Raw genomic sequence first — 57671 nt, forward strand, 5'->3', positions numbered from 1 at the left:
CACTTCCCGAATGGTTTGGAGTTTCAGCGCATGGCGAAAGTCATTTGGTACACCGTGTCAAATAGGGCAATGCGGTGGAGATAATATTTGAACGATAGATTTCTCATTAAAGTTTTTTAAACAAGGATATTATCTTTTTTCTTTGGATCAAAAAAAGTATTACCTTTGCACCTTAGAAAGTTGAGTATTTGGATGATTACAAAACAAATTTATAATATTCGTGTGTTTAAACAAATGATTTTATTATTTGTTAATACTTATTATTTTGTTATTCAAAATAAAATTATAACACACACACACACACACACACACACACACTCTCTCTCTCTCTCTCTAAAATATCAATTATTAAATGCTCGTGTAGTGCATTTTGTTTTTACTAGGAAAAGGTTTGCAAGGATTTATTCTTGCAAACCTTTTGTGTTTTACCAACATGATTTACTATAACTTGAAATAATAAAATGTAATGTAAAAATGAAAAAGAAAGTACGAAGGAAATATGTAGCTCCTCTAATCATTATGGTTTCCGTCCCAACAGAGTGTCATTTGTTAGTTGTTAGTCCAAATGCGGGTTCTAACACAGATGTAAAACCTTTCGATCCAAGTCATAGTGGCAGTGGAGGAGTGGTTGAACCTGATGATGAAGATTAGAAAAGTAGAAAATAGAGTGAAATTATATAATTAAAAATGAAACAATAATGAAAAAAGAATATTATAAACTTCCTGAAAGATTCTTACCATTGTTAGTAAGTATTCTGACCATTATCATGTCGGCTTGTGCAGACGAAGATCTCGTGAACAATAATCAAAATAGTCAGTTAGATGTTCATTTTAACATTGTTGATGGTCAGCAAACTGCTTTTTCGAAACATTCGAGTGGGTTAACACGCAGCGCCAGTATAGTTCCTATTTCGAATTCTGATTTAGCTTCAAAGAAACTTCTGGCTGATGATAATCAACATTGTTTAATTCAAACAACCATTGAGGGAGTCAACCCAATAATAGCCGGCCCGAAGACTCGTGGTACTGTAATCAAGAAAACAAATCTTGGTGATTTCTCTTCTTCAGCTTACAGAGGAACATCTTCTTCTGCGATAAGCAATACTCCGACATGGTTTTATCAACAGAAGACAAATGCAAACGGCACTCTTGCTAATCATTTCCAGTGGGCAGGAGCAGAACCTTATGCGCGTTTTTATGCAGTATATCCAGAAATTAAAAGTAGTGACAATAAAATCAAGTTGTCTGATGAAAGCTATTCAGGAACTCCTTACGTCGATTTTGAAGTAGAGCAAGATGTAGAAAAACAAAAAGATTTGCTAACTGCGTGTACAGGTGAGGTTATATATAATACGCCCGGTGTTGCACCTGAAACAAATCTGATGTTTCAACATGCACTCACTGCTGTGAAGTTCTCTGTAGGACCGAACTTGTCACCAATGACAATTAATAAAATTGAGATACAGAATGTACTTTACAAAGGGAGGTATACTTTCCCAACGGAATATAATTCTCCTGGTACTTGGGATTTAAGTGCCCACCAAAGTGAGCGAACGACTGTTACACTTAATTGTAATCCCGGCGAAGATGCATCAAAGATGCCTAATACGTTGATTGTAGGTAAGGAAGGAAGTAACTACACTTTCTTTATGTTGCCTCAAACTCTTACTGGCAATAGTGTAAAGGCAAAGGTTTACTATACGACACATGATGGTCAATCGAAGACAATGACCATTACACTCACTGGCTCATGGATACAAGGAACTACGAGTGAATATAAGCTAAGCTTGAAGAAATCAGCGTGGGAGAATCATCTCACAGTGTCTCCGATTGCAACTTTTGAATATGATGGATCTACTGATTATAACGAAGGAGATGGCTTAATATATGTAGACAGTTATCGAGAAATTAATGGTACAAGCTATAAACAACCTGTGGCATGGGAGGTTGTCAAGTATGAAGAGAGCGATGATGATGGGCATTCTTGGGTTGATAAGGGAATGAATAGACCAGAGTGGTTAAATGAGTTGGATAAGTCGCAAGGTGATGGAGGTGATCTTACAGGAGCCGTTCCAACAGTTGCAACAGACCAAATCTTTCCGGCTGTTCATGCTGCAATAATGAAAGATTATCTTACTCCATATAATAAAATTCTTAAAAATGAAAATCCAAAGGGAAGTTCTGGCAATCCTTTCAATTTAGCTAACCCCACTAATGGCTCAAGTAGTGATATTCAAGAAAGTGCAAATTCATATCTTATCTCTGCACCAGGGTACTATCGTATTCCATTAGTATATGGCAATGGAATCAAAGAAAATAAGATAAGAAAGGGAACTTATATTAGTAGTGCACCTGTCACGAACATTGGATATAGTTATGAGGCTTTTAATCGAACTGCAGATGGTATTTTGCATCATTTTGTAGATCATAATAACAATCCGATAACGAATCCATTGATTAATGAACAAAATTCTACTGACAAGGCTGAAAAGGTTTATATTAGATGGGAGGACCAGCCAAATTTAGTGAGAGAAAGTAGTTTCCATTTTAAGTCCTATCCCACAACAATAACAGATGAAAATGGAGCTGTTATTGCTACAACTGTAGACTTTGTTGAATTTGAGGTTACCAAAGATGATATTCTCAATGGTAATTTAAGCTTTGCCATCGTAAGTCATTCTGGAAAAACAATGTGGGCTTGGCATTTGTGGTTTGATCATAAAGACGCATTAGATCAAATCCCTTGTAAGAATGCAGATAATATTACTTATAATTTTTCACGTAGGACGCTTGGTTACACTATGCTGAAATGGGAAGAAACAACATACAGCAAATCTCGGAAAGTAAGAATAACTATGAGACAAAAGGCTGGAAGCACAGTGTCTGGTGTGCCAAGTAGTGCACAGGAGGCTTCATTTATAGTAAAACAAAAACCTGGAGTGGATTTACAAGATAGAGCCCCTGTTTTCCAAGCTGGGCTAAGTTTCAGTTATGTTGCATATAATTTTGGTGATTATGTCAATTCAAAAACTGGAGATTACGGTATACCTCATCATGCAGCTTCTGTTGGTGATTTTATAAGCCATCCTGATGCTTATTTTACTAGCGATGCTTATCGTAATTCAACTGCTTTCCCTACGCCTTATCTTAATTTATGGTCTATCAATAATGATAAAGTAGATAACTTTAGCAATGATAGGGTTGACAAAACAATTTATGACCCTTGTCCTGCAGGCTTCCATGTTCCGGAAAGTAAGGCTTTTACAGGTTTCTATAAAACAGGCGGAACACCTAACACGAAGAGTATAGACCTAAATGATAGGCATTATCTCTTTTATACAGAGCCCAATCCTTCTGCTCATACTCCTACAATTAGATTTGAAAGCCTGGGTTATCGCTGGCATAGCAATGGGGGTATAGTAGTTTATAATGGTATAGCCTATTGGACAGCCATGCCTGTGAAAGTAGATGAAAATTATTATTTTAGTGCGCAATACGGAGGGGCAACGACATTTAATCAAGCTAGATCTTTCGGCTACAATATTCGCCCTGTAGCAGATAGGTAGGACTAAGAAGTCTATTTTAATTCTTGATTTGTTAATTCTTATAGCCTCTTATGGGATGTGTTCCATAAGAGGCTTTGAGTTATAGAACGCCTATTCTATGTATTTGTTTGCATAGATTTTCTAAATTCTCTTGGCATAGTTTTTAATTGTTTGCCTGGTAATTTGATTTCAACCATTATTCCTTTGTGAAATTCAATGTTTTGGGAGACCTTCAAGGCATTTGGTTATGATGTTTAATTAGTCCTTATTTGATTCCAGTTATTATTGATTTCGTCTATCTGGGAAAATAAAATGATTTGCGGGCCTCCCGCAAATAACTTCCCGAATGGTTTGTGATTTCCGCGCATGACGAGAGTCATTTCCCGAATGGTTTGTGATTTTCGCGCATGGGGAAAGTCATTTCCCGAATGGTTTGTGATTTCCGCACATGGCGAAAGTTGTTTCCCGAATGGTTTGATGTTTCCGCGCATGGCGAAAGTTATTTCCCGAATGGTTTGTTATTTCCGCGCATGGCGAAAGTCGTTTCCCGAAAGGTTTGGTGCTTTCGCCATACATTTAAAATCGTTTCTCAAATGTATATCACTTTACGAGTGAGCCACTTGGTTGGAAATTCAATGGATGGAAAGGCAGGCTTTTTATATTCATTGATTGCATGTACGAATAAAATGATTTTAATTCTTAATGTTAACAATTCCAATATCTCCAATAAACCATTTATCATTTCAAATGTGCTCAACATGCAACGCCGCAGGTGTTATTCTATTTTTCGCCCAAGGTTGATAAGGAAAATCCTTATGCTTAGGTAGGTTTTTAGGGCAAGAGGTCATGTGAAATTAACTTTTACTTGATTTTAGGTATTGGTTTTTGCGTCGTTTTTCTATAACTTTGCAAACGTTAGATTTATTTAATAAGATTGTATTAAGATGAAAATGAAGTTATTTTTATTGCCTGTTACGATGCTGTTTGCCGTGGTATCACCGAGTGAAGCGCAAACAGAGAGTCCGTTTGACTCCGTACAACAGATTAAGGAAGTTGTCATTAGTACGACTCGTATACCTGAGATGAAGTCGAATGCTGCCGCTTCTGTGACGATAATCGACCATAATCAGATTGCTGCAATGGCTAAGATTGCTCCGGATATGTCTAAACTTCTTGGTTTGCTTACACCTGGAATGGCCCTCTCAAGCAATACAACGAGTTCACGCTCACAGTCACTTCGTGGTCGTAGTGCCTTGATTCTGATTGATGGAATCCCGCAGTCGACCCCACTAAGATCTACGGATAGAGACATCCGAACCATTGATGTTTCAGCCATAGACCATATAGAAGTGGTGAAGGGTTCAACGGCTTTATATGGCAATGGGGCTATTGGCGGACTCATAAACATTATTACCAAGAAAGATGTTACAGGCAAATCTATTGCCGGACAAACATCGCTCTCGGGGTCAACCTATAACTTTTTCCGTCAGAAACGCGGTCAGGGATATCGTCTGAACCAGCAGTTGTATGGCACAGTAGGCAAATTTGACTACCTTGTTAATGGTACTTTCGGTCGCACAGGAAGTAGCGTTGATGGTTCAGGACAGTTTATTTCTCCGCGCTATGGCCTTGGAGATACCTATACAACGAATGCACTTGTGAAGTTAGGCTATGCACTTTCGCCCAAGAATCGATTGGAGTTCATGTATAATTTCTATCGCAGTCTGCAAGATACAAAGCTAATTCCCTCAGCAGGTAAGTATCTTCAGAAGCCTGCTATAGGCATTTTGGGCAACAAAGACCCTCAAGCCGTAGACGAAGGCACTCGTTATAACCACAATTCTTACTTGAAATTCACCTCACGTGAACTCTTTTCACACACTGATTTCGAAGCATCCATCTTTGGATCAAGCTTATATACCATCTTCGACTTCCGCAAAGCGAACCCCACTCAGCCGCGTTGGGAAGGTACAAGCGGTCAATCGGCAGTGAAAGATCGTAAGTTTGGTTTCAGAACTCAATTCAGTTCGCGTCTTATTTTCTCTGATAACGCCTTCACACATCTTGTTTATGGCTACGACTATCTATTCAATAAGACAGCTCAACCGCTTGTAGATGGTCGCTATTGGATGCCTTGGCTGACGAGCAACAACCATGCTCCATTCCTCCAAACGAAGACAACGCTGTGGCAATGGCTTAATGTTAAGTTTGGTGCGCGTTATGATTTCATTAATGTTCGCGTGCCAAATTATGACGTGCTTCGCAACAAAGTGACCGATCCAGAAGTGCATGTGGCAGGCGGGTCACTAAGATATAACAATGTATCCTTTAACGTAGGAGTTTCTTATAACAAGGTGGCTGCCTTCCAACCCTTTGTTGCTTACTCACAAGGATTCTCTATTTTTGACTTAGGACGCACGCTTCGTGCAGCCAAAGCTGACGTGTTATCGAAGATTTCTACAGCCCCAGTGAAGACAAATAACTATGAGATTGGTGCTTATTCTGATATTAATCATTGGCTGCAACTAAGCGGATCATTCTTCTATACCTATTCAAAACTTGGCAGCGACCTTAAGATTGAGAATGGTTTCTGGGTAGTTAACCGCACACCTCAACAGGTTTATGGTGTTGAACTCAGTGCCGATGCGCGCATCTTGCCTAATCTTAAGGCAGGAGCAAACTTCTCTTGGTTTGAAGGAAAGCTCAAATCGTCTACTGGAAAGTGGGATACGTATATGTCAAATATCTCAATCCCTGCCGCAAAGTTGGGCATGTATGTCAACTATTCACCTATAGAAAACACCTATTTGCAGTTGCAATATGTGCACACGGGTAAGCGAAACCGCTTTGCTCCGAATGCTTCGGGCGTATATAATGAAGGAGAAGGTATCGTGAAGCGCATCAATCTGTTGAACCTTATGGCTGGTGTGAAGGTGAAATCATGGGACTTTAGTCTGGCTGTTTCCAACTTATTGAACTACACTTACTATACGCCTGCTTCGATGTTGATGGCACGTAACGCCGAATATGCACATGCTGACGGTCGTAATATCACCCTCACCGTGGGCTTTAGATATTGATTTTATAGGCTGACTATTCAGCAATGGTTTGACGGTGCCATAGCAGAGAGAAACCGTCGACAGCGAGTTTAATATTATTTCAAAGGCTCACGCTTCCTTATTTTATTGGGAAATGTGAGCCTTTTTCTTTATAGTTTGTCTTAAAGATAATGTGAATGCAAATCTTTTTAGACTTCAAGAGCGGTGTTATTCAAAAAATTCTCGGTTGGTCTTTACGTCATACCATCCTGCAATGCCATCCTTTTTGATGGCATAGAAAGACTTCGTTACACGCTCAATGCTATCATAAACGGGTGTTGTGTCGCGTGGAAAGAGTCCTATTTTATGGTCTTTATAGAAATAAATCAGTCCATCTTCTTTAAGAATGACTTGGTCATTGTCTATTGGAAGCAATACTTTCCCCGTGCATTTCACGACAGGGTAGAGGTAAACGGGCTTTTCCCAATCATCCTTTTTCGGCATAATGCACTTGGGTTCTACGTATTTTGGTTGGACATAATCATAGGCAATAATACCAAATTTGCCTTTCCTGCCTACACGAATCCACTGTGGATGGATATTGAGTTGATGAAGAATGTAGCTGTTTTCACTGCGTGTGAACTCCTTACTCCAGTTAAGGAAGGTCACAGAGTCTGTTGAAAGGCAGCCTGAAAGCAGGTAGCGTTTGTCCTCTTCTTCCCGAGTTCCAGGACCAAATAAATAGTATTTCATGAGGTGTTCGCCCTTCTCCTTGATAAGAGAATACGTCCATTTCGCTACTGTTCCACACACAAAGATTGGATATTTCGTGGGTTCTTTAATCTGTTCTCCCTGCTCATTGTAGTAGGCTGCACCCTGTTGGTTTAGCACTTCAATACATCCCACTTTACATTCTGCAATCTCATGCACCATTCTTGGCTTTCCAAGTTGAAGTTTTTCTAAGTAGAGATTGAATACATCGATATCATTTCCGCGTGTGGCGACAATGAAACGGCTGTCACAACGGATAGAATCGTATGTCTCTTTCAAAACATTTTGTCCCAATAAGTTCAGCAGATTATACTTTCCTTGGGCTGTTTCCGTTTGGACATATTTGCTATTTAAGGAGAAATATAGGAAGTCATAAGGACTTGCTTCGGCATATTTCGCAGGGGCAGGAGATAGTTTTGCAGCGGTTGTTTCAGAGTGAACCTTATACAAAAGGCCTCCTTTGGCGTCTGGAAACATGATATAGGAGACACCTCTATCATAGAAAATGAAGACATTTTTGCCATTTTTGAGCGTCAAAACCAATGGTAAGAGGAAATCAGAACGCACCGAACGCCAGGTTTTAAGCGTATCAGGAACGGTCTTAGATAGTGTAAATTGATGGTTATATCGCTCTTTTTCACCATAGAAAAGCTGTTGAACGATGCTGAGATCAGGTCTTAAGAATTTCAGCATATAGGTGACCCTGTCGGCATCACGACGCCATTTCTTATTGTCGTGCACCACAAACGACTTCCCCATAAAGGTGTTCAGAGGCGTTGACTGCAAGTCGTTTACCTCGTAAAACACTTCATTTTGGGCTTCAATATCTTTGAGTGTAAGCGTATCTTCGTCAGAAAAGAGTTTCCAATTCACCAGCAACTTCTTAGGATAATCATTATCTTTGGTTTTATTTATGTCTATATTTAATCGCTTTTGTATATAGCGTTGCTCACCTATTTTCGTATAAACCATCACCTCATAACGGTTCCTACTAAACCCTATAGCATCTGCATTAGGGATTGAAAACTGTTGTTGTGCATGCGAAGTCAAGGCAAAACACAGGCATAAAAGAATAAAGTTGAGTTGTTTTTTCATACGTGTTGATTGTTTATTTTGCAGACAAAGATAAACAATCTCAAGGAGAAAAGGAATTTTTTTAAATGAAAAAATGAGATGGAGGGAGTGAGTTTTCTAAGAAAAAGCAGCTTTGTCGTAAGCCTTTCTGATAGATATTCGTGCATAATTTTCTTGCATATATCGCAAAAAATGACGAATATTGCACCATAAAATCAAATTTTCAGTATCATAAGCACTATCAATAGATGTTCGTAAAAGCTTTGAAATACCGCGTCAAATGGATTTGGAATTGGATTCATCGCATGGGATATTCGCGTGGATTTGGCGTTCAATCTCCCTCAGCCTATAGCTTTATACGCTATGTTTTGACGGAACATTATCCCTATTATGCTTATGATGAACTGAAAATGAGATTCAAATCATTCGATCATGCCACGAAGAAGAAGGGGCGACTCTATTTCCGTTTGGCCAACTATGCACAGGCTTCGCATTGGTTTGACTATCATTCGGCAGAACAACCTTATGCTGCTTATGTGCATGAAGGATGTCGAAAGACGGTCTTTCAAGCGATAGATAGCAAGACGATTCCTAACGCGTTTCGTATCGCAAGGCTATCGATGACCGAGGATTATCAGGCTGTTTATGAGGCACTTTGCGAGGTGGCAACAGATGATTCCATTCTCATTTTAGAGGGAATCAACGATAACAAGGACACAAAAGCATTCTGGAAACGTGTGCAAGAGAGTCAAAAGGCCACGCGAACTTACGATCTTTTTCTGTGTGGAATCATTGTTTTCGACACGTCAAAGCATAAACATCATTACATTGTTAACTTCTAATTATAGGCTGTTTGCAATGAAAACGCATGGTCTTTTGTAGCTTTTCTCTATGTAAAACTTTCGATAAGGAGCCATATATTCAGCAGCGTTACGATGCCAGCTAAGCCATAAAGGAAGAGCTTATTAGGCAAACTGTTGGCATATTTGCCCATAACGCGGGGTGAAGAGGTTAAACTTATCTGCAGAAACATCGTGAAAGGCAACTGAATTGATAGGAACATTTGCGATACAATCAGTCCTTTGAATGGGTCACCAATAAAGAATATCAACAGCAAAGCTATGCCAAGAGACAACACTATGCCTACAATGGAGTGCGTATCTTTGGCATTATACGACTCGCCGAATAGCCCAGAGAAGATACTTCCGGCTGCCATTCCACTCGTGATAGTGCTGGATATGCCGGCAAGGAGTAAGGCAATAGCAAAGATATTGGCTGCATTGTGTCCGAGAAGTGGGTGGAGCATGGCCTGCGCTTGAGCCAGTTCTTCAACATGTTGGCCATGAGCGAAGAACGTAGTTGCCGCAAGTAAGATCATGGCGGAATTGATTGCCCACCCCACAATCATGGAAAACAGCGTGTCAAAGAATTCATATTTCAACATGTGTTGAATGCGTTTGTCTCCTTCTAAGTGTATTTCTCGGCTCTGAACTATCTCAGAATGCAAGAAGAGATTATGTGGCATCACGACGGCCCCCAATACACTCATGATGATCATTAGTGACCCTTCAGGAACTGAAGGCACAAAAGCGCCCTCCAAAGCAGACGGCCAATGCACGTCAACTAAAAAGAGTTCATAGATAAACGACAGGCCAATCATCGATACAAATCCTATGATAGCGCGTTCCATTTTCTTATAACTGTTCGTGAAAAGCATAATGAGTGTGGCCACCGTTGTAAGCACTGCACCCGTTGGAATGCTTATACCGAAGAGCATTTGTAACGCGATTGCACCGCCTAATATCTCTGCAAGTGAGGTCGAGATGCTGGCTAAAATCGCACTCACCACAATTGGACGACCTGCCCATTTGGGTGAATATTTAACGGCAGCTTCACTTAAACACAGGCCGGTTACAATGCCAAGATGGGCCACATTGTGTTGAAGGGCGATGAGCATAATCGTTGATAGTGTCACCACCCAAAGCAAAGTGTAGCCATATTCCGACCCCGCGGCAAAGTTACTTGCCCAGTTTCCTGGGTCGATAAAGCCCACAGTAACGAGTAATCCCGGTCCAATATATTTGAAAATGTCTAAGGCTCCCAGCACATGTGGGTGGTCCTTGCGACGTAATTCTTTGATAATATTCTTCATTTTTCTTTGTTTTCTTTCTTTAATCTGTTACGACAAAGATACGATAAGAAAGGGAAACTTGAAACTAAATGATGCAATTAATTCTATAATTAGCCAAGAAATCACTTGTTATTATGACGAAAAACTTTTATATTTGCAAGCAAGTGCCATGCTTTTATGTTTCTAATACCTAAAAATTGGCATTGACTATAAATCTCGAAATCGTTGAATATCAATGAGAAAACCAATGAAACAGTTGTTAAAACCCTTGTTCCTTGTCCTTTTATGTGTATGGAGTTTATCCCTACATGCAGACGTTTTTAAAGGTATTGTCATAGATGCTGAAACACGACAACCCTTGAGTGGTGTCACCATTACAGCCGTTCAGAGTGGTCAAGGCAGTGATAGTTGGACCATAACTAACGATTATACAAGCGACAGTCTCGGTCATTTTGTAGCAGATGTATGGATGGAAGGGCGAATCGCTTTCACGTTTTCAAGCATTGGTTATCACTCTACTCGTATCGTGGATTATAGCTATGGTATGGAAAGTTCGGATTCCGTTGATATGGGTACAATAGCACTTCATCCCACAGCCATCATGCTTCAAAAGGTTCAAGTGAGTGCAAAGATGCCGCGTATCACCATGAGTGGCGACACCGTTGTGTTCCATCCAGAGGCTTTTAAGTTAGAAGAGGGCGACCGACTTGACGTGCTTATCCGCAAACTTCCTGGCGTTGAACAGCGTAATGGGCAGCTCTTTTGGAACGGAAAGCCCATTCGTCTCAAGATGAATGGTAAGGATGTCTTTGGTGGAGGAAGCATTCTTGGTCAGCTTCCTGTAGTAGCTGCCGACAAGATTAAACTCTATGAGAAGCAATCTGAGCTTGCAAAACATACGGGAAATGATGATGGTGATGGCCAGCAAGTACTTGATATACAAGTGAAACCCAATTTCCTTGATAAATTGTTTGGCTATGCCAGTGCCGATCTTCGCACGAAACGGGAGTATCAAGTGCAGCTACGTGCCTGGCGATTTAGTGATAAAAATCCCGTGATGGCTTATGGAAACCTCAACAATGAGAACTATGCCACCGCCTTTGGGCAGTCATGGGCAACAATATGGCCTATTGATTATTATGGTCGAAACCAATATGGAACAGTGAATTATCAGCATAACTGGGAGCTGAAAGGAGGGAAAGAAGGCACAGAAAACTATATAAACTTTGGCCCAAGTATGGCTCATCGTGATGGCTGGGGCACGGATGTAGAGAGCACCGACTATTTCCTTCCGGGACAACAACGCTCGTTTTCGCTCATGAACAATGCGCATAAAAACCATGAACTCGTACCGTCATTCAACTCTGAAGGCTCATTTTATACGGATGAAAAGAATCAGTTCTCCTATAATTTGATGTTAGAATACACAAAAGGTAATAGGCATAATGAGACCCATCGTGCTCAGTTTGACGATGACCCCTATCAGTTTGCTGACAATCCGCTGGCAGAAAGTGCGACCGCACCATTTGGTTCGCCGCTCTATCAGCACCTAACGATGCGCGATGATAGCCACGTTGACACGAAAACGAAGCAGACAAATCTGCATCTCGACATGCATTGGGCGCACTTCTTAGGTGAGAAAGGACGTTATGGTCTTGGCACTTCAACGACCTATAAAGATGATTTCAGTCGTATGAGCAGCCGTAGAGATGTCTCCAGTCCACACGGATTAAATTATCAAATGTGGCAATATGGCCACAATTCTGGTGTCGACTGGCAGTCTTCTTTGAGTGAAAACCTTTCGTATTGGTTTGATAAAAACTTCATGGTTGAGGTCACAAATGAAACCGAATACAAATATCTGCGCCATCGAAATCATTTTTATGCAGACACCGATGCCTTCTATGTGGTTGGCGATCGGCCTACAACCCTCGACCCAGCAAACTCACTTCTTGAGCACACTCGCCTGTGGAAGAATAGTGTTAAGTTGGGAACGCTGTTGAAATTCAATAAGAAACTCATGCTCAAGTCTAATCTCTCATGGATTAGTCAGCGTGAAACCACCAACTATCTTCGTGGTCGTTTGGACACGGTGGCACGTCGAGTGAGCAATATTTTCAACCCTGAAGTGAAGCTGCAATGGAAGAATGGACGTCGTGCTTCGTTTGATTTGTCTTGGCTTTATGAAACAAAGCTGCCGGAGTTATTATCCACTTTAGACTATGAAGACAGCACAGATCCCTTGTATATCACCATGGGAAATGCTCGCCTTAAACGCGAACACGACTATTTGTTTGAACTTCGTCATCATCGACTTTTCCCAAGATTGCAGCTCAATTTGATGCTAAAGTTGAGCTATGGGCACACGATTAATCCTGTAGTTTCAGCCTTTTGCTACAATCCTTCCACGGGAGTTTATCGCACAAAACCCATGAATACGCCCAGCCATAACCGCTATAATGCAGAGCTTGACTACGACCAAGGGCTTGGCATCTCATGGCGTTTGCATAATAAGATGACGGCGGAATGGGCACGTTCTTATGGTTATCTGCTCGCCACGAACTTCAATCAGCCGCTTCACCTCAATCCTCTTAGCCGCTTTACCTATAAAGATAACATGGAACTTAGCTATGAAAAGCAGAGTCTTTCGGTGAAACCTTATGTAGAGTTTACTTACAATCGCTATCGTTATCAGGCTTCAACCATCAACAATTCTGACCTCATCAGGTGTGATTTTGGCTTGAAAACAGTCTATACAAAGGACCATTTTGAGTTTGTATCTAACGTGCATGATCTGTTCCGTTCGGGTTATCTGATGCGCGAATTTAATGGTCATCGCTGGCTATGGGACATTGATGTGGAGTATAAAATGCTGAAAAACAAGGCAGCTATCATATTGCAAGTGGCAGATATTTTCAATCGTGACACGTCTTTCTCCAATGTGTCTGAGGCCTATAGTCGCACGGAAAAGTGGCATGATACGAATCATCGCTATATCTCAATCTCATTTGGTTATCAGTTAGACCCAAAGCCACAACATAAATAAAGCCTTTTCTTTTGAAAATGATTTGCGTCATTTCACGGCATGATTTCCCTCATTTTAGGCGATGAAATGCGGGAAAACATGAGGTCGTTTGCCATAGATTGCGTGATGAAAAAATAGGCCGATGCCTGTAGGTGCAGGGGCTTGTTCCTTTGTTTCCAAGTTGATGGTCTTCACTTTACAATGCCCTTTTCTGTGCAATATAGGCTTTCAAGCCTTCATCCCCCAGCACATCAATGTCATCATAGAGGCCAAGGATGAAACGACCAATGCCAAGATAGCTCATCACATCTGTCTCAAGAATCCAATGATAATCATCTTCTGGGGTGAAAAATGCCGATGAAATGGGATATTCTTCAAGCATAAGGTTATAGGAAAGCTGTCCCATTCGGAGCCGAATGGTGTAGCGTTGCTCTCCCGAAAAGCCAAACATATCGGTAAAAACGCTTTTATGTTTGTCGGAATGTATCCATGGTGCGTCGTAGATTTCAACCTTTCCGATGCGTGCCAACTTAAAAGTCTTGTTCGTTCCAGAGGCTAATTCATAGCAACGTACATCCTGATGATCATTTAAAAAGAGGAAAGGCTCAACGACACGGTCACTGAATGAGTGGCTGTGGGGTGAGGAATAATGATGCAAACAGACAATATGTTTGCTGTTGATAGCCGTTGTCAGGTCGCTAAGGTTTTGCATTTGTTTCTTCTTATAGCGTGAATCCGTGACAAGACGCAAGTCATACGTGCGCTCCAACTTATTCTTTATAGACGCAATGGTGGGGCTCTTGGTGTCGGCACCCGAGGCTAACTGATGCAGTAAAGCAGCCTCTGCCTTCGTGAAATTGACCGCAGTCGTGATGCGACGAAAGAAGGGTGAGTGTGGATCAAGACGATAATAATTGCCATTTCTAACGACATTAAACCCATAATCGCGTAGAAATTGCAGATAGTAATAAAGGTTACGACGCGTGCATTGCAAATGTTCACACAAATCATTTGCTGTATAATCTGTGCCATCGGTCATCAAAAGGATGAGCGTAAGCTCGTTGCCAAGTTTCTTCATAGAGTTGATTCCTTACCCAACCTCACGGAAAGGGTGGGGTGTTCGCTTGATATTGCTATATTGTTTCAATACTTTCCATTACATGAAAGAAGAGAAAGAATGCTATTTAAACACCAATTCTCCTTCGTCAACTTCGTGCTTTCTCCCTTTGGAAAGGTTAGGGTGGGTGTTAAAACTCTTGCGATGTAACGCGCAAAGTCCATGCTTCTCTATGCCCTGATAATGCGTTTTAGTGGGATATCCCTTGTTTTTCTCCCAGCCATAGAAGGAGAAACGCAGGGCCTGTTCAGTCATATAGTCGTCTCTATAGGTTTTTGCGAGGATGCTGGCTGCTGCAATACTCAGATATTTTCCATCGCCTTTGACAATACAAGTGTGAGGAAGAAGCTTACCTTCATTGGGTAATCCCTTGCCAACGACATAGGGATCGAAGTGGTTTCCGTCGACGATGACCGCTTCAGGGCGTAGCTTTAGTTGGTCTAAGGCACGGTGCATGGCCAAGAAACTGGCGTGAAGAATGTTGATGTTATCAATCTCTTCGGGTGTGGCTACACCCACTGCCCAAGCTAACGCCTCATGTTCTATCTGCTCGCGCAAGGCATAACGTTGTTTGGCGGTAAGCTTTTTACTGTCGTTTAACAAAGGATTCACATAGTCAGTGGGCAGGATAACGGCCGCAGCGACAACGTTTCCGGCTAAGCATCCACGGCCTGCTTCGTCGCAACCCGCTTCAATCAACCCACTATTGAGATAGGGAAGGAGCATTATATTGTTAATAATTGTTATGTGTTAACACTTTTAACAGGTGTAGATTTGGTGTGAAAAGATACTTCCATGCTTCCGTTTAACTTTGCAATCGTAATTGAAGATGAACAAAAAACAACTGAAAATATGGAAAAGAATATCTATCTTGAGTGTGAACAACATCAGTCATCACAAAGTCTACGCCAATTTATTGTGCGCCTGAAAGCCATTGTTTGTCGCCCCGTCAGGTGGTTTTCAGCATATTATTCGGCTGTGCTTGGGCGAAAAATCAGCATGCGTCAGACCCTGCATCTGCTCAATGCGCAGTTGGCTTTCGTGTTTGTTGTGTTGCCAGCAGACATTAGTTTTGTGGCCAGAGCCGTTTGTTGTGGTTGGCTGTTGAAGGCTGTTATGGCGTGTCGCAAGTCACTTTAGAACATGGTTGAGATGCGCTTAATGCCTGCAACGAGTACATCGACCTCGTCTTTTGTATTGTAGAGTGCGAAACTTGCACGTGAGGTTCCGAGCACACCCAAGCGATTCATGAGTGGTTGTGCACAGTGATGACCCGTTCGAATGGCTATACCTAAGCGGTCAAGTAAGGTTCCCATGTCCATGTGATGAATGTCACGGAGTTGGAAACTGATAACCGCGTCGTGGTGAAGTCGCGTCACATCAGCGTGTGAAGGCACGCCAAAGAGCTTCATGCCTTCAATCATTTGGAGTTGTGAAATGGCATAACGTGTGAGCTCTTCTTCATGCTTTTGTATAGCGTCCATGCCCAAAGCTGAAACATAATCGAGGGCTGTGGCAAGACCGGTAGTGGCAATGTAGTCGGGTGTTCCAGCCTCAAACTTCAATGGAGGGCGTTCAAAAGTCGACTTTTCAAAGCTCACATGTTCAATCATTTCGCCTCCTCCTTGATATGGCGGGAGTTTATCGAGCCAGGCTTCTTTGCCATAGAGTACGCCAATTCCGGTTGGACCATAAACCTTATGCCCGCTAAACACAAAGAAATCGCAGTTCAACTGTTGCATGTCGACCTTGAAATGAGGGGTACTTTGGGCCCCATCTACAACGACGGGAATGTTGTGTTCGTGGGCAATGCGGATAACTTCTTCAACAGGATTGATTGTACCGAGCACGTTGCTAACGTGAGAGATGCTGACTATCTTAGTCTTCTGACTAATCATTTTCTCGAAGGCTTGCAAGTCCATTGCACCGTTATCATCCATAGGAATGACTTTCAACACAATGCCTTTTCGGGGTTGTTGGAGTTGCCAGGGCACGATATTGGAATGGTGTTCGACGGTAGAGATGATGACTTCATCGCCTTCTTGCATGAAAGCTTCACTGAAACTTGAGGCTATTAGGTTTAATCCTTCGGTGGTTCCACGTGTGAAAACAATCTCGTTTACACTCTTTGCATTAATGAATTTGCGTACGGTTTCGCGCGCACCTTCATGGAGTTCGGTTGCTTGTTGGCTGAGCCAGTGTACACCGCGATGTACATTGGCGTTCACATTCAAGTATTCTTCGCGCATCTTATCAAGCACACAAAGTGGCTTTTGCGTAGTTGCGGCATTGTCAAGATAGACAAGTGGTCGGTCGTAAACCATGCGGGAAAGGATTGGAAAGTCCTTTCTTATCTTATTTAAATCATAATCCATAATGCAAATTTAATAGTGATTGCGGGCTTACTCTTTACCCAATGAGAAACACCAAAGGCTGTTTGAGGGAGTGAACGATTCAAATTGAAATGATGAAACCCTTTCTTTCAGCGCGTAGAGGTAGGCTTTTGACGGCCTACTTACACAGCTGGCATCCCTCACATTTATTCAATTCTCCGCGGAAACGCTTTTCAACGAGGTGATGAAGTCTGTCGCGCAGTGGTTCAAGTTCCATTTTATCGATGACTTCATTGACGAAAGCGAACTCTAAAAGCAGCTTAGCCTCTTTGAGACTGATACCGCGTTGCTGCATATAGAATAAGGCAGCATCGTTCAATTGGCCTACCGTTGAACCATGAGCACACTTGACATCGTCGGCATATATCTCGAGCATAGGCTGTGTGTACATGCGAGCCGTCTTGGCAGCACAAAGGTTTTGATTGGTCTCTTGACTGCTTGTTTTCTGTGCTTCCTGGCGAACAAGCACACGACCGGCAAAGGCTCCAACAGCGTGGTCATCGAGAACATACTTATAAAGTTCGTTACTTGTGCAGTGAGGAACCTGATGATCGATGAGCGTATTATTGTCAACGTGTTGCTGTTTGTCGGCAACCACACAACCATTGCAATGACATTCGGCACCTTCTCCTTTGAAAACAAGGTCAAGGCGATTGCGCGTTACTCCATTGTGTAGGGTAATTACGTTGTGGTTTACACGGCTGTTGGCCTGTTGTTCGATGTAAACATTGCTGACACGGGTGTTTTTAAAGTGAGTCTCTTCAAGACAGTTGAGTTCTAAGTGAGCATTTTCGCCCACATGAACCTCAATAACTTGGGTTGAGAGAAACCGGCGATCATCGGCAGCATGGTCACAGAACAGGAACTTCGCTTCGGCATTTTGCTCCATGATAATCAGCACACGGCGGTTTACCATGAGGTCAACATCAGCACGAAGCATGTTGATGACCTGAATGGGTCGGTCTATTTTAACATTCTTCGGAACATATACGAGCAGACCATCTTGGGCTAACATCGTGTTCAACGCCGTGATTCCGTCTTCTTGAGCGTTTGCAAGTTTGGCGTAATATTTAGCAATGAAATCAGGCTTTTCAGTCGCTACATGACACAACGAATCAATGATAACGCCCTCGGGCAGGTGAGCCGAGGGAAGCATTTTTGTGTAAAAGGTGTCATTAATGATGAAATAGAGCGAGGTACTCAAGTTGGGTACGTCGCATTTGAAAGCCTCGTAAGGGTCTACGGGGATAGCAAGGCGGTTGAGGTTGAGCCCATAGTTAGGGGCAAACAGAGCCGCCATGTCGGTATATTTGTAACGTTCTACCTTGCGTGTGGGGAATCCTTGTGCTTTGAAATCATTGAAAGCACGGTCGCGCACAGCGTTGAGTGGCTCGGCAGAATGACGCTTGATGGCATCTGATTGCTCTTGGTAGAGGTCGATATATTGCTGTTCACTGTTCATGATTCTCCTCCTTTGTTATTCTCCATACTGTGCATCGGCTTCCTCTTTAATCCAATCATAGCCGTGCTGTTCAATCTCTTTAGCCAGTTCATGGCCTGCAGTTTTGACAATACGACCATTATAAAGCACGTGAACGAAATTCGGTTTGATCATATCCAACAGTCGTTCATAGTGTGTAATCACGATAGCTGAAGTCTTATCGGTATGCATTTTGTTCACTCCATCGGCTACAATGCGCATGGCATCTACGTCAAGGCCAGAGTCGGTTTCATCGAGTATGCTCAGCGTTGGCTCTAACATTGCCATCTGAAAGATTTCATTTCGCTTCTTTTCTCCACCAGAAAAACCTTCATTAACTGAACGATGTGACAACTTACTATCTAAGTCAACGAGCTTCCGTTTCTCTCGCATGAGCTTCATAAAGTCGGCAGTATTCAACTGCTCTTGACCCAAATATTCGCGCTTTGCATTAATGGCGGCGCGCATAAAGTTGGTCATTGACACGCCAGGTATCTCCACTGGATATTGGAAAGAGAGGAAGATTCCGGCGCGAGCTCGGTCCTCTGGTTTCATTTGTAGTAGGTCTTGACCATTGAAAATGGCCTCACCTGCAGTGACAGTATATAGTGGATTGCCCGTTAAAACAGCGCTTAAGGTTGACTTACCAGAGCCATTTGGTCCCATAATAGCATGGGTTTCACCATCTTTAACGGTGAGGTTGATGCCCTTTAATATCTCTTTGCCAGCAATGGTGGCATGTAAATTTCTTACTTCTAACATTCTTTTTAAATCAAAAATTGTTGTTATTATCGTTTATCCTACAGTTCCTTCAAGACTTACACTCAATAGTTTTTGTGCCTCAACAGCAAACTCCATTGGCAACTTATTCAGCACTTCTTTGGCATATCCATTGACGATGAGGCCTACAGCCTGCTCTGTTGGTATGCCACGTTGATTGCAATAGAAAAGTTGTTCTTCGGATATCTTGGAGGTAGTTGCTTCATGTTCGATGACAGCGGTATCGTTATGAATATCCATATAAGGGAAGGTGTGGGCACCACAATTACTTCCTAACAGCAGAGAGTCACACGAACTGTAGTTTCGAGCGTTATCCGCGTTGGCCGTAGCACGTACAAGTCCTCGGTAGGAATTTTGGCTATGACCGGCTGAGATGCCTTTAGAGATGATGGTAGACTTGGTGTTTTTTCCCATGTGTATCATCTTGGTACCGGTATCTGCCTCTTGAAAGTTGTTTGTAACTGCCACACTATAGAATTCGGCAACAGCGTTATCACCGCGTAAGATGCAAGAAGGATATTTCCAGGTGATAGCAGAACCCGTTTCCACTTGAGTCCAACTCAGTTTAGAGTTGACGCCACGTAGGTCGCCACGCTTTGTGACTAAGTTTAACACTCCACCCTTTCCGTGCTCATCTCCGGGGTACCAGTTCTGTACAGTAGAGTATTTTACCTCTGCATTGTCTTTCACAATGATTTCTACAATGGCTGCATGAAGCTGATTTTCATCACGCATTGGTGCGGTGCATCCTTCGAGATAACTTACATAAGCGTTATCTTCTGCGACAATAAGTGTACGTTCAAATTGTCCCGTGTTACGTGCGTTGATGCGGAAATAACTGCTGAGTTCCATAGGACAACGAACGCCTTTAGGGATATAAACGAATGAACCATCGCTGAAAACTGCACTGTTAAGCGCTGCAAAATAGTTGTCGCGATAGGGGACTACGCTACCCAAATACTCCTTAACCAAGTCTGCATGTTCCTTAACGGCCTCTCCAATGCTACAAAAGATGATTCCTTTTTCACGGAGTTTTTCTTTGAATGTTGTCTTCACAGATACTGAATCCATGATAGCATCAACAGCCGTTCCACTAAGAGCCAACCGCTCTTCGAGTGGGATTCCTAACTTGTCGAAAGTCTTTTCGAGTTCGGGATCAATCTCTTTATTCTTGGGTTTCTTGGCCAGTGGGTCTGCATAGTAAGATATTGCCTGGTAGTCTATCTCGGGAAGATGCACATGTCCCCATGTGGGTTGCTTGAGATCTTTCCAATATTCATAAGCTTTCAGGCGGAAATCTAACAACCATTCGGGCTCTCCTTTCTTCTTAGAGATGAGACGAACAACGTCTTCGTTGAGCCCCTTTTCTATGATATCAGTTTGTACATCAGTGGTAAAGCCGAACTCATATTTCTTTTCTGCCACCTGTTTTACAAACTTATTTTTCTCTTTTTCTGCCATTTCTAAATTCCTGAATTTATGGAATGGTACAACAAAATGTATACCATTATTGAATTGGTAACATTTGTTATTAACCACAATAGTGACACCCTGTCTTTAATGGAGAGTGTCACTACCTTATTATATATATGTAGAGAGGAGGTCATCTCAAGTTTGACATGACCTCTCTACAATGTTTACAGTTTCTGTTCTACCTCAATTTCAGTAAAGGTTTCAATAATATCACCCTCCATGATATCGTTAAAGTTGACAAGACTCAAGCCACATTCCATACCCATCGGAACTTCTTTCACATCGTCTTTATAACGTTTCAGGGCATTGATTTCAGCCGTACGGATTACAATTCCATCGCGAACCACGCGGGCTTTATCCTTGGCATGCACCTTACCTTCAGTCACTAAGCCACCTGCAATCGTTCCAACTTTGGAAATCTTGAATACTTGTTGTACTTCAACTTGGCCGGTAACAATCTCTTTCTTCACCTTGTCGAGCATACCAACCATGGCACTCTTGATGTCATCGATAGCGTCGTAGATGATAGAATAGGTGTTAATCTCAACACCTTCTCGGTCAGCTAAGCGGCGTGCATCAGACGAAGGACGAACCTGGAAGCCTACGATGACAGCGTCAGAAGCACTGGCTAACATGACATCGTTCTCGCTTATTTGTCCTACTGCCTTGCTAATGACATTCACTTGTACCTTTTCTGTTGAGAGCTTTATAAACGAATCGCTCAATGCTTCGATAGAACCATCGGTGTCACCTTTAACAATAATGTTCAACTCATGGAACTCGCCACGAGCAATTCTGTGTGAGATGTCGCCAAGTGTCAGGCGCTTCTGCGTTCTCAATCCTTGCTCTCGTTGCAATTGTTCGCGTTTGTTTGCAATCTCACGAGCCTCTTGTTCTGACTCCAATACATGGAATAAGTCTCCTGCAGTAGGTGCTCCATTGAGACCAAGTATAATGGCTGGTTCAGATGGTCCGGCTTCAGTGATGCGCTGATTACGTTCATTAAACATCGCCTTTATACGTCCCCAACTGGTTCCTGCAATAACAATATCTCCAATCTTTAGTGTGCCATTGCTCACAAGAACCGTACTAACATAACCGCGACCCTTATCAAGTGATGACTCAATAATAGTTCCGGTAGCCTTCCGATTGGGGTTAGCCTTGAGGTCAAGCATCTCTGCTTCGAGCAGTACTTTATCGAGAAGAGCGTCTACTCCGACACCTTTCTTTGCACTAATCTCTTGGCATTGGTATTTACCTCCCCATTCTTCAACGAGCAAATTCATATTGGCTAAGTCCTCACGAATCCTGTCTGGGTTCGCTCCCGGCTTATCAATCTTGTTGATTGCAAATACCATCGGCACGCCCGCTGCTTGTGCATGAGCGATTGCTTCCTTTGTTGTTGGCATCACAGAGTCATCTGCTGCAATGATGATAATAGCGATATCAGTTACCTGAGCGCCACGAGCACGCATAGCAGTAAAGGCTTCATGTCCTGGAGTATCAAGGAAAGTAACCTTTTGTCCATTCTTAAGTGTAACACCATAGGCACCAATGTGCTGGGTGATACCACCTGCTTCACCTGCAATTACGTTAGTGTTTCGGATATGGTCAAGCAGTGAAGTCTTACCATGATCGACGTGTCCCATGACGGTAACGATTGGTGCACGTGGCACGAGGTCATTCTCGTCGTCGACGTCTTCGCTTACGGCTTCCTGCACTTCTGCACTGACATACTCGGTCTTGAAACCGAATTCATCGGCTACCATATTAATAGTTTCCGCGTCAAGTCGCTGGTTTATAGACACCATTATGCCTACACTCATCAGCGTAGAGATAACTTGTGTCACGCTGATATCCATCATTGTAGCCAATTCACTGACGGTAACAAACTCGGTGAGCTTTAGGACTTTGGCTTCCTTGCGCTCTGCGTTTGCCTCCTGTTGCAGCTTTTCTTGAACGGCCTCACGTTTCTCTTTACGATACTTAGCGCCTTTCTTGTTTTGGCTCTTACTTGTCAATCGTGCCAGCGTTTCTTTTACTTGGCGTGCCACAGCCTCATCATCTACCTCCAAAGGTTTTTGATTTCGCTTGTTGCGGTTCTTCTTATTCTTGTTCTTTCCGCCGTTACCGCCGTTACCACCACCATTGTTTTGTTTCGCCTCTGCATTGATGTCTACGCGTTCTTTGTTGATGCGCACACGCTTTTTACGTTCGCCACCATGCTGTGTTCCTGCCTTTTCTTCACGCTCTTTGCGTTTTTCCTCCTTAGACTTCTTCTTCGGACGCGTGCTCTGATTTATTGCATCGAGGTCTATTTTGCCTAAGACGTTCACCTTAGGAGTATTGAGAATCTTCTTCTCGCTATTCAAAGTGAAGATTCCTTCTTCGTTCTTTTCCTCGGTGACAGGCTTTTGAGGAGCCTCTGTTTTTTGCACTTTGACAGGCTTTTCAACCTTTACTTGTGGTTTGGGAGCCTCAGGTTGTGGCTTTATTACTTTCTTTTCAGGCTCTGGGTTGACGGCAGCAACCTTTTTTTCTGGAGCTTTTTTCACTTCAGGAGCAGCAGACTTCTTTGGCGAAGGCTTTTTTCCTACCTCGTCAAGGTTTATCTTTCCCTTCGGCGTATATACCTGTTGATTAGATGATTTCAGCAGGTTCTCGGCACGATTGTCTTTCGCTTCAGTCGCATGTTTCTTTTCTTTTGGTTTCTTTTGGAAGAGCTTTTCAGCCTCACTTCGTACTGCGGCATCTTGTTTGAACGCCTCAACGAGAGCCTGATATTGTGCGTCATTGAGCTTAAAACTCAAGTCGTCTTTCACCTCTCCAAGTTCTGCTTTCTTCGTAAGGAAGTCAACTGCCGTTTGACGTCCTATGTTTAATTCACGTAATGCTTTGTTTAATCTGATGCTCATGTAATTGTTTACTTCTTTTTTTCGTTTTATCTCGTTCCTCAAATATAATGTTCTCTCAGGCTGATTGCATGCAGAATGTATTCCATTTGCTGCCTCTATTTAGAGAGAACGTCTTCTAAAAAGGTTGTCTTCTCATTGAGTTGTCATTCAAAATCATTTCCTATTGAGGTAGAAATCAAGAGAAGACGTACTCTTTTTCCTGTTGCGTGTTGATAGGGTTTATTGCAACTTATCAAATCATTTGATTATTGTTCAAACTCAGCACGCAGCACATTGATGACATGATCCACGGTTTCTTCTTCGAGGTCGGCCTTTTCTACGAGCATTTCGCGTGGTGCATTGAGCACTGCTTTAGCTGTATCCAAGCCGATACTCTTAATGGCTTCAATCACCCATTGGTCGATTTCGTCAGAGAATTCATCCAAGTAGATGTCCTCATCTGCTTCACCTTCTGGAACCTCACGGAACACATCAATCGTAAATTCGGTTAGCATGGATGCCAATTTAATGTTTAATCCACCGCGACCGATAGCCAAACTAACTTCTTCTGGTTGTAGATATACCTCAGCTTTATGGTTTTCTTGATCAATGTTTATGCTGCTTACACGTGCCGGACTCAAGGCTCTTTGGATAAAGAGGTTGATGTTCGACGTATAGTTTACAACGTCAAGATTCTCATTGCAGAGTTCACGTACGATGCCATGTACGCGACTTCCCTTCACACCTACACATGCACCAACTGGGTCAATGCGGTCGTCAAAGCTCTCAACGGCAATCTTTGCACGTTCTCCCGGCATGCGGGCAATCTTGCGGATAGCAATAAGTCCGTCGTTAATTTCAGGTACTTCTGCCTCAAGCAAACGCTCCAAGAAGAGTGGACTTGTGCGTGAAAGGATAATCTTTGGATTGTTGTTCTCGTTGTCTACGCGTAAGATGACAGCGCGAACTGTCTCACCTTTGCGATAAACATCAGCCGGAATCTGTTCACTTTTCGGTAGAATCAGCTCATTGTTTTCGTCATCTACGACCAACACTTCACGTTTCCAAATCTGGTAAACCTCGCCAGATATAATCTGACCTACACGGTCTTTATATTTATTATAGAGTGTATCGTGCTCTAATTCTAATATCTTTGATGCCAAGGTTTGACGTAGATTCAGGATGGCACGACGGCCGAATTTCGCAAAGTTTACTTGTTCCGAAACCTCTTCACCCACCTCATAATCGGGTTCAATCTTACGGGCTTCGGTCAATGCAACCTGCTTATTCTCGTCCTCAACCTCACCATCTGCCACTACAATTCGGTTGCGATAAATCTCAAAGTCGCCTTTGTCTGGGTTCACGATAACGTCGAAATTCTCGTCACTACCAAAGATTTTAGCGAGCACATTGCGGAAACTTTCCTCCAAAACGCTCACTAACGTTGTGCGGTCAATATTCTTCGTCTCCTTAAACTCACGGAAGGTGTCAATCAAACTGATTGAATCTTCTTCAATTTTTCTTGCTGCCATAGCTTTATTTGAAACTTATTAAGTATTTAGTATATTTTACATTATCCATATTGAAAGTGTGGTCTACATCCATTTTCTGGGGGCGTTTCTTTCCTTCCACTTTCACTTTCTCGTTTACGGTCACTGTAAAGTCGTTACCATCAACGCTCTTTAGCACGCCTTGATACTTCTTTCCATCAGCATCCAACACTTCAACCTCCTTACCAATGAAGTTGATGTATTGCTGAAGTACCTTGAAAGGCTGACCTAAACCAGCTGAACCTACCTCGAGTTCATAGTCTTCTTCGTCACGACTGAGATGGTCTTCTATATACTTACTCAAGTCCACACAGTCTTCAATCCAAACGCCATCAGCGTGGTCAATCTCAACAACAATCTTGTCATCTTGGCTGATTTCTATGCCCACAAGAAAGTATTCCTTGCCTGACAGCCATTCTTCTACTAACTTTTTTACGACGTTTTTGTCAATCATATATGTCTTATTAAAATAAAATGAGGAACTCTCTTTGGAGTCCCTCATTCCACTGAACGCTGCAAAATTACAAATAATATCTGTAATATGCAACTAATTCGTGTTTTTTATTTAGGATGGTTGGTTTTCTTTTTAAGGCAAAACACGAGTCGAAGTCTTATTTTTCTGGTTTCTCCTTTTTCCTTTCCATGGTATAAAACGACTGATTCTGCTATGCTGAAAATCACACTTAATTCTAATCTTCATGTCTTGTGATACCATTCTTCTTATATTGTCATAGCGCAGATGCTGGCTATTCTTTTCAAGATGTGCAGTTCATTACTCTTAGAAGTGTAATTCTTTGTTTTAATCTTTATTGGCATTTTCATCGAAAAAACTTTCATCTTTTCTTGTGGATAAGATTTATTTTGCTATTTTTGCACGCATAATTGTGAATGAATTAAAATGATAAGACTATGTATTGGACACTAGAATTAGCCTCAAAACTTGAAGATGCACCTTGGCCCGCGACTAAAGAAGAGTTGATAGACTATGCTGTTCGTTCGGGCGCTCCATTAGAAGTATTAGAAAATCTGCAAGAAATAGAAGACGAAGGTGATGTTTATGAAAGCATCGAAGACATCTGGCCAGACTATCCTTCAAAGGATGATTTCTTGTGGAATGACGATGAATATTAAATAAGTAGCTTCTGTTGGGCCGCTCCAACAAGTGGAGTTGTTGTTTGACAAAGGCTTCTTGATATTGCTATGCTTGTGGATTCATGAGACGGCGTGCAATGGAAAAGAACATCTCTCAAAGGGTTTGTTTCTCGAAATATCCTTGTTTGGGAGATGTTTTTTTATGACCTTTTTCTATTATTTAGGGTGTTTCGTGTCGGCATAAATGGATAAGGTTCGGCTTGTTTCTGTCGAATGAAAGTCTTATTTTATTTTTATCTCAACTTCGTTAATATCTTTCTGATGTTCAATGTGTTACAATGCGAAATCTAATTACTATGATTTTACGCTGTAAAATGAGTGGAATGATAGGATGAAATGGTGCTGTTTACGAGACGATTTGCCGCAGATGAGATAATAATAGGTGGGCGAATATGTTTTTATGCAATAAATTTCGTGCAATAATATATAAGGATTCGCGTTATATAAGCGTGCATAAAACGATTAGATTTCTTTTGTCAGTGATGCTCGTTTGGGTTGCTGTGACAGCCAAAGCGCAGTATGATGCAGCCTTCTGTCATTATTTTGACATGGAGACTTCATTCAATCCTGCTGCTGCCGGAAAGGAAAACAAGCTCAATGTCAACTTGGCTTATGCGCTGAATTTTACGGGTTTTGAGAATCATCCGCGTACGATGTATGCCTCTGCCGACCTGCCTTTTTATGCCATGCGGTGCTATCAAGGAGCCGGAGTGCAATTCGTTAACGAGAAAATTGGACTTTTCACGCATCAGAAATTAGGCTTGTTATATGCTGCTCAAACGAAGTTTGTTGGGGGAAAGCTACGTGTTGGTCTGCAGGTTTCACTACTAAATGAGAGCTTTGATGGCTCAAAAGTCGACCTCTCTACACCCGGAGATCCGGCCTTTGCGACTACAGATGTCAACGGAAATGGCATAGATGTTGGTGCAGGACTTTACTATTTGCAGCGCCATTGGTATGCCGGTGCATCGGTGCAACATTTGAATCGCCCCAAGATTCGTATGGGGGATGTCAATGAATTGCCGGTTTCTCCCACTTATTATCTGACGGGTGGATACAATATTCAACTTAGAAATCCGTTCTTAAAAATAAAACCTTCGGTGCTTTTACGCACAGATGGTAAGGCCTATCGGGCGGATGTAACCGGAAGATTGGTTTATTCGCACGAAGGAAAAATGCTTTATGGCGGCATCAGTTATAGTCCGACAAACTCTGTTACGGCCCTGATTGGCGGAACTTTCCATGGTGTTGTGGTAGGTTATAGCTATGAAGTTTATACCTCAGGACTAAGCCTTGGCAATGGAAGTCATGAGCTTTTTGTGGGTTATCAAACGGAACTAAACCTCGCAAAGAAAGGCAAAAACAAACATCAAAGCGTTAGAATCTTATAACAACAGACAATGAAACATAAGATAAAGATAGGGTTATGGCTCCTCATAACAGGTTGTATGATGACGGGTTGCTTTAGTGGTAAGGGCCTGTCTATGGCCGGAAAAGGGGGCGAAGTCGTGGGAGTAGGTGGCGGAAGAGCCTTTTCTGAGCCTACACCTTATGGCATGGTAAAGGTTGAACGAGGCTTCTTGCACATGGGACTTGATAAGCAAGACTCGCTCTGGGGAGAGAAAACACCGAAGAAAGACATCTCCGTGGATGGCTTTTGGATGGATGAAACCGAGGTAACAAACTCCAAATATAAACAGTTTGTGATGTGGGTTCGCGACAGTATTCTGCGTACTCGTTTGGCCGATCCTGCCTATGCAGGCGACGAAAGCTATATGATTACGGAAGATAAAGATGGAAACGCCATCACACCCCGCGTCAACTGGAAGAAGCCTTTGCCTCGAAAGCCTAATGAAGATGAGCAGCGTGCCATAGAAAGTCTTTATGTTACGAACCCTGTTACAGGCGAAAAACTTCTTGATTGGCGTCAAATGAACTATCGTTATGAGATTTATGATTACTCGGCTGCAGCCCTTCGGCGCAATCGTATGAATCCCGAAGAACGATCGTTTAACACAGATGTGCTTACAAATGACGACGAACCGGTGATGATTTCAAAGGATACCGCCTATATAAATGACGAGGGAAAGATTGTTAGACAGACGATAGATAGACCACGAACTGGCTCTTGGGACTTCCTAAATACATACATTGTGAATATCTATCCCGATACAACGTGCTGGGTAAATGACTTTAAGAACGCTGACAATGAAATGTATTTGCGTAACTATTTCAGTAATCCTGCCTATAATGATTACCCAGTTGTGGGCGTCACTTGGGAGCAAGCGAATGCCTTTTGCGCATGGCGTACGGACTATTTACTTAAGGGATTAGGCGGTGAAGCGCGTTATGTTCAGCGCTATCGCCTACCTACTGAGGCCGAATGGGAGTATGCTGCACGTGGTAAAAGCGGTAATGAGTTCCCATGGGAAAATAGAGATATGAAGAATGGTAATGGCTGTTTCTATGCTAACTTCAAGCCCGATCGTGGCAATTATACCGAAGATGGCAATCTCATTACAAGCAAAGTGGGCATCTATGGGGCTAATTCTAACGGACTTTTTGATATGGCTGGCAACGTGGCGGAATGGACAAGTACGGCATATACGGCTTCGGGCGTAGACGCAATGAATGATATTAACCCGCAACTTGCTTATAATGCCGCCAAAGAAGACCCCTATGCACTGAAGAAAAAGAGTGTGCGCGGTGGCTCATGGAAGGACCCTGAAAGCCTGATTCGTTCGGCTTGGCGTTCTTGGGAGTATCAAAACCATCCGCGTTGTTACATTGGATTTCGTTGTGTTCGAAGCCTCGCCACGTCAACAAGTAGTAATAAAAGCAAGAAAAAATGACAAGATATAGTAAACTAAACATCGTCTATCGTCTGCAAAAGTGGATGGACAGTGTGCCCGGTCAGACCTTTTTGAACTATGCATATAGCTGGGGTGCCTCTATCGTTGTACTCGGAGCACTCCTTAAGTTGATTCATATTGAGGGGGCAGACCTTTGGCTTATCTTTGGTATGGGTACTGAAGTTGTGGTGTTCTTCCTATCTGCTTTCGACCGTCCTTTTGACAAAACAACAGATGGAATGGAACTCCCCACTCATCTAACGGATGAATATCTCACCCGAACGGATGAGGTTTCGGCTAATGTGAAGCCTTCGGTTGCGCCGCAGATACAGGCTCAACCAATGACGACGGCAGCCCCCGCAGTGGCAAAGACAGCATCGCTGACGGAACAAGTAGCTTCAATAGCGCTTCCGAAAGTAGACCCTGCAATGGCTGAAGCCCAACAAAACTATGTTGAAGAACTAACGAAACTCACCGAGATTCTTGGCAAAGTAGGGGCGCAAAGCACTCGTCTCACACGCGATAGTGAGGAGATGGAGAACCTCAATCGAACGCTTACAGGCATCACAAAGGTGTATGAGATGCAGTTGAAGAGTGCCAGTCAGCAGATTGGAACTATCGATCAGATTAATGAACAGAGTCGTCTTTTGGCGCGACATATTGAACAACTCAATGCAATCTATGCCCGGATGATTGAAGCAATGACGACAAACATGCGTGCAGCTGCACCAAATCAAACCCCAACGCTCTAATGGCTATTAAGAAAAGACTGGTATCTCCGCGTCAGAAAATGATCAACTTGATGTATATAGTCTTGTTGGCCATGCTCGCACTCAATATCTCTACCGAGGTGTTGGATGGCTTTTCAATCGTAGAAGACAGTCTAAACCGCACAACAGGCAACGCTACTCAAGAGAACATTTCATTGTATCGGGACTTTGAAATGCAGATGAAACAGAACCCCGAAAAGGTGAAAGCGTGGTTTGAAAAGGCTACAGCGGTGAAGCAAATGAGCGATTCTCTCTTCGACTTTGCACAGCAATTGAAAGTCGCTATCGTAAAGAATGCAGATGGAAAAGACGGAGATGTCAATCAGATTAAGAACAAAGATAACCTTGATGCGGCTGGAGAGGTGATGTTAGCACCATTGACTGGGAAGGGAAAGGCACTCTTCTTGCGTGTTAATGCCTATCGAGAGCGCATCTTGAATCTTATAGATGACCCACATCAGAAGCGCATTATAGCAGACAATCTCTCTACAACTGTTCCACAAAAAGCACGCCTTCAGGGCAAGAACTGGCAGGAATATATGTTTGAGAATATGCCAGTTGCCGCCGCAGTTACCTTGCTTTCAAAGCTTCAAAGCGATGTACGTTACGCCGAAGGTGAGGTACTTCACACGCTCGTTTCAAACATTGATGTGAAAGATATCCGTGTAAACAAGCTCAATGCCTACGTGATTCCTGAGAAAACTACGCTCTATCCGGGCGAACGTTTCAATGCTTCCATCGTCATGGCAGCCGTAGATACGACGCTACAACCCCAGATATTTGTCAACGGACAGCGTGTAATGTCGCGCAATGGACAATATAGTTTCACGGCATCGGGCGTTGGAGAACATAGCCTTAGCGGTTACATCTTGATGCAAAATCGTAGGGGTGACCTCATACGTCGTAACTTCTTACAGAAATATAACGTTGTTCCTACACCCACAAGTGCCACCGTTGCCGCCGACATGATGAATGTTTTATATGCTGGTTACCCTAATCCGATGAGCGTAAGTGTGCCGGGTGTGCCTGCCAATGCAGTCTCAATATCAATGACAGGAGGGGGATTGACAGCGAAAGGCAATGGACATTTCATCGCCACTCCAGCCGCAGTAGGTCGTGATGTCACGATACATGTCACGGCACGAGACAATGGTCAGGTCAGAACGCTACCTCCTTTTGTCTTCCATGTGCGTAAGTTGCCCGACCCATCTGCCTATATCGCTCTTGGAACAAACCGCTTTAAAGGAGGTGCAATGGCTAAAGCTGCGTTGATGGGAGCGTCGGGTATCCATGCCGCTATTGATGATGGACTCCTCGATATCCCTTTCCGCGTGTTGAGTTTTGAAACTGTTTTCTTTGATAATATGGGCAATGCGGTCCCTGTTGCATCAGCAGGAGCAAACTTCTCTGACCGCCAACGTGAGACCTTCCGCAGCCTATCACGAAACAAAAGATTTTATATCAGCCATGTTAAAGCCGTTGGTCCTGACGGAATCACACGCACTTTGACAGGGGCTTTGGAAGTAATTGTAAGATGATGATAAAGAAAAAAAGACTATATGTAATGCTGTTGGCAGCCCTCTGCTGTATGAATGGCAGGGCACAGTCACCGCTTCGACAGGCTGAAGCGGCTGCAAAGGTGAAGAAAAGCAATGCCAATAACTTGACATTGAGAGCCAAACTGATGTATCCAACGCAAGAACCGATGAGCGAAGATGTGGTCTGGCGTCGTGACGTTTACCGCGAACTGAATCTCAACGATAATGCCAATGCGGCCTTATACTACCCTGTTGAGCCTACGGATGGACGCATGAATCTCTTTACTTTGCTTTTTAAATTGATGATGGCAGGCCCAAGTCGCGGCGGAATTAACGTCTATCAATATCGTCTTGACGGTAATGAGAGGTTCTCAGATGACTCAAAAGTGCAGCCACTTACATTCTTAAATGACCACCATATCTATTTTGAACGTACGGATAAAGGCGTGCATATAGACAACAGTGACATACCATCGGCCGAAGTAAAAGGCTATTATCTCAAAGAGAGTTCATACTTTGATCAAGCTACTGGGACGTTCCACACGAAGGTACTTGCCTTATGTCCCATCATGGAACGACTGGATGATTTCGGTGATGGCACGACAAAATATCCCCTGTTTTGGGTGAAATATGACGATATTGCGTCTGCACTTGCCAAACAAACTGTTATGACAAGTAACCTAAATAATGCCGCAGTGATGAGTCTTGCAGACTATTTTACCATGAATCTTTACAAGGGAAAGATCTATAAAACGACAAATATGTTGGGCCAGACGCTATCACAATATTGCAAGAATGATAGTGCATTGAATCAAGAACAGCGTCGAATTGAGCGCGAGATTGCTACTTTTGAAAAGAATATATGGGGCGATTCGTCGCGCAAAGACTCGTTGGATAGCGTTGCAAAGGCTGATACAAAAACATCTAAAAACAAGCGATTGACAAACCGCCGAGCAACAAATAGTGCGCCAACCAGCGTGCGTCGCAATCGTAGAGCTTCGTCAGATGGTGGCTCTTCTGTGTCAGGTCAGGCACGCGTTACTGTGCGTCGGCAGCGTCATTAAAACCACATAACATTAATAGATAAAAAGAATTAGAGTATGAAAAGAATTAGAGTAGCTTTTGTTATGGCCTTACTGATGCTTTGTTGCATCACAGCTGAGGCAAAGATTCGTTTCGGTTTAAAGGGCGGATTGAATGTCACAAACATGACTTTTGATAAACATGTCTTTGACAGAAGTAATCAATGTGGATTCTTTTTCGGTCCAACGGTGAAGTTTGGCTTGCCACCTACGGGGCTCGCTGTAGATATTTCAGCCCTCTATGACAAGCGACAGGCGAAGCTAACTGTGGCAGATGAGGCGCTTGTTCAGCAGCAAATCATTGTTCCAATCAATGCCCGTTATAGCGTAGGCTTAGGAGATAATGCCAGCGTTTTCTTCTTTGCAGGCCCTCAAGTCGGTTTCCCTGTGGGCAAAAAAGACCATTCTATTGTCGACGATAGAGCGCAATGGCAGGTAAAAAAGTCTAATTTCAGCGTGAACTTAGGCTTTGGAGTCATGCTGCTTCAGCACTTCCAACTTAGTGCCAACTATAATGTTGCGTGCGGAAAGACGGCAGAGATGACCGCCAGTCAAGCGGTTGAATCGGGGCTGGACGCCTTAGCCGGCAAGTCAACCAATGCTCGTGCCAACGCTTGGCAAGTGGGATTGACCTATTATTTCTAAAAAATGATGCCATGGCGAGACTCCTTTTCTATGATGATAAGGAGCTTCCTGTGTAGCACATCAATAGGGGAGAGGAACTACTTTATATAAAAAGGTCGGTTGAAATTTAATGAATCGTAGTCAAATCCGATAGAAAACGACTATATGATGCTGTTGATTCTCCATAAGAAATGAAAGAACAATGTTTGTAAAAGCATTGTTCTTTTTGCTTTTTCATCGTCAAACGGCTTGCATGGGCAAGCCTTTTCCGTCGCTCATTACTGCGATGGCAAAGAACAGAAAGAACGACATCATTGACACAACCATGAGTAGAAGCAGCATGAAAGCACTCATCCATTTGCGTGCTTTAACGTATTGCAGCATGACATAAAGTTGAGTTATTAGTGTCACAATGATTAAACAGAGCCATAACCATAATGCTGCATTGCCCCAATGGTTTGTTAAACCAACGCTGACGACTAAGCTAAAGACCGCTGTGAGCAGTGGCCATAGCCCCCAATATCTTAGTATGAATTTAAGTGCGGCTTTCATTGTTATGCGTTATTCTTCAGTAGATGGGTGACCAGATGTTTTGTTTGCTGGGCTGGGTTGAATGAAATGTTTTCACCATTCAGCCGACGTGATGATAAAAATACATAGCCATGACGTGGCAAGTGCATCATGAATCACGTCACAAAAATAAGACTTTATTTTTTAGTTTCAAAGAGATGCAAGTACAAAAAGAGGCAGCTTCGCGTTTCATGTCATCGAAAGCGACTCATCATCTGTGCCATTTCATCGTGCAAAATGCCCCATTTCATCGTGTGTTTTGCGTCATTTTGTCGTGTGAAATGAGTCAGATTGCTCCCTCGTTATTTTCAAACGAGAATAAAACAAAAAAGGAATCCTCTTGTGAAGGATTCCTTTTCTTGGCGCTTCAAGATGGGCTTGAACCAACGACCCCCTGATTAACAGTCAGGTGCTCTAACCAACTGAGCTATTGAAGCATTGTTGCAAAGTTCATTTCTGAATTGCGGTTGCAAAGATAAGACATTCTTTTTGAACCGCCAAATAATTTTAGAAAAAAAATCATTTTATGCTTGTTTTCATGAAATTTAATGGAGAGAGTAGTGGTTTTACATTGATATATATTACTTTTGTACAATTATGAAAAAACTATTGCTATACATTTTAGTGTTGCTTTCCTTGCCTGTTGCAGCACAAAACGATAAGGACCATAACTTCAATGTGGCCAAAAATCTTGAGGTGTTCAATGCCATTTACAAGAATCTCGACTTACTTTATGTCGACAAATTACCTGCTGATACCGTTATTGGGACTGCTATTGAGTCGATGCTTGACGCCCTTGACCCTTACACAGAATATTATCCACAGGCGAAAGGCAATGACCTTAAGATGATGATGACTGGTAAATATGCCGGTGTTGGAGCCTTAATACGTTATAGTCCGAAATATAAGAATGTGTTCATTGATGAGCCTTATGAGAACATGCCGGCTGCAAACGCGGGATTAAGAAAGGGAGATTTCATACTTGCAATCGATGATTTGTCGATGGAAGGCAAGTCAACTCAGTTTGTAAGTGACCATCTTCGAGGAGATGCCGGCACGACATTTGTCATTGAGATTCGACGCCCTTCAACGGGTAAAATCATGAAGATGAAGATCACACGCGGTGCAATTAAGATGCCTGCAGTGCCTTATTTTGGGTTGTTAAATCATGGCGTTGGGTATATCAATTTGAATCAATTCACCGAGGGATGTGCCAAAGATTTCCGCCGCGCTTTTGTCGAAATGAAGAAAGACGGCATGCAAAAGCTCATCATAGACCTAAGGAATAATGGTGGAGGATTAGAGAGTGAAGCCGTTAATATCGTGAATCTTTTTGTACCAAAAGATGTGACTGTTGTTTCCAATAGAGGCAAAGTGAAACGACTTGACCATGATTTTAAGACGACATCAGAACCAATCGACACCGTGATGCCTATCGTTGTGCTCGTCAATGGCAATACCGCAAGCTCAAGTGAGATTACTGCTGGCGCGCTGCAAGACCTTGATCGGGCGGTTGTAATGGGTACGCGTACCTATGGGAAAGGCCTTGTTCAGACCACGATTGACTTGCCATATAATGGAAAGATGAAGCTAACGACACATAAATATTACATTCCAAGTGGTCGTTGTATACAAGCAATTAACTACCGACACGACCGAGTTGGTTCGACAGAACACGTGCCCGATTCGCTCAGTAAGGTATTCCATACGTTGCATGGACGTGAAGTTCGTGATGGCGGTGGCATCAAACCAGATATTGAAATCAAGCCCGATACGGCGTCAAATATTCAGTCTTACCTGATGTCGGTGATTGATTCGACGGAAACAGTGCTTGATTTCGTGATTGACTATGTGGCAAAACATCCCACAATTGACAATCCATCGAAGTTTGAACTCACCAATGCTGACTACGAAGCCTTTAAGCAACACGTGCTGAAAAGTGGCTTTAAATATGATGGTGTGAGTGAAAAGATCTTGAAAGAGCTTGTGAAAACGGCTAAGTTTGAAGGTTATTATGATGATGCAAAGCCTGAATTTGAAGCAATAGAAAGCAAGTTAAAGCATAATGTTGCTAAGGATTTGGATTATAATCGTGAGCGAATTATGCAGGCATTGGCAAGCGATATAATCGGTATTTACTATTATCAGCGTGGCACAATTGAATATACTCTGAAACATGATAAGCAGGTAAAGGCGGCTGAAAAGCTGTTGGATGACTCCAAAGAATATAAAGAACTGCTTGCGCCTCGTGTGGTTTCAAAAAGTGTAGTGAGCCGAAATCGTAAGTAGAAAAGTTTTAATTGTTTACCGACGGCAGTCATATCATTAGCCGAAAGAGGCTTAAGGAAATCAAAAATAGCCCTGAATGAAGTCGTTAATTGTCTTTAAGGGGAGAATAAAATAAAAGCGGAGATGCTGCCAGAGCACCTCCGCTTCTTTTTAATTTGCTTTATTCAGCGTGCTTATTTCTTCAACTTCAAGTCGTAGCTGAGCTTAGAAGCAGCCTCTTCAGCTTGGTCGTTAACCATGCGAAGCGTAGAGTCGTTAACAACTTTGAAGTAAGTTGTGTCCTTGCCTAAAGCGAACTTATAAACTGTTACGTCTTTACCATCAACCTTCTTTGTTTCAACAACCTTCTTACCTGTATAGTCTTCAGGCTTTGCTTGGGCTTTTGAAGATTGGATGTGTAGTGCGAAACCATCAGTAGAATCATTGGCGAGTTTCAATGTGTAGACTGAACTTGCGTCAGCACCAGGGATTTCTCCCTCGTAAACAAAAGTATCAACAGCAACTGTATCGGTTGCAGCTGAGTCATTACCAGCTGCATTTGCAGCAGTCTTACCATTGTTTTGGCATGCTATCATCGCTGCACTTGCAGCAAAAAGCAACATTACATTTCTTAAATTCTTCATAACTCTTGTGTTTGTTAATAATTAAATATCGGGTGCAAATATAAGGAATTACATGATTAGTTGTTTCAGATTGTGTGGTAAAATTGGTTAAAACGTTTTACTTTCTCTTTCTCTTCTATCATTAACCCCTATCTTTTAACGATTCTTTTCCCTTTTCTTCCGTTCTTGTTTGGTGTCTATTGGCTCTTATTTTTAGGTTTTACAGGCGTATTTTATGATTCGTTTCGTGTCTACCTGTGCGTCTATCCACTTTCTCATCTGTTTGTCTCTTGTGATTTAACGATTTGGAACTTTGTTACTTTTAATTTGTAACGAAAACATAAGAAAACGGAACTAATTATGTTAAAAGTAGCACTTAAAAGTAACTTTTTGCAGAAAACGTTTGGAAGTAATCTAAACATTTCTTAATTTTGTAACCATAAATATACTTTTATAAAAGTTAAATAATAGAAGAGACTACGAGAAAAAGGGTTGTGTCTAATAATTCTTTTGGTGAAGAAAAAATAGTTACAAGGTTCGGAATACGTACCCTTTGTGACGCTGACGCTATCTGTGTGGGGTAGTTTTAGATTATATACGTACTATATATAATGAGGTATAAGGATAAGAAAACAAACAAATAATTAATTATAACTTAAAGAGAGAGATTTTATGGAAAAAAGACTAATGATGTTTTTGGTAGGCCTTTTCCTCAGTGTTGGAATGGCTTTGGCACAAACACAGGTTTCAGGTACAGTTGTCTCTGGTGAAGATGGTGAGCCTATTATTGGTGCTTCAATTAAGGTTGTGGGCACAAATACGGGTACAGTGACTGATACCGATGGTAAGTTCTCGCTTTCTACACCAGCCGGTTCGCGTTTAGAGATTTCGTATATCGGCATGCAAAGCAAGACAGTGAAAGCCGGACCAAATATGAAAGTCACCTTGGAAGCCGAGAATAAGACCTTGGATGAGGTGATGGTTGTTGCTTATGGAACTCAGAAAAAGTCTGCTTTTACAGGTTCTGCAGCAACAGTTAAGTCTGATGATATTAGCAAAGTACAGGTTGCAAGCCCTGTAGAGGCCTTGAAAGGTAAGGTATCTGGTGTTCAGATGCAGCAGAGTTCAGGCCAGCCGGGACAGACTTCATCTATTCGAATCCGTGGTATTAGCTCCATAAGTAGCGGACAAGCCCCACTATATGTCGTTGATGGATCTCCTTTCGACGGTGATTTGAACACGATAAATCCCCAGGATATTGCTGACATTACAGTGCTTAAGGACGCTGCTTCAGCTGCACTTTACGGATCAAGAGGTGCAAATGGTGTCATCTTGATTACCACAAAGGTTGGTAGAACCAATCATGCAACTGTGACTGTTGATGCTAAGTGGGGCGTAAACTCTCGTGCGCTTCGCAATTATGACTATATAAATAGCCCAGCAGGTTACTATGAAACATGGTACAAAGGACTTTATAATTATGCTCGCGACAAGCAGAATATGACGGATTTGCAGGCATTCCAGTTTGCAAACGGACATCTTACAGACTCTTCTGACTATGGTTTGGGCTACAATGTCTATACCGTTCCGACAGGAGATATGCTTATTGGTAGCAATGGTAAATTGAATCCACGTGCCACTTTGGGTAATGTGGTAACCTATAAGGGACAGAAATATCTGCTTCGTCCAGACAATTGGATTAATGCAACCTATCGTAATGCACTCCGCCAAGAGTATACTGTCTCTGCAACGGGTAGCACAGACAAGTCTACTTTCTATGCTTCTGCCAACTATCTGAACATGAAAGGTATCACGGCGGGTTCAAGTATGAAGCGCTTTACAAGCCGTTTGAAGGCCGACTATCAGGTTAAACCTTGGATGAAGATAGCCGTAAACATGAACTATGCGCATTATGATAACAACCAAGTTAGTGATGATGGTGAGGAAAATAACTCTGGAAACCTCTTTACTTTGCTTCAACTTGCTCCAATCTATCCTTTATATATGCGCGATGGAGATGGCAAAATATTGATTGATAGCCGTAATGGCTTGCAGCGCTTAGACTATGGTGATAAAGGCTTTGCAGGCTTGACACGTCCTATTTTGGCTCAAGCCAACCCACTTTCTGATATCTATGCAAACACCAATAACATTAATGGTAACACCTTTAATGGCGTTGGTACGGTCGAGATTAGATTCTTAAAAGACTTCAAGTTCACATCAACCAACAGTGTATATTTAGACGAAGACCGAGACATTTTCGTTCGAAACCCATGGTATGGGCAGTTCGCCAGCTCGAATGGTGTATCCAATATACAACACAATCGCCGTTGGTCTTACAACTATCAGCAGTTACTTAACTGGCATCGTACATTCGGATTGCACGAAATAGACGCTATGCTTGGTCATGAATATTACCGTACTCGTAGCTATGCTCTTGTGGGATCAAAGAAAAATATGTTCTCAAACAGCTACACAGAACTATCTGGTGCTGTGACAATGCAAAATGTAAACTCGTCACGTTCTGACTATAATACCGAAGGCTTTTTCGGCAGAGTAAATTATAGTTACGCTGATAAGTACTTCGGAGAACTTTCTTATCGTCGCGATGCTTCCTCTACTTTTGATCCTAAATACCGTTGGGGTAACTTCTGGTCTCTTGGTGGTGCCTGGATTATCTCTAAGGAAAAATGGTTCAATGCGAAGTTTGTTGATGAGTTAAAGTTCAAAGTTTCTTATGGCTCTCAAGGCAATGATGGCATCGGTAGCTATCGTTATGTTGATACTTATACGATTACTTCGTCAGCAACAGACGTTGCTTTATTGCCTGGAACACTTGGAAACCAGAATGTTTCTTGGGAAAAACAGGGTATGTTTAATACCGGATTTGATTTCTCTTTGTTCCGTCAGCGCTTGTCAGGAAGCTTTGTTTTCTTCTACAGAACAACGAAAGATATGCTCGCTTGGGTAGCTCTTCCTCCATCTTATGGCTGGACTGGTTTCTACTCTAATATCGGAGATATGCGCAATGCGGGTATCGAAGTCGAACTTAATGGCGATATCATTCGCACAAAGGACTTCGTTTGGTCTGCTAAATTCAATCTCTCTTCTTATAGCAACCGCATCACTCGTCTTGCAGATAAAAACAAAAGCCGTGTCGTAGAGGGCTATAAGGGTTATACAAGTGGTAACAAGTTCTATGCAGAGAACCTCTCTATGTACACCTATCTGTTGCCTAAGTATGCAGGAGTAGATGCTAACACGGGTGAGGCCCTTTATTATAAAGACACTTATGAGATGACTGCTGCGGGCACACCAAAGTTGGATGACAATGGACAGCCTATTGTTTCAGGCCGTACAACGGTAAAGAATTCTTCGGAAGCAACCGAATATCTTTGTGGAACTGCACTTCCTGATGCTTATGGTGGCTTTGGAACGTCGCTTACTTGGAAGGGCTTTGACTTCTCGGTTGATTTCGCTTATCAGTTAGGAGGCCAAGTGTTTGATGGCAATTATCAAAGTATGATGGCGCTAAATCGTGGTGGAAACCTCCACAAAGACATTCTTGGTGCATGGAGTGCAACCAATAAGAACTCTTCCATTCCACGTCTTCAGTATAATGACCAATATACCGCTTCTTCGAGTGATCGCTGGCTTACCAGTGCTTCTTATTTGAGTTTGCAGAACGTAAGCTTTGGTTATACATTGCCAAGACAAGTCGTTAGCAAGATTGGTGTAGCCAATGTACGTTTCTATGTCGTAGGCGATAACCTCGCATTATTTGCAAAACGTCGTGGCTTAGACCCTCGACAGAGTGTCACAGGAGCTGTTTCTTCTCAGTATTATTCACCAATTCGTACGGTCTCTGGTGGTTTAACAGTAACATTCTAATGTTTATATTATGAGAAATTTATATAAAAATATAGTAAAGACACTATTGGTTTCTACTCCCTTCCTGCTCACTGGATGTATTGAAGAGACTGAACCAATGAACGGAAATGCAACGTTGTATCAAATAGAGGGTAATGAGCAAGCTCAGGATGCCATGGTTAATGGCATGCCAGCAATGTTTAATTATATCTTCTCAAGAGGCGATCACTACTCCTTTGGCTATGGAGGTATCATGCATATTCGTGACGTTATGACGGGTGATATGGCTACAGTGCAGAGCAACTATGACACTTTTGACGTCTTTGCTCGTGTGAGAAGTATGGGTCCGAGGTATGTATACATGCAGTATGTATGGAACTATTACACGAAGTTTATACTTACAACGAATAACGTAATCAAGAAATTCAAATCATCATCAGATAAAGATTCTGAAAAAGGAAATTTGGGATTGGGTTATACTTTCCGTGCACTTTGCTATTTGGATATGGCTCGTATGTTCGAGTTCCTGCCCAATGAGAAGTTTCCTTCAGGGAAGAATGCCGAGGGAGTAGACGTTACTAACCTCACCGTTCCTATTGTAACAGATACTACTTCGCAAGAATCTTCTCGCAAAAATCCAAGGGTTACGCGTGAAAAGATGTTTGAGTTTATTAAGTCAGACTTAAATAAAGCTGAGACGCTTATCCCTTATTATAAGAACAATAAAAAGTGGATGCCTAACTTAGCTTGCGTATATGGTTTGAAAGCTCGCCTTTATATGTGGGTTGAAAAGTATGATAGTGCACAGATTTATGCACGTAAAGCCATTGACGAAAGCCACGCAACACCGATGACAAAGGAGCAAGCTTTGGATACACGAAGTGGTTTTAATCAGGCAGATCCATGGATGTGGGCGTCTTCACAGACTGCTGACGATGCAACTGTAAAGTCTAAACTCAGCAACTGGACATCGTACTTGTCTAATGAAACCGAATGGGGTTACACCTCTTATGGTGGTCCTGTGATTATGATTAGCCGCGACATGTACGACCGTTTGTCTGATACAGACTGGCGTAAGTTAGAGTTTAAGGCTGTTGATGAGACTCATTTAGATTCCCTAAACACCTATTGTGATAATCAGTTCAAGAAGGGAGGTACACAAGAATTGCCTACTTATGCTTCTCTTAAGTTCCGTCCTGGCGGTGGAGATGTAAAGAGTAATACTGTTGGTGCAGCCACCGCATTCCCTATTATGCGTGTAGAAGAAATGTATTTCATTGAGGCTGAGGCTGCCGCACATCAGAATCCTGCCCAAGGAAAGACGCTCTTAGTGAACTTCATGAAGAAATATCGTGATGCAAACTATAGCACAACAGCTTCTACAAAGGATGCTGTGGTTGAAGAAATTGTATTCCAAAAGCGTGTAGAACTATGGGGTGAAGGTCAGACTTTCTATGACATCAAGCGTCTGAACTACTCAGTAAAGCGTGCTTATACAGGCACTAACTTCAAGGAAACGGCGCGTTATAACACCAATGGTCGCCCTGCTTGGATGAACTTCTGTATCGTTAGAAACGAAGGAAACAATAATGATGTGTTGTTAACAACCAATAATCCAGACCCATCTGGACTTTATGAACCTGTAAGATAAACAGAAAATGAAGAATAAAATATTTCAAATGAGTTTGTTGGTTGCCTTTGCTGCAGCCACACTCAGTGCTTGTAGTGACTCTTATGAATATGAAGGCGCAAGCTTGTCAACAAAGAATGCTGCGATAAAGGCTGATGGAAAAACTTCCTTAACGGTGGTAAACCCATCTGAAAATAGCTTTGACATCGTTGTACAACGCATTGATTCAACACAAGCCGGAGAAGTAAAATTGGAGTCTTCTAATAGTAAGTTCTCTGTTCCTGCTACGGTTTCGTTCGCTGCAAACGAGGGAACGAAGAAGGTAACTGTAACCTATAACGTTGCAGGTGGTAGCACTGAATCGGCTACAATCTCTGTAGCTGCTGACCAAGCTTATGAATATCGTGTGACATCCCTTGTCTATGAAGTAAGTCGTTTGAATGTAGTTGGTACACAAAGTATCACCTATAAGTCTGCACTTGGCGGCTTTGTATTGACAACAGATGCCTATAAACTCGCTGATGGAACCTATTTCTTGCCTGCAAACAAGAATGGTTTTGATTATGATGTAGAGTTCAAAGTGACCAATGGTTCAGTCATTATCCCTGGCCAACGCGCAATGATTCATCCGAAATATGGTGATATTTACATCTGCGGTAATGCCAATGGGGACGCTGCTCTCACTGCAGATGGCATCTCAGGTAGTGGAGTTGCCGGCACAATGGATGCTACTACGCACGTAGCTTCATTGAAAGTATATCATGCAGTGCCAGGTCGTGGTGCATTTGGAAATATGTCCGATGTCTTGAAATTCAACTAATCACATCGCATAACGATAAAAGAAAGCGCGTCAGTAAAGCTGATGCGCTTTTTTTGTTGTGTCATTTCCTGTTTTGTGGTATGCCATTTCGTGTTTTGTGGCATTCCATTTCATGTTTTGTTTCATGCTATTTCGTGTTTTGTGGTATGCCATTTCGTGTTTTGTTTCATGCTATCTCGTGTTTTGTTTCATGCTATCTCGTGTTTTGTTTTATGCCATTTCGTATGCCAAGCCGTTTATATTGCTCTTTCCCTTCGCCCCTATTGTTTATTCGAATCGTTGAGGGAAGGGGTGCAATTAAGTTCAGAATTAGGTGTATTATGCGCGTATTGTTTATTTGGTTTGTTGAGGGAAGGGTTATAATCCATTTCCCCCTGTTTTGTGGGGTAAAGTGCATCATTTCGTTGTTGGCATGAGTCGCCGTTGTAATTTGCCGCAAATCATGCGATAAAATGATGCAAAATACCAGATAAAATGACGCAAATTGTAATGCGGAATGATATAAATCGCGTAATGGAATAAACGTTTCAATACCATAGGTGTTGCGTTTTCGATAGCCTAAGGTTGCCAAACTATAGTGTAGGCTACCCTGGCTTAGCGCATGTTGTGTGAGGAACAACGCCATCGGTGTTGCGCTTTCTAAGCGCAATCTGCCGTGAATGCCCTCGCTATACCCATGCTTTCTTGGAAAAAGCTCAACACCTATGGCGTTGAATCTCCTTGCGAACGTTTACCCGGGGTAGGCTCGTTCCTCGCCAACCTTGGGCTATCAAAAGAACAACACCTACGGCGTTGCACCATGCGAGCATTTATATTGCGATCTTCATCCATTGAAATACCGGCATAACACCTACGGCTTTGCCTGTTGGCAACACTCTCAATATCGGCTGTCTTCATTTGAAAAACATGAACATCTATGTTGATGTATGGGCTTTTATCTCGCAATTCTTTATATCAACCCATCTTCACTTTAGGCCGTTTACATATAATCCACAGCTTGCTAAATAAAAAATAAGAATGAAAAAAGACGCTAATTTCATTGCACATACTTTTACTTCTTAACATAATTATTTATTGGTTTGCGTTTGTTTTGACTCTGTTTTATTCATTTATTATACAATATCGTCTTTTAGAATAATACATATAATGTGTATATAAGTAATAAATAATAAGCTAAAATACCCAAAAATGCAATTAAATGAAAAATAAACTGCAAAATATTTGGTGTTATATTACATAATCATTAACTTTGCATTCGTTAATGATTTTAATATTGTTTAAGAGGGAGTCATAGAGTTTTGTTACGTGCAGAGATGACTTTTATGTTTTAACTTAAAGAGAGAAATTTATGGAAAAGAGACTTTTTATGTTTCTTGCAGGGCTGTTTCTGAGCATAGGAATGGCCGTAGCACAGACGCAAGTGACTGGAACCGTGGTTTCAGGTGAGGATGGTGAGCCCATCGTTGGTGCTTCTGTAAAGGTTTCGGGAACCAAAACGGGAACGATTACCGACGTAGATGGTAAGTTCGCTCTTAATGTTCCAGAAGGAACAAAGCTTGTAGTGACCTATTTAGGCATGCTTCCCAAGACGGTGAATGCTTCTGTTTCGGGTGCAATGAAAATCAAATTAGACCCTGACAACAAGGTACTTGACGAGGTAGTAGTAACCGCTATGGGTATAACACGTGAGAAAAAGGCTCTCGGTTACGCTTCACAGGTGTTGGATGCTAAGGACTTAAACACTTCAGGAACATCCTCTTTGGCCAGTGCTATGCAAGGAAAGCTGACGGGTGTAGACATTAGAACCTCATCAGGAGCACCTGGTGCATCGGCTCAAATCGTTATCCGTGGAGCACGTTCTTTTGATGGTAACAACACACCGCTTTATGTTGTAGATGGTATGCCCATTTCTTCTACGCCCGATTTCGACACGAAGAACTCTGTGACGGGTGCCGATAATGCCAGTAGAACGATTGACCTTAACCCCGATGATATAGAGTCTATCAACGTGTTGAAAGGCCAAGCAGCCTCTGCTCTCTATGGTATCCGTGCCTCGAATGGTGTGATATTGATTACCACAAAGCGTGGAAGCAAGGGCTCAACGAAGCCGGTTATCACCTTCTCTACAGACTTAAGTGCTCAAACTTTGAGTCGAAAGTTTGAACATCAAGACGTATATGCGCAGGGAACAACACTCTCAAAGTATAACCCTAACACTTCAATGTCGTGGGGACCAAAGATTGCTGACCTCGCCAATGATGCTACTTATGGAGGCAATACGAATAATAAGTACACCAATGGTGACCTCACTTCACATGCTGGAATGTACTATAATCCAAAGTATGCAGCTGCTGGTCTCAGTGGATGGGCTACTCCTCAGACGCATGATAACGTAGGAGATTTCTTCAAAACAGGCTTTACTCAGAATTCAACATTCAATATTTCACAACGCAAAAACGATGTAAGTTACTCGTTTAGTGTTAGTGATACCTATCAAAAAGGTGTCATTCCATCAACAGGAATGACCAGAACGGGCGCACGTGGTGCTGTAGATTGGAAGGTAAACGATCAGTGGAAGACAGGCTTTTCGGCTAATTACAGCTCGGTAAAGATTAAGTCTGCCCCTGGCGCGAATAGCGGAATAGTCAATGTAGTGTATTCCGCTCCAGCAGAATATGACCTTAAAGGTACGCCCTATCATAAGCCCGGAGACCCTACTTCGCAAATACTTTTCCGTGCAACAAACTTTAATAACCCCTATTGGTGGGCTGATAATGACGAATATTCACAGCATACGAACCGCGTGTTTGGTAATGCTTATGCCGAATTTAGCCCGAAATTGAACTGGGGAAAGAATTATAAGATTGTCTTCCGCGAGCAAGCTGGTATCGACATGTATACCTCTAATGATTCTGAAATCGCTGAAGTTGGCTCTGCAAAGAATACAAAAGGCGAGGTTGAAAACTATGGTACACAGAACAATATCTTTAATAACTTGCTCACAGCAAACTTTACTGCCAAGTGGGGAGCTAACGAAGAGTGGGACTTTGACTTTGTACTTGGTAATGAATTTAACCATCAATATCGTCGCAAGTGGGATTATGATGGCACGGGATTAGCCTTTTATGGTCAGCCAACGATAGGCAATACATCGTCTATGGACGCCCATTCTGACTACCATATACAGGAGCGTACCGTCGGAATTTTTGGTCAAATGTCTCTTTCTTGGATGGATATGCTGTTCTTAACTGTAACAGGTCGTAACGACGTTGTATCTACAATGCCACGCGGTAATCGTTCATTCTTCTATCCTTCTGTGTCATTAGGTTGGATCTTTACAGAACTTCCAGCTTTAAAAGAGAATCATGTGCTCTCTTATGGAAAGCTCCGTTTGTCTTATGCGCAAGTTGGTCAAGCCGGTCAGTTCTATAATAACTATATGTATGTTCCTTCATATACAGGTGGAATGTATGTCTACACACCTATTAGTTACCCTCTCGGCGGTGCGAAAGGTTACGCTCCTTACTATGTGAAGTTCGATGAAAACCTTAAGCCACAGAATACATCTAACTGGGAGACGGGTATTGACTTAGGACTCTTTAAGAATCGAGTTAGGGTTGAATATACCTTGAGTTATCAGGATGTTAGAAACCAAATATTCGATGTTCCAACAGCAGGAACGACAGGTTATCAGGCACTTCGCACGAATGCGGGACAGATGACAACGCTCTCTCACGAGCTTTCTGTGAATGCTTCTGTAATAGATCATGCTAATTATGGACTTGACTTGGGAGTAAACTTCACAAAGATTACCAACAAGGTAAAGAAACTTGCCGATGGTGTTGAAAGCATTATGCTCGGTGGTTTCGTTGAACCTCAGGTGCGTGCACAGGCAGGTTACACCTATCCTAACATCTATGGTAAAGCTTTTAAGCGTACAGAAGACGGACAATTACTATTGAATGCCAATGGTCTTCCACAGGGAACAGCAGCCAGTGTGAATCTTGGTGAGTGTACTCCTGACTTTAATATGGGCTTCAATCTACGTGCACATTATAAGCAACTCTCACTCTCTGCAACGATGGATTGGCAGAAAGGAGGATGCATGTACAATGGAACGCTGCTCACAATGAATTACTTTGGTGCCTCCAAAGCATCGCTTCCATATCACGAAGGAACTATGGTTGCTGAGGGAATCAATGAGGCTACTGGCCAGAAGAATACGGTTCAAGTGAGCAAACAGCAGTATTATATGGCTTACAATGATGTGACTGAGGCTGGAATCTTTGACACAAGTTTCCTTAAACTGCGCGATGTGACGTTGAGTTATCAGTTCCCTAAGTTTGCCGGTATTAATCTTTCAGTCTATGGTTTCGCTCGTAACATCTTGCTTTGGGCTAAACTTCCCGGCCTCGATCCAGAGAGTTCACAAGGTAATGGCAATATGAGTGGCTACTTCGAACGTTACTCAATACCGAATAGTTCAAGTTTCGGTGGCGGCTTTAAGATTGCATTCTAAGGGCCAATTAACATGATATTAACGTAAAGAGAATTGATTATGAAAATGAAATATATATTTAGTGCGGCTCTCGCTACTATGATGTTGGCTTCTTGTTCGGAAGACATGATGGATCATATCAATAAAGACGAGGCCCATCCTGGTATCAATATCAATGCCAAACTCCAACTAACGGAAGCTGAAGTCTCTACTATCTATAGCACACTTTGTGGCAATTATGCCTGGTATGTGAGTTCCTATACTGAACAACTCTTTGGTACTGGCAACAATCAATTACGCATGGTAGAACACCGAAACACTTCAGAAGTGGCGGGAAGTTCGGTATTTGATAACCAGTGGAATAGCACTTACCTCAATCTTCACAATCTACAATTGATGCGAAACAAGTGTCAAGAGGGTGGGGTTAATGCCAAACAATATAATCTTTTGGGTGTAACGCAAACGTTGGAAGCCGTAAATTGGGCCACGCTTACAGACCTTCATGGAGACGTTCCCTATAAAGAATGCTTCGTAAAGGCTAACCCACAGATTGATAAACAGAAAGTGATTTACGACCGTGTCTTTGAACTTCTCGACAGTGCTCAAATCAATTTTGCACGCGGAACGGATGACTTTAGCTCAAATGATATCATCTATGGCGGCAAGGCGGCTAAGTGGTCAGCACTTGCTCACGCACTAAAAGCACGCTATTTGCTGCGCACCTATGGGGTGAACAAAACCAATGCTCAACTCCAAAAGGTGGTTTCCGAAGGCCAAGCTGCCTTAGATGGCGGTTTTACTGGTTGTGAAATGTCTGTCTTCAATGGTCAAACAGCCGACAACTCTTGGTTTGCTTATGCACAAAGTCGTGAGTATACGGGTTGTTCTTCAACTGTAGAGAAGTTGCTAACTGAGCGTAATGACCCCCGTGAACCTATCTATAACTATAACAAATGGGGAAAGAATGTTGTGGCAAATCCTGGAGATGACGCCTTAGCTGCAGAGTCAGAATACGTCAATTGGCCTGCTTATTTGGAGAATGGTGCTGCATCTTTGCACTTGATGAGCCTTTCAGAACTCTACTTTGTCATGGCAGAAGCAAAGGCACGCTTAGGAGAAAATGCTGAAGATAACTTCAAAGCAGGAGTCGAAGCGTCTGTAAAAGACTTCTTTGCTGCTGGAGGAAGTGTTATCGAGCAAACCATTTCAGCAACTCAAATCAGTGACTATCTGACTGCAATTCAGGCTCGTTACACTGCAAATCCGTTGAAAGAGATTCTCATTCAGAAGTATATTGCCCAGACACGTGACGAACAATTGGAAACTTATGCCGACATTCGGCGTTGTCGTTTCATTGATGGCAGTTACCCAGTTGCAATGACTAACCCTAATAATACGGCTGGAGGCGCTAATCGTTGGCCACTATGTTTGCCTTATGGTGATAGCGATGTGAAGTCTAATCCGAATGTAGCTAAGGCCTTTGGCACGGGTAATGATGCCGGAATGTATATCTACACAAACAATGTTTGGTGGGCCGGTGGGCAATAAAACCTGTTGCATGATGTCGTGAAAAGACACCCTCAATATTAGAAAAACAATGTCCGTGCGAGGACTTTGTAATTTCTCTCTCACGTGGGGACTGGCATTTGCCAGTCCCTTTTCTGTTAAGTATGCCTTAAATCTAACTATAAATCTATGATAATCACATACGAATTAAAAAATTATGTTACTTTTGCAGGCTGATAACAACAAGGTAAAAAGATGAAAAGATTCGTAGGATTAATTTTGTTTTTCATAGCTGTTACAACACACGCTCAAATAGAAGGTGCTGTGACGGGCAATCATTGGGTGGGTACTTGGGCTACAGCGCAACAGCCTGTTGTGCGGAGTTTCATGCCCTATAATAACAATATGTCGGGACGTTCGGTGCGGCAGATTGTGAAAGTATCTATTGGTGGCAAGCAGCTTCGACTTGAACTCAGCAACGAACTCTCCCGAGAACCGCTCGTAATTCGGTCTGTTTACATTGCACATGCTACCGATAGTTGCGCCATAGAGCCTTCTTCGGCTAAGTATCTCAAGTTTAATGGCAATTACAACACCGTCATTCCTGCTGGTAAATCGCGTTTTAGTGATGCGCTAACTTTCGATCTTCAACCACTTGAAAGACTTGCTATCACCATTAATTATGATAAGGCTCCTTGCGTTCCTACAGTGCACATGGGCTCTCGAACGACTTCTTATATCTTGCGAGGTGTGTCTACACCAAAGACAAGTTTTGACAAAGCATTTCGCGAAGACCATTGGTTTAATATCTCAGCAATTGATGTTTTCGACCTCACGGCTAAGAGTATAGCCATCATCGGAAATTCAATCACCGACGGAAAGAACTCTACCAATAATGCACAAAACCGCTGGCCAGACATTCTTTCGGAGTCTTTGCAGAAGAAACATGGGGTTACTGACGTTGGAATTCTAAACCTTGGAATTGGTAATAACCGTGTAACCTTGACGGGAGGCTTTGGCTTTATGGCGCGAAAACGCTTCGATCACGACATCCTTTTGCAGCGTGGTGTGCGCACAGTCGTTATCTTTGAAGGCGTGAACGACATTGGAGCAACGCCCAATAACAAGGTAGAAGCGGTGACAAATGACTTGATTCAGTCGTATGAAGAGATGATTCGGAAAGCTAAAGAGCGTAATTTCCGCGTCTTTCTCGGTACAATTTCGCCATTCAAAGGTGCCGGATATTACTCTGTTTCGCATGAAGCAATGCGCCAAAAGCTTAACCAATGGATAAGAAGTCAACGCGAAAAGGTTGATGGAATCCTTGATTTTGACGAACTACTTCGTGACCCTAATGAGCCTGAAAGATTGCAAAAACAATGGCAAAGTGACTGGTTGCATCCTAATCCTGAAGGCTATCGGGCTCTGGGAGAGTATGCCGCGGAGGTGATAATGAAAGCAAAATAAAAGTTGAATTAATTCATAATGCTGGCTAATTCCATTGGAATCTTGACACAACACCTACAGCGTTGGTGATTAACAAACAATTTATTGGATTGTATTAATAAATCAATTGTGATACGTTCTCATTGATATTCCAATGAATTAGGCCATAAATAATAAATCAACACGCATTTTTCAACGCCGTAGGTGTTGTACTTTTTTGGTGCAATCCGCCATATATTCAGGCGCGAAGAAATATGAATCATGATATGAAATGAATGTTTCAACGCTGTAAGCGTTGTACTTTTGATAGCCCAGGGTTGCCAAACGATAGTACAGGCTACCCTGGGTTAGCGTATGATGTGTGGGGAACAACGCCGTAGGTGTTGCGCTTTTTTAATTAATCTGCCATGAATCTCTTCGTTATAACCATGCATTCTCTGAAAAAGCTCAACACCTATGGCGTTGAATCCCCTTGCGAATGTTGACCCGGGGTAGGCTCGTTCCTCGCCAACCCCGGGCTATCAAAAGAACAACACCTACGGCGTTGCACCCTGAAGGCATTTATAATGTCAAATACATTCATTGGAATACCGACACCATGCCCACGGCGTTGCGTTGTGAGAACATTCATCAGATTTGACGTTCTTATTGAAATATTGGCACATTTTGCTATTTATTTATTCGGATGTTGGCATTAATTGTATTACAAAATGCATGTTTCAACGCCGTAGGTGTTGCGCTTTTGATAGCCCAGGGTTGCCAAACGATAGTGTAGGCTACCCTGGGTTAATGTATGGTTTGTGTGGAACAACGCCATAGGTGTTGCGCTTTTTTGGATTAATCCGCCATAAAATGTTTCATTGTAAGCGTGCCTTCATAGAAAAAGCTCAACACCTATGGCGTTGAATCTCCTTGCGAATGTTTACCCGGGGTAGGCTCGTTCCTCGCCAACCCCGGGCTATCAAAAGAACAACTCGTACCGAGTTGCGTGGTGAACCAATTGTGAGGGTGGCTTTGTTGATAATTAACGGAAAAATAAGGTAAGACCGGGTATTGCGTAATCTGCCGTATTTTATCGCATGAAATGACGCAGATTGTCGTGTGAAATGATGCATTTTAGGATGTAAAGTGAGGCACTTTACTTGATAAAATACCTTTTTTTAGTATCTGTTTTTAGGCAGTTTGGCACGCCTTTTGAAGTTGTTTATACGTAAGTAAACTGCAATAATGGGATGTATAGCGTCATTCTGCGTTACGTGTTCAGTCTAACCAGCTATCAATGAGGTGGAATTAATGAAAAAAACGATAGATTCTGTTTTGTAATCTCACTCGTTTGCAGTAACTTTGCAGCGTACAGGAAACAAAAATTTAAGTTATTATAGATTATGGCAAAGAAAGCTTTATTGATGATTCTCGATGGATGGGGAATCGGTAAACATGGTAAAGGTGATGTGATTTATAACACACCAACTCCTTATTTGGATTATTTGAATGCAGTATCTCCGCATGCTCAGCTTCTAACTTCAGGCGAAGACGTAGGTCTTCCCGCTGGACAGATGGGCAATTCTGAGGTAGGACACCTTAATATTGGCGCTGGAAGAATTGTCTATCAAGACTTGGTTAAGATTAACAAAGCATGCGAAACAGGAGACATTTTGAAGAATCCTGGCATCGTAGAAGCTTATTCTTATGCGCAGAAGTCGGGCAAAAAACTTCATTTGATGGGTCTAACTTCGACGGGAGGTGTACACTCTTCGCTCGCACATCTATTCAAATTGATTGAAATTGGCAAGGAATACGGGCTCAAAGATGTATATGTTCATTGCTTTATGGACGGCCGAGATACCGACCCAAAGAGTGGTAAAGGCTTTATAGAAGAGGTTCAAAACTGTTGCCAAAACAATGGTGCTCACATCGCAAGTATTGTTGGAAGATTCTATGCAATGGACCGCGATAAGCGATGGAATCGTGTGAAAGAGGCCTATGATTTGCTTGTAAAGGGCGAAGGAAAGCAGGCTGACGACATGGTGAAGGCTATGCAAGAAAGTTATGATGAAGGCGTAACCGACGAGTTTATCAAGCCTATCAACAACAGTAAAGTAAACGGAGTTATCGAAGAAGGCGATGTAGTTATCTTCATTAACTATCGTAACGACCGCGCGAAAGAACTCACAGAAGTGCTCACTCAGCAGGATATGCCCGAGGAAGGAATGGCTACAGTGAAGGATCTTCACTATTATTGTATGACGCCTTATGACCCAAATTTCAAGGACGTTAAAGTGCTTTTCCCTAAGGAAAACGTAAAGGATACGCTCGGAGAATACCTCTCTCGACTTGGTAAAAAGCAGCTACATACAGCGGAAACTGAAAAGTATGCCCACGTAACCTTCTTCTTTAATGGTGGTCGTGAGGCTCCGTTTGAGGGCGAAGATCGCATACTTGTCGCTTCTCCTAAGGTGGCAACATACGACTTAAAGCCTGAGATGAGCGCGTTTGAAGTTAAAGATAAGCTTGTAGGTGCAATCAAAGAGAACCTCTACGACTTTATCGTTGTTAACTTTGCCAATGGTGATATGGTAGGTCATACGGGTATTTATAACGCCATAGCAAAGGCAGTTTGGGCTATCGATGGATGCGTAAGAGACGTTGTTGAGGCTGCAAAAGCAAGCGATTATGAGGTGATTATTATCGCCGATCACGGCAATGCAGATAATGCAATCAATGAAGATGGCACGCCAAACACAGCCCATTCACTTAATCCAGTGCCTTTTATCTACGTCACAAACAATAACTCTGCGACGGTAAAGAATGGCCGATTGGCAGATGTTGCTCCGTCAATTCTACACATCATGGGACTTGAACAACCAGATGATATGACTGGAGAGTGCTTGATTTCAGACAATAAATAATGCGTGATGGTAAAGATTGAAGAAAGTTGGAAGCCTTATCTTGGGTCGGAATTTGACAAGCCCTATTTTGTGGAATTGTCCAAACGAGTGCATGAGGAATATCAACATGCAACATGTTTCCCTCCTGGGAATTTGGTTTTTAATGCCTTCAACCTTTGCCCTTTCCATCAAGTGAAGGTGGTAATCATAGGTCAAGACCCTTATCATGAGCAGGGACAAGCCATGGGTTTGAGTTTCTCTGTGCCCGAAGGGGTAATGATTCCTCCTTCACTTGTTAATATTTTCAAGGAAATTCAGCAAGATTTAGGCAAACTAATCCCCATGAATGGAGATCTCACTCGTTGGGCTAAACAGGGAGTTTTGTTGCTGAATGCCACGCTAACGGTGCGTGCCCATGAGGCCAATAGCCATCAACGGCTCGGTTGGTCAACGTTTACTGATGCTGCAATTAAAGCCTTAAGTGACAACCGAGAGGGGCTTGTTTTTATGTTATGGGGTGGATTTGCGCGTAGTAAGAAATACTTAATAGACGCTCATCGCCATCTAATTTTAGAATCAGTACACCCGTCTCCGCTCTCAGCGAACCGCGGAGGATGGTTTGGAAACCATCAGTTTTCTCAGTGTAATGCCTATTTAAAGAAGATTGGGAAAAAGGAAATAGACTGGTAAGAGACTCTCCTCTGACGCGCTTTAAAGGGAAAGGAGTGGAGGTTTATCGTTCTTTTATCATACTTTGGATGTCATTTTTGAGTATCTTTACTAATGCCAGAGGCTGACATCTACTGCAAACAACATTATGAATAAAGAGGATTTACATATTATTCAAGTGGGAAACGTGTTGGTTTCTCCCGATATAATCACTGAGAAATTCTGTTGCGATTTAGAACAATGCAAGGGAGTTTGTTGTGTGGAAGGGGATGCAGGAGCGCCTGTTTCGCTTGAAGAGATAGGACGGATAGAGGATGTTTTGGATGCTGTTTGGGGTGATATGAGTGCTTCTGCGCAAGCCATTGTCGACAAACAAGGCGTGGCTTATACTGATGTTGAAGGCGATTTAGTGACAAGTATCGTTGGGGGCAAGGACTGTGTCTTTACATGTTATGAGAAAGATTGTTGCCTTTGTGCCCTCGAACGCGCTTATCGCGCAGGGAGAACTCATTTTGTTAAGCCCATTTCTTGTGCCCTTTATCCCATTAGAGCAAAGGAGTTTGGGCATGGACTTGTAGGTATAAACTACCACAAATGGGCCATTTGTAAAGATGCGGTGACGAAAGGTGAGGCGTTGAATCTGCCAGTTTATAAGTTTTTGAAAGGTCCTTTGATTCGCAAATTCGGTGAAGAATGGTATCAAGAACTATGTAATGCTGCGGAAGAAATAGAGCGTTTAGTAGAATGCTAAACGCATATTATTCTTCCTTTTTAATTCTTTCTTCTGATTTTCGCTTAGAAGTTGATGTCTATTCCCGCATCAACATTCGTATAATCTTTGCGTACTGGTACGATAGGAGCAGTGTCATAGATGAGTCGATAGCTTCCTCTGATGCCGATATGTGGCGTGATATGGTAGGCCAAATCAACGGCTCCACCGAATCGAGCGCTTTTGAAATAGCTGTCAGGCTTAGCTTGATGGATTACGGTTGTTGTCAAATCCCAGTGTTCATTGATAGTATGTTTGAAGCTAAATGAAAGATGACTCTTGATGCTTCGGCTGTAAGCGTTGTCACTTATGCCTGCAGGAGGGTCAGGATATTGCCACTTTTCGAACTCAAAAAAGAGGCCAACAGCAGCAAACAACAGGCAATGGTCGGAATGAATAAACCGATAGCGTGACTGGATTCCTGACGAAAGTTTGAATGTCATGCCTCTACTTCCCGCCCATTGTGACTCTGCATAGGGATAAACTTCAAAGGCTTGATCCAGTAAGTAGCGGTATTCCATGTGCACATAACCCCCACTTACGGTGACTTTTCGCCCGTAAGTAGAGACTTCTAACTTGTTGATAAAGTTGATGATATGGCTCTTTTTGATTAGCACATTGAGGTTAGCTGTGTTCTTAACTGTTAGTACATTCTCCTTTTCTGTTTTGAAATCGAGGTCTGGTTGCAATGAACCTTGTATGGTCTTTGTGCTATCTATATTCATCGTTAGGTTCTCAGAGAAAAGCATTTGCGCTTTTGTTGTTGTGCAAACCATGAGAATAAAGAGCATGAAAAGTGATCTTCTTACCATTAATTGAGGGTTAAGTAGGTTATAAAATGTGGTAGCTGGTGTCCTGAATATCATTGTTTTGCTCTTCCGTTGCTATTATAAATGGATTAAATTTCTATTGTTCTATTCTTTCTTTTGGCTTGTTCCTATCGTTTTCTATAGGCAGAAGGCGATACACCTACATGGTCTTTAAGGTATTTTCCCATGAAACTTTGGTTGGGGAAATTAAGCTCATCAGCAATCTCTTTGATGCTCTTCACGGAATTCTTTAATGCCACTCGCAGTTCTTGTACCATGTAATAATCAATCCATTCGTTAGGAGTTCGGTGACTAATCGTCTTTACTGCTTCCAACAAATACTTAGGAGTGATGTTCATTTGCTTAGCATACCAGTTGACACGACGCTCTGAACGGAAGTTCGCTTCGACCATTTTTACATCGTCAAAGAATATCTTTTCCATGCGCGTTGGAATGTGTTTATCGTATTTTTGAATACGGAATATGGCGTTACTAAGGTCAAAGATGAGCGCTTGGAGCAATAGTTTAACTGTTTCTTCGCGGAAATGATGGTCAATGTTATCAAGCTTTTGCTTGATGATACTAAAGTATTTACCGACTGTATCAACTTCATTAATCTCAAGTTCGCATACAGGATGATTCCTCGCGAATAGGAAAAGAGAAGATAATTCGTGTATATTTGAGATCACCTTTCGATAGAAATCGCGAGACATAATGATACCAACTCCCTTGAAATCTGTACTCCATTCATAGTTATTTGTGACTTCTCCGGGGTTGACAATCAATAGATCTCGTGGCTGAAGTACATACTCAATAGTGTTCAAAGTGTATTTACCAATACCCGAAGTACACATGCCAAGGAAGAGACAATCGACTTTACCTGGCTCGTTAGATAATGGCATGTCGGCGATGTTATTAACCAAAAGAAGATCTTCATTGATATGGCTTCCTTCGTTATAGCTTAGCAAGAAGCCGATGCTTAAATCTATCATACAAGGCCTTTATAGTTAAATCATTTGCTGCAAAGATAAGGAAAAAGTGGTGAAGACTATCAATTTTTTACAAGAAAGGCATCTATTCACTCCAACTTTGATGTAGATGTGTGCCGGTTTCAATGCCTTCTAAGCGTTGAATCTGATTGTTTTGAAACCATGAATTGCCTGTAATCCAAACGTTTCTAAATGTGCGTCGGGTGAATTTTCTATAGGCTTGTTCATCCATTTTTCCGTCACATTGATAGCCCAACCCATTGATATTGAGTTGTTCTTTCACGTGAGCATCGCGCATGGTTACACGCACATAGCCCTCGAATCCGGTGTTAAACTCATAACAGGTTGTATCACCTTCTACCACATAATAGGCTGGAAGTAGAACCTTTTTGATACATTCGGCTTGATAAGCAACTCTCCTTTGTTCAACGGGTTGATATCCTTCGGGCTTTGTTTCAATAGCTCCGGTCCAGCAAGCAGGTGCAAATTCATCCATGTTCCATTGCGATTGACTCTCATCAGGCGCATCAAACACTTCATCAAGTGTTGTATCTAAGCTCACGTTTGCCTTTCGACAGAGCCAACTACTGTCTGTAACGAGACTGAAAGGTTGGTCGTCTGATGTTCTTCCATAAAGGGAAACAGCTATCTGTTTGGGCTGGATATGGGGATAGGTGGGACTAAACCACACGCCAATCGTATTGTCTCCGTTCTGCAAAAAGCGTGTGACATTGAAACGAAGGCTAATAGGATGGTCGTCATTTTGATGCTCACGATAAGGCATTCTGACGTCAGTCGACACATTATAACCATTGATATAGAGGTCAAAATAGCCTGTCGTTGTGACCTCAAGCATTGCAAATCGTGGTCTGATGGCATAATGATAGGTCTGCCGAAACCACACTTGTGAGGTGGAATCAGGTACAGGTGTGCCAATCCATCGTGGCAGAAAGTCTTGTGCTTGCAGGCAAAGCGTCTGCAAAAACAAGAGGAAACCTAATACGAATTTTGCCATATCAGAAATTAA

42 protein-coding genes, 1 tRNA gene and 1 pseudogene are annotated in these 57671 nt (G+C 42.4%); 24 read left to right on the plus strand and 20 right to left on the minus strand.

What is annotated here, in order from left to right:
- The first annotated feature begins 474 nt into the window (after positions 1-474).
- The 4 genes from HMPREF9145_RS13595 to HMPREF9145_RS11805 all read left to right on the plus strand — a co-directional run bounded on the left by HMPREF9145_RS13595 (position 475) and on the right by HMPREF9145_RS11805 (position 6625).
- Positions 475-651: a hypothetical protein gene (locus HMPREF9145_RS13595; protein WP_155945316.1), complete on the plus strand. Its 177-nt coding sequence runs from the start codon at positions 475-477 to the stop codon at positions 649-651.
- Between the two features lie 47 nt (positions 652-698).
- Complete coding sequence (locus tag HMPREF9145_RS11795) at positions 699-3566, plus strand: fimbrillin family protein (protein WP_021826727.1); 2868 nt, start codon at positions 699-701, stop codon at positions 3564-3566.
- A gap of 345 nt (positions 3567-3911) precedes the next feature.
- Complete coding sequence (locus tag HMPREF9145_RS13600; protein WP_155945317.1) at positions 3912-4160, plus strand: hypothetical protein; 249 nt, start codon at positions 3912-3914, stop codon at positions 4158-4160.
- Positions 4161-4489: 329 nt separating this feature from the next.
- Positions 4490-6625: a TonB-dependent receptor gene (locus HMPREF9145_RS11805; protein WP_021826628.1), complete on the plus strand. Its 2136-nt coding sequence runs from the start codon at positions 4490-4492 to the stop codon at positions 6623-6625.
- 186 nt (positions 6626-6811) lie between these two features.
- On the opposite strand, the gene HMPREF9145_RS11810 is transcribed toward HMPREF9145_RS11805, so the two are convergent.
- Positions 6812-8449, minus strand: coding sequence for a hypothetical protein (locus HMPREF9145_RS11810; protein ID WP_021826702.1), 1638 nt, complete (start codon positions 8447-8449; stop codon positions 6812-6814).
- 227 nt (positions 8450-8676) lie between these two features.
- Between HMPREF9145_RS11810 and HMPREF9145_RS11815 the strand changes: the two genes are divergently transcribed.
- The gene (locus tag HMPREF9145_RS11815; RefSeq protein ID WP_021826631.1) at positions 8677-9270 is read left to right on the plus strand and encodes a hypothetical protein; all 594 of its coding nucleotides are present in this window, start codon (positions 8677-8679) and stop codon (positions 9268-9270) included.
- Between the two features lie 47 nt (positions 9271-9317).
- On the opposite strand, the gene HMPREF9145_RS11820 is transcribed toward HMPREF9145_RS11815, so the two are convergent.
- Positions 9318-10580 carry an Nramp family divalent metal transporter gene (locus tag HMPREF9145_RS11820; protein WP_021826646.1) on the minus strand — a complete coding sequence of 421 codons (1263 nt, stop codon included), beginning with the start codon at positions 10578-10580 and terminating at the stop codon, positions 9318-9320.
- 226 nt (positions 10581-10806) lie between these two features.
- Between HMPREF9145_RS11820 and HMPREF9145_RS11825 the strand changes: the two genes are divergently transcribed.
- Positions 10807-13605, plus strand: a complete 2799-nt coding sequence (locus HMPREF9145_RS11825; RefSeq protein ID WP_231369805.1) for an outer membrane beta-barrel protein — start codon at positions 10807-10809, stop codon at positions 13603-13605.
- A 175-nt stretch (positions 13606-13780) separates the two neighbouring features.
- Here the strand turns inward: HMPREF9145_RS11825 and HMPREF9145_RS11830 are convergent, their stop codons facing one another.
- Both HMPREF9145_RS11830 and HMPREF9145_RS11835 read right to left on the minus strand, forming a co-directional pair.
- Entirely contained in the window at positions 13781-14662 is an 882-nt protein-coding gene (locus tag HMPREF9145_RS11830; RefSeq protein WP_021826644.1) for a helix-turn-helix transcriptional regulator, read from the minus strand.
- A gap of 102 nt (positions 14663-14764) precedes the next feature.
- Complete coding sequence (locus HMPREF9145_RS11835; protein ID WP_021826656.1) at positions 14765-15427, minus strand: ribonuclease HII; 663 nt, start codon at positions 15425-15427, stop codon at positions 14765-14767.
- 126 nt (positions 15428-15553) lie between these two features.
- Between HMPREF9145_RS11835 and HMPREF9145_RS11840 the strand changes: the two genes are divergently transcribed.
- Complete coding sequence (locus tag HMPREF9145_RS11840; RefSeq protein WP_021826720.1) at positions 15554-15841, plus strand: hypothetical protein; 288 nt, start codon at positions 15554-15556, stop codon at positions 15839-15841.
- On the opposite strand, the gene HMPREF9145_RS11845 is transcribed toward HMPREF9145_RS11840, so the two are convergent.
- The 7 genes from HMPREF9145_RS11845 to rimP all read right to left on the minus strand — a co-directional run bounded on the left by HMPREF9145_RS11845 (position 15838) and on the right by rimP (position 25725).
- Positions 15838-17076 carry an aminotransferase class V-fold PLP-dependent enzyme gene (locus HMPREF9145_RS11845; RefSeq protein ID WP_021826659.1) on the minus strand — a complete coding sequence of 413 codons (1239 nt, stop codon included), beginning with the start codon at positions 17074-17076 and terminating at the stop codon, positions 15838-15840. The genes HMPREF9145_RS11840 and HMPREF9145_RS11845 overlap by 4 nt on opposite strands.
- A 136-nt stretch (positions 17077-17212) precedes the next feature.
- Positions 17213-18556: a Fe-S cluster assembly protein SufD gene (gene sufD, locus HMPREF9145_RS11850; protein WP_021826678.1), complete on the minus strand. Its 1344-nt coding sequence runs from the start codon at positions 18554-18556 to the stop codon at positions 17213-17215.
- Between the two features lie 15 nt (positions 18557-18571).
- Positions 18572-19336, minus strand: coding sequence for a Fe-S cluster assembly ATPase SufC (gene sufC / locus HMPREF9145_RS11855; RefSeq protein WP_021826713.1), 765 nt, complete (start codon positions 19334-19336; stop codon positions 18572-18574).
- A gap of 33 nt (positions 19337-19369) precedes the next feature.
- Positions 19370-20815: a Fe-S cluster assembly protein SufB gene (sufB, locus tag HMPREF9145_RS11860; RefSeq protein ID WP_021826645.1), complete on the minus strand. Its 1446-nt coding sequence runs from the start codon at positions 20813-20815 to the stop codon at positions 19370-19372.
- Positions 20816-20991: 176 nt separating this feature from the next.
- Positions 20992-23742, minus strand: coding sequence for a translation initiation factor IF-2 (gene infB, locus HMPREF9145_RS11865; protein WP_007134764.1), 2751 nt, complete (start codon positions 23740-23742; stop codon positions 20992-20994).
- Between the two features lie 245 nt (positions 23743-23987).
- On the minus strand, positions 23988-25253 hold the full coding sequence (gene nusA, locus HMPREF9145_RS11870; protein WP_007134763.1) for a transcription termination factor NusA: 1266 nt from the start codon (positions 25251-25253) through the stop codon (positions 23988-23990).
- A gap of 4 nt (positions 25254-25257) precedes the next feature.
- Positions 25258-25725 (minus strand): ribosome assembly cofactor RimP, encoded by a 468-nt coding sequence (gene rimP / locus HMPREF9145_RS11875; RefSeq protein WP_021826690.1) that lies wholly within the window; start codon positions 25723-25725, stop codon positions 25258-25260.
- A gap of 455 nt (positions 25726-26180) precedes the next feature.
- On the opposite strand from rimP, the gene HMPREF9145_RS11880 reads away from it, so the two are divergent.
- The 7 genes from HMPREF9145_RS11880 to HMPREF9145_RS11910 all read left to right on the plus strand — a co-directional run bounded on the left by HMPREF9145_RS11880 (position 26181) and on the right by HMPREF9145_RS11910 (position 33310).
- Positions 26181-26402: a DUF2795 domain-containing protein gene (locus tag HMPREF9145_RS11880; RefSeq protein ID WP_021826704.1), complete on the plus strand. Its 222-nt coding sequence runs from the start codon at positions 26181-26183 to the stop codon at positions 26400-26402.
- Between the two features lie 503 nt (positions 26403-26905).
- Positions 26906-27814, plus strand: a complete 909-nt coding sequence (locus HMPREF9145_RS11885) for a PorP/SprF family type IX secretion system membrane protein (protein ID WP_196809780.1) — start codon at positions 26906-26908, stop codon at positions 27812-27814.
- A gap of 9 nt (positions 27815-27823) precedes the next feature.
- Entirely contained in the window at positions 27824-29275 is a 1452-nt protein-coding gene (gene porK / locus HMPREF9145_RS11890; RefSeq protein ID WP_021826691.1) for a T9SS ring complex lipoprotein PorK/GldK, read from the plus strand.
- Entirely contained in the window at positions 29272-30027 is a 756-nt protein-coding gene (gene porL / locus HMPREF9145_RS11895; protein ID WP_021826680.1) for a type IX secretion system motor protein PorL/GldL, read from the plus strand. The genes porK and porL overlap by 4 nt, the downstream gene beginning before the upstream one ends.
- Complete coding sequence (porM, locus tag HMPREF9145_RS11900) at positions 30027-31583, plus strand: type IX secretion system motor protein PorM/GldM (RefSeq protein ID WP_021826636.1); 1557 nt, start codon at positions 30027-30029, stop codon at positions 31581-31583. Before porL ends, porM begins: the two co-directional genes overlap by 1 nt.
- Positions 31583-32647 (plus strand): type IX secretion system ring subunit PorN/GldN, encoded by a 1065-nt coding sequence (gene porN / locus HMPREF9145_RS11905; RefSeq protein ID WP_036907757.1) that lies wholly within the window; start codon positions 31583-31585, stop codon positions 32645-32647. The genes porM and porN overlap by 1 nt, the downstream gene beginning before the upstream one ends.
- Before the next feature lie 36 nt (positions 32648-32683).
- Positions 32684-33310: a porin family protein gene (locus HMPREF9145_RS11910; RefSeq protein ID WP_021826733.1), complete on the plus strand. Its 627-nt coding sequence runs from the start codon at positions 32684-32686 to the stop codon at positions 33308-33310.
- A gap of 219 nt (positions 33311-33529) precedes the next feature.
- Here the strand turns inward: HMPREF9145_RS11910 and HMPREF9145_RS11915 are convergent, their stop codons facing one another.
- Together HMPREF9145_RS11915 and HMPREF9145_RS11920 are read right to left on the minus strand one after the other, a co-directional pair.
- Positions 33530-33841 carry a hypothetical protein gene (locus HMPREF9145_RS11915; RefSeq protein WP_036907708.1) on the minus strand — a complete coding sequence of 104 codons (312 nt, stop codon included), beginning with the start codon at positions 33839-33841 and terminating at the stop codon, positions 33530-33532.
- A 378-nt stretch (positions 33842-34219) separates the two neighbouring features.
- A tRNA-Asn gene (locus tag HMPREF9145_RS11920) sits at positions 34220-34296 on the minus strand.
- A 160-nt stretch (positions 34297-34456) separates the two neighbouring features.
- Between HMPREF9145_RS11920 and HMPREF9145_RS11925 the strand changes: the two genes are divergently transcribed.
- A complete protein-coding gene (locus HMPREF9145_RS11925) occupies positions 34457-36148 on the plus strand; it encodes a S41 family peptidase (protein WP_021826715.1) in 1692 nt (563 codons plus the stop codon).
- A gap of 173 nt (positions 36149-36321) precedes the next feature.
- Here the strand turns inward: HMPREF9145_RS11925 and HMPREF9145_RS11930 are convergent, their stop codons facing one another.
- Entirely contained in the window at positions 36322-36771 is a 450-nt protein-coding gene (locus tag HMPREF9145_RS11930; protein ID WP_007134751.1) for a copper resistance protein NlpE N-terminal domain-containing protein, read from the minus strand.
- Positions 36772-37422: 651 nt separating this feature from the next.
- On the opposite strand from HMPREF9145_RS11930, the gene HMPREF9145_RS11935 reads away from it, so the two are divergent.
- Genes HMPREF9145_RS11935 through HMPREF9145_RS11945 form a run of 3 tightly spaced genes read left to right on the plus strand, consistent with a single transcriptional unit; the run spans position 37423 to position 43070 of the window.
- Positions 37423-40641: a SusC/RagA family TonB-linked outer membrane protein gene (locus HMPREF9145_RS11935; RefSeq protein WP_021826651.1), complete on the plus strand. Its 3219-nt coding sequence runs from the start codon at positions 37423-37425 to the stop codon at positions 40639-40641.
- Positions 40642-40651: 10 nt separating this feature from the next.
- Positions 40652-42271, plus strand: coding sequence for a RagB/SusD family nutrient uptake outer membrane protein (locus HMPREF9145_RS11940; protein ID WP_036907711.1), 1620 nt, complete (start codon positions 40652-40654; stop codon positions 42269-42271).
- Positions 42272-42299: 28 nt separating this feature from the next.
- Positions 42300-43070 carry a hypothetical protein gene (locus tag HMPREF9145_RS11945; RefSeq protein ID WP_155945318.1) on the plus strand — a complete coding sequence of 257 codons (771 nt, stop codon included), beginning with the start codon at positions 42300-42302 and terminating at the stop codon, positions 43068-43070.
- A gap of 702 nt (positions 43071-43772) precedes the next feature.
- On the opposite strand, the gene HMPREF9145_RS13285 is transcribed toward HMPREF9145_RS11945, so the two are convergent.
- Positions 43773-43967, minus strand: coding sequence for a hypothetical protein (locus HMPREF9145_RS13285; RefSeq protein ID WP_081697776.1), 195 nt, complete (start codon positions 43965-43967; stop codon positions 43773-43775).
- 451 nt (positions 43968-44418) lie between these two features.
- On the opposite strand from HMPREF9145_RS13285, the gene HMPREF9145_RS11955 reads away from it, so the two are divergent.
- The 3 genes from HMPREF9145_RS11955 (at position 44419) to HMPREF9145_RS11965 (ending at position 50541) form a co-directional block, all read left to right on the plus strand.
- Positions 44419-47589 carry a SusC/RagA family TonB-linked outer membrane protein gene (locus HMPREF9145_RS11955; protein ID WP_021826725.1) on the plus strand — a complete coding sequence of 1057 codons (3171 nt, stop codon included), beginning with the start codon at positions 44419-44421 and terminating at the stop codon, positions 47587-47589.
- A gap of 39 nt (positions 47590-47628) precedes the next feature.
- Complete coding sequence (locus HMPREF9145_RS11960; protein WP_021826730.1) at positions 47629-49116, plus strand: SusD/RagB family nutrient-binding outer membrane lipoprotein; 1488 nt, start codon at positions 47629-47631, stop codon at positions 49114-49116.
- A gap of 213 nt (positions 49117-49329) precedes the next feature.
- Positions 49330-50541, plus strand: a complete 1212-nt coding sequence (locus HMPREF9145_RS11965; protein WP_021826661.1) for an SGNH/GDSL hydrolase family protein — start codon at positions 49330-49332, stop codon at positions 50539-50541.
- Positions 50542-50974: 433 nt separating this feature from the next.
- Here the strand turns inward: HMPREF9145_RS11965 and HMPREF9145_RS13860 are convergent, their stop codons facing one another.
- Together HMPREF9145_RS13860 and HMPREF9145_RS14340 are read right to left on the minus strand one after the other, a co-directional pair.
- Entirely contained in the window at positions 50975-51151 is a 177-nt protein-coding gene (locus tag HMPREF9145_RS13860) for a hypothetical protein (RefSeq protein WP_081697777.1), read from the minus strand.
- Between the two features lie 263 nt (positions 51152-51414).
- Positions 51415-51513 (minus strand): annotated as a pseudogene (locus HMPREF9145_RS14340) (tetrahydrofolate synthase); the annotation flags it as partial.
- Positions 51514-51905: 392 nt separating this feature from the next.
- On the opposite strand from HMPREF9145_RS14340, the gene gpmI reads away from it, so the two are divergent.
- The 3 genes from gpmI to HMPREF9145_RS11980 all read left to right on the plus strand — a co-directional run bounded on the left by gpmI (position 51906) and on the right by HMPREF9145_RS11980 (position 54828).
- Complete coding sequence (gpmI, locus tag HMPREF9145_RS11970; protein ID WP_007134733.1) at positions 51906-53429, plus strand: 2,3-bisphosphoglycerate-independent phosphoglycerate mutase; 1524 nt, start codon at positions 51906-51908, stop codon at positions 53427-53429.
- 6 nt (positions 53430-53435) lie between these two features.
- Complete coding sequence (gene ung / locus HMPREF9145_RS11975; RefSeq protein WP_021826675.1) at positions 53436-54098, plus strand: uracil-DNA glycosylase; 663 nt, start codon at positions 53436-53438, stop codon at positions 54096-54098.
- A 127-nt stretch (positions 54099-54225) separates the two neighbouring features.
- Complete coding sequence (locus HMPREF9145_RS11980) at positions 54226-54828, plus strand: DUF3109 family protein (RefSeq protein WP_021826693.1); 603 nt, start codon at positions 54226-54228, stop codon at positions 54826-54828.
- Between the two features lie 44 nt (positions 54829-54872).
- On the opposite strand, the gene HMPREF9145_RS11985 is transcribed toward HMPREF9145_RS11980, so the two are convergent.
- From HMPREF9145_RS11985 to HMPREF9145_RS11995, 3 genes are all read right to left on the minus strand, one after another.
- Entirely contained in the window at positions 54873-55658 is a 786-nt protein-coding gene (locus HMPREF9145_RS11985; protein WP_052026776.1) for a DUF481 domain-containing protein, read from the minus strand.
- Between the two features lie 125 nt (positions 55659-55783).
- Positions 55784-56647, minus strand: a complete 864-nt coding sequence (locus HMPREF9145_RS11990) for an AraC family transcriptional regulator (RefSeq protein ID WP_021826737.1) — start codon at positions 56645-56647, stop codon at positions 55784-55786.
- An 82-nt stretch (positions 56648-56729) separates the two neighbouring features.
- Positions 56730-57659, minus strand: coding sequence for an alpha-L-rhamnosidase N-terminal domain-containing protein (locus tag HMPREF9145_RS11995; RefSeq protein ID WP_021826672.1), 930 nt, complete (start codon positions 57657-57659; stop codon positions 56730-56732).
- Positions 57660-57671: the final 12 nt, after the last annotated feature.

This window comes from Segatella salivae F0493, from assembly GCF_000477535.1.
GTDB lineage: Bacteria > Bacteroidota > Bacteroidia > Bacteroidales > Bacteroidaceae > Prevotella > Prevotella salivae.

Coding starts and splice junctions, on each gene's coding strand:
- HMPREF9145_RS11910 (WP_021826733.1), top strand. CDS start 32,684: ATGAAAAGAATTAGAGTAGCTTTTGTTATGGCCTTACTGATGCTTTGT.
- nusA (WP_007134763.1), bottom strand. CDS start 25,253: ATGGCAGCAAGAAAAATTGAAGAAGATTCAATCAGTTTGATTGACACC.
- HMPREF9145_RS11955 (WP_021826725.1), top strand. CDS start 44,419: ATGGAAAAGAGACTTTTTATGTTTCTTGCAGGGCTGTTTCTGAGCATA.
- HMPREF9145_RS11840 (WP_021826720.1), top strand. CDS start 15,554: ATGGAAAAGAATATCTATCTTGAGTGTGAACAACATCAGTCATCACAA.
- HMPREF9145_RS11810 (WP_021826702.1), bottom strand. CDS start 8,449: ATGAAAAAACAACTCAACTTTATTCTTTTATGCCTGTGTTTTGCCTTG.
- porK (WP_021826691.1), top strand. CDS start 27,824: ATGAAACATAAGATAAAGATAGGGTTATGGCTCCTCATAACAGGTTGT.
- HMPREF9145_RS11960 (WP_021826730.1), top strand. CDS start 47,629: ATGAAAATGAAATATATATTTAGTGCGGCTCTCGCTACTATGATGTTG.
- HMPREF9145_RS11935 (WP_021826651.1), top strand. CDS start 37,423: ATGGAAAAAAGACTAATGATGTTTTTGGTAGGCCTTTTCCTCAGTGTT.
- gpmI (WP_007134733.1), top strand. CDS start 51,906: ATGGCAAAGAAAGCTTTATTGATGATTCTCGATGGATGGGGAATCGGT.
- HMPREF9145_RS11995 (WP_021826672.1), bottom strand. CDS start 57,659: ATGGCAAAATTCGTATTAGGTTTCCTCTTGTTTTTGCAGACGCTTTGC.
- porN (WP_036907757.1), top strand. CDS start 31,583: ATGATAAAGAAAAAAAGACTATATGTAATGCTGTTGGCAGCCCTCTGC.
- HMPREF9145_RS11835 (WP_021826656.1), bottom strand. CDS start 15,427: ATGCTCCTTCCCTATCTCAATAGTGGGTTGATTGAAGCGGGTTGCGAC.
- HMPREF9145_RS11965 (WP_021826661.1), top strand. CDS start 49,330: ATGAAAAGATTCGTAGGATTAATTTTGTTTTTCATAGCTGTTACAACA.
- HMPREF9145_RS11885 (WP_196809780.1), top strand. CDS start 26,906: ATGCTCGTTTGGGTTGCTGTGACAGCCAAAGCGCAGTATGATGCAGCC.
- HMPREF9145_RS13600 (WP_155945317.1), top strand. CDS start 3,912: ATGACGAGAGTCATTTCCCGAATGGTTTGTGATTTTCGCGCATGGGGA.
- HMPREF9145_RS11815 (WP_021826631.1), top strand. CDS start 8,677: ATGTTCGTAAAAGCTTTGAAATACCGCGTCAAATGGATTTGGAATTGG.
- HMPREF9145_RS11990 (WP_021826737.1), bottom strand. CDS start 56,647: ATGATAGATTTAAGCATCGGCTTCTTGCTAAGCTATAACGAAGGAAGC.
- HMPREF9145_RS13285 (WP_081697776.1), bottom strand. CDS start 43,967: ATGAAGACAGCCGATATTGAGAGTGTTGCCAACAGGCAAAGCCGTAGG.
- HMPREF9145_RS11880 (WP_021826704.1), top strand. CDS start 26,181: ATGTATTGGACACTAGAATTAGCCTCAAAACTTGAAGATGCACCTTGG.
- HMPREF9145_RS11795 (WP_021826727.1), top strand. CDS start 699: ATGAAAAAAGAATATTATAAACTTCCTGAAAGATTCTTACCATTGTTA.
- HMPREF9145_RS13595 (WP_155945316.1), top strand. CDS start 475: ATGAAAAAGAAAGTACGAAGGAAATATGTAGCTCCTCTAATCATTATG.
- HMPREF9145_RS11845 (WP_021826659.1), bottom strand. CDS start 17,076: ATGGATTATGATTTAAATAAGATAAGAAAGGACTTTCCAATCCTTTCC.
- HMPREF9145_RS11985 (WP_052026776.1), bottom strand. CDS start 55,658: ATGGTAAGAAGATCACTTTTCATGCTCTTTATTCTCATGGTTTGCACA.
- rimP (WP_021826690.1), bottom strand. CDS start 25,725: ATGATTGACAAAAACGTCGTAAAAAAGTTAGTAGAAGAATGGCTGTCA.
- HMPREF9145_RS11945 (WP_155945318.1), top strand. CDS start 42,300: ATGAGTTTGTTGGTTGCCTTTGCTGCAGCCACACTCAGTGCTTGTAGT.
- infB (WP_007134764.1), bottom strand. CDS start 23,742: ATGAGCATCAGATTAAACAAAGCATTACGTGAATTAAACATAGGACGT.
- porM (WP_021826636.1), top strand. CDS start 30,027: ATGGCTATTAAGAAAAGACTGGTATCTCCGCGTCAGAAAATGATCAAC.
- HMPREF9145_RS11925 (WP_021826715.1), top strand. CDS start 34,457: ATGAAAAAACTATTGCTATACATTTTAGTGTTGCTTTCCTTGCCTGTT.
- sufD (WP_021826678.1), bottom strand. CDS start 18,556: ATGAACAGTGAACAGCAATATATCGACCTCTACCAAGAGCAATCAGAT.
- HMPREF9145_RS11915 (WP_036907708.1), bottom strand. CDS start 33,841: ATGAAAGCCGCACTTAAATTCATACTAAGATATTGGGGGCTATGGCCA.
- HMPREF9145_RS11825 (WP_231369805.1), top strand. CDS start 10,807: ATGAAACAGTTGTTAAAACCCTTGTTCCTTGTCCTTTTATGTGTATGG.
- HMPREF9145_RS13860 (WP_081697777.1), bottom strand. CDS start 51,151: ATGAATGTTCTCACAACGCAACGCCGTGGGCATGGTGTCGGTATTCCA.
- sufB (WP_021826645.1), bottom strand. CDS start 20,815: ATGGCAGAAAAAGAGAAAAATAAGTTTGTAAAACAGGTGGCAGAAAAG.
- porL (WP_021826680.1), top strand. CDS start 29,272: ATGACAAGATATAGTAAACTAAACATCGTCTATCGTCTGCAAAAGTGG.
- HMPREF9145_RS11930 (WP_007134751.1), bottom strand. CDS start 36,771: ATGAAGAATTTAAGAAATGTAATGTTGCTTTTTGCTGCAAGTGCAGCG.
- HMPREF9145_RS11830 (WP_021826644.1), bottom strand. CDS start 14,662: ATGAAGAAACTTGGCAACGAGCTTACGCTCATCCTTTTGATGACCGAT.
- HMPREF9145_RS11820 (WP_021826646.1), bottom strand. CDS start 10,580: ATGAAGAATATTATCAAAGAATTACGTCGCAAGGACCACCCACATGTG.
- ung (WP_021826675.1), top strand. CDS start 53,436: ATGGTAAAGATTGAAGAAAGTTGGAAGCCTTATCTTGGGTCGGAATTT.
- HMPREF9145_RS11940 (WP_036907711.1), top strand. CDS start 40,652: ATGAGAAATTTATATAAAAATATAGTAAAGACACTATTGGTTTCTACT.
- HMPREF9145_RS11980 (WP_021826693.1), top strand. CDS start 54,226: ATGAATAAAGAGGATTTACATATTATTCAAGTGGGAAACGTGTTGGTT.
- sufC (WP_021826713.1), bottom strand. CDS start 19,336: ATGTTAGAAGTAAGAAATTTACATGCCACCATTGCTGGCAAAGAGATA.
- HMPREF9145_RS11805 (WP_021826628.1), top strand. CDS start 4,490: ATGAAAATGAAGTTATTTTTATTGCCTGTTACGATGCTGTTTGCCGTG.